Below are 54,943 nucleotides of genomic sequence, written 5' to 3' on the forward strand. Positions count from 1 at the left end.
GCGTCGGCCTCCTCAGTCGCAAGCCCGGTTGCATGATAGAGCTCGGCGACGTGCTTGAGTCGTGCGGCATCGACGCTCGCGACCGCCGCCGCCGCATTCTCGTCCGCGCGGGCCCATTGCCTGATCGCGAGCTCGATCGCCATGCCTTCGGGGTTCAGCCGCTCGGAATAGAGCTGGATCAGCGATTTCAGCCGTTCGCGGGGCGCTTGTCCGTGGAGGCTCGTCTGCTGCGCGATCGCCGCGGCGCGTCCTTCGCGCCAGCGCTCCAGCATGGCATCGAGCAGCGCGGCGCGGTCGGCGAAGCGGCGATAGAACCCGCCCTTGGTCACGCCGAGGTTCTTGGCGAGGACCTCGACCCGGACCCCCTCAACGCCCGAGCGGGCGAGCTCGGTAAATCCTGCCTCGACCCAGACGTCGCCTCTGTCGTCGCTCATGAAGGAAGCCTCACCGGTTCTTGATACGGTGCCGTATTGCTAGCGCGTCCCCAGGCTGATACGCTACCGTATCAAAATCAAAAGGCAGACACAAAAGGGCGGGAATTGCGATGGAGCAGGAGGCGACCTATCGCGGCACGGTCTATCCGTGGCAATGCGATCATGTCGGCCACATGAACATCATGTGGTATGTCGGCAAATTCGACGAGGCCAACTGGAATCTGTTCGCGCGGCTCGGGCTGACGCCGAGTTACCTGCGCAGCTCCGGCCGCGGCATGGCGGCGGTACAGCAGAACATCACCTACAAGCGCGAGCTGCTCGCAGGTGACATCATCGAGATCCGCAGCGTCCTCCTCGAGATCCGAGACAAATCGATCCGCTTCCGGCATGAGATGACGAATGCCGAAACCGGTGAGATCGCCGCGATCTGCGAGATCACGGGCGTGCATATGGACAGAACGGCGCGTAGGTCCGCGCCGTTCGCGGATGCAATCCGCGAAATCGCCATGACGCATCTCGCCCAGCCGGCCGAGGCCTAGGCGATGATCGCGTTCGAGCCGAAAAACCCGGACTACCACGCGGCCGCCACTGCGCTGTTCGCCGGACAGCCGGCGATGCGTGCGCTCGGTATCTCGCTCGTCCATCTCGCGCCGGGCAGGGTCGAGCTGGCGATGCCGCATTCGTCCGCCTTCACGCAGCAGAACGGTTTCGTTCACGCCGGCATCATCACGGCAGGGCTGGACAACGCCTGCGGGGTTGCCGCCTTCACCTTGATGCAGTGGGAGGCCGACATTCTCACCGTCGAGTTCAAGACAACGTTGCTCGCGCCCGCCCGGGGCGAGCGCTTCACCTTCAAGGCCGAGGTCGTCAAGCCGGGCCGCACGCTGACATTCTGCGAAGCCAAGGCCTTTGCCGAGCATGACGGCAAGACCACCTTGATCGCCGCCATGACCGGCACGCTGATGGCGATGTTGCCCCGCGCGTAGCCCTCGCTGCCGGTGCGATGACAATGCCGGCGCGACACTCTATATGTCGCGTAACAATTCCCGGTCGCGCGCCGTATCTGCGGCGATGGGGCCGAAACGGGACGAGATATGACCAAATCCAGGACTAACAGCGGCCTTGTGCCGACGCGGCGCACGGCATTGACGTTGATTGGGGCCGGCGCCCTCGTGGCGGGGGGCATCGCCACGGCGCGCGCGGCGGCGGTCGACGATGGCGAAGTGCTGACCGAAGCCAAGGTGCTGCGCGACCCGGACGTTCCCGTTGCCGGCAATCCCCAGGGCGACATCACCATCGTCGAATGGTCGGACTACAATTGTCCCTATTGCCGCAAGCTCGAGCCCGAGCTGCGCCAGGTCGTTCAGGACGACGGCAAGGTGAGGCTGGTGCTGAAGGACTGGCCGGTCCTCGGTCCGGTCTCGGTCACGGCGGCGCGAATCGCGCTCGCCGCGAAATTCCAGGACAAGTATCATCAGGCCCATGACGCCATGATGGGCGTCAGCTCGCGCCTGACCGAGCCGCGCATCAATGAGCTGCTGGCTGGCGCCGGCGTCGACATGGACCGCCTGAAGCGCGACCTCACCGCGCGCGCCAAGGACATCGACGCCGTCCTCAAGCGCAACAACGATCAGGCCGAGGCCTTCGGTTTCCGCGGCACGCCGTCCTTCATCGTCGGCAAATACCGCGTGCCCGGCGTGCTGACGATGGCGGAGTTCGAGCAGGTCATCGCCGACGCCCGCAAGGCCAAGATGAACTGACAAGATGAACTGATCCGCGTGCCGCACCAACAGCGGCCAACACAAAGGCGCCGCCGCGGATCGCGACGGCGCCTCGTTCGTGTTCGAGCGATGTTACTTCGACGAGATGCGGACCCAGTCCTTGTGCGCGCGATCACGCAGCGCGTCCCAGTCGGCCTTGGCGACGTCCCAGTTCACGAGCGTGCGGTTGGCGGCCGCGACCTCGCCGCTGGCGACCGACGACGTCTGCATGGAGTCATAGATGTAGACGCCGCAAACCAAAAGCAGCGCGCCCAGGATCATTCCGAAAAAAGTCTGCATTGGTGAACCTCCGGTGACCGTCGATAACGTCGGCCCGGAATGATGGTTCCGCGGCACTGCGGCGCAGGCAAGGACGGATTGTTCATCCCCCATTCAGCCATTGCAGCAGCTCCGCATTGATCTCGCGCGGATAGCAGTGGCTGAGATCGTCGATCTCGCGATAGGTCACGTCGGCCCCGGCCGCCGACAGCGCCGCTTGCGTCTGCCGTGCCGTCTGCACCGGAAACATCCAGTCGAGCTTGCCGTGGGTGATGAAGAGCGGCAGGCCCTGCATGCGCGCGGCATCGGCCATCTCCGCCATCAGCGGATGGAAGGTCGCCGAGACCGGCGCAAGATGCGTGAAGGGCGAAGCGCCGTCGAGCCCGGTGACGTAGCAGAAGGTGCCGCCGTCGCTCATGCCGGTCAGCAACAGGCGTGTGGCATCGATGGTCCAGCGGCTGCGTACGGTTTCGAGGATGCGCATGAGATTCGGCGTGTCGGTGTCGTCGCCCATCAGCGCCCAGGTCGGGCCGGTCGCGGTCGGCGCAACCAGTATCGCGCCAAAGCTGCGTGCATCGCGCAGCCAGCTCCACAGGAAGCCGCGACCGTTGCCGCTGCCGCCATGCAGCGCCATCACCAGAGGCATGGCGCGATCGTGCCTGTAATATTCGGGTACGTAAACGGAGAAGCCGCCACGGCTGCCCGGCTCGTTGTGATCGTGGAAGATGCCGGTGTGCTCGCTCGCGTCGGCGGCAAGCCGCGTCAGCAGGCTTTCAGCCTCGCGTGTCGCGGCGCCAAGGAAGAAACTGCTCACCGGCGGAAACTTTGCCGCGAGCGGATAAAGCGCCTCCTGCGCGCGGGGCACGTGGCGCAGCGCGCGGAACACGGCGACCAGATCGCCATTGCCGCGCTCGACCTCGCGCAAGCCGGCGAAGGCGGCGAGCGTCTCGTCGCAGGCGCGCTCCACCAGGCTGTGAAGTGCAGCGAACTGCTCCGGCCACTCACCGATGCCGGCGCGCGCTGCCCGCAACGCCTCGTCCGGCGCACCGATCGCGTTCATCACCGAACCGAAGGCTGGCGGATGCAGGTGCCGGCCGACGAAACCCAGCCCTTCCAGCGCATTGAGCAGCGGTGGCAGCACGGCGACGATGTCGTCCACCACGGCCTCGGTCATTGCCTCGTCCTTGCCTGATGTCAGTCCTGCTCAGTGCAGCTTCGGCGCCTTCAACAGCTTGAAGCGGTCGGTCGACGTCACCGTGACGTCGAAGGTGACGCCTTCGTGGTGCACCGTCAGGGGGACGTCGACGCCGGCGTCGCCGAGCGCCCACATCTTGCGATAGAAGTCGGTCTGGCTCGTCACCTTGTCGCCGTCGACCGCGAGAATGACGTCGCCGGTCTTGAGCTCGGCGCGCGCGGCCGGGCCGTCGGAGGAGATCCCGATCACGACCACGCGGTTGTCGATCTCGGTCGAGTAGAGCCCGAGCCAGGGCCGTGCCGGCTTGTTGACGCGGCCGAATTTGCGCAGGTCGTCGAGGATCGGCTTCAACAGATCGATCGGCACGATCATGTTGACGTGCTCGGCCTTGCCGTCGCGCTCGCGCTCGAGCTGGAGCGAGCCGATCCCGATCAATTCACCGCGCTCATTGAGCAAGCCCGTGCCGCCCCAATTCGGGTGGGCAGGGTAGGTGAAGACGGCTTCGTCGAGCAGATATTCCCAGTAACCGGCGAATTCCTGCTTGGCCACGATCTGGCTCGCGACCGATCGCGTGCGCCCGCCGGCGCCGCCGACAACGACGCGATCGCCGGTCCGGGTCGCGGCCGATGCGCCGAGCGGCAGCGGCTCGATGTCGAGCCGGCCGAGCGCCTGCACCAGGCCGAAGCCGGTGACGGAATCGAAGCCCAGCGCATGTCCTTCCACCACGCGGCCGTCGGCGAGATGCAGCCAGACCGATTCCGCCTCGGTGATGAGATAACCGATGGTGAGCACCAGCCCGTCGTCGATCACGACGCCGTTGCCGGCGCGCTCGGTGCCCAGCGTCTCTGCGCTGAAGGCGTCCGGTGGGATGATGGCGTGCAGCCCGACGATGGAGGCGAGCGCGCGGTCGAGGTCGAAACCGTAGTCGCTCGCGCGCGGCTGGTTGGCCGGCGGCACGCGCCATTCGGTCAGAGCGGGCATGGAGTTCTCCTGATCAGCGAACGCGGCCCCTTCGTCGCGACAAGCGGACGCGCGAAGCATTGGTAATTTAGGCCGGGGGCGGCCGTCTTGAAAGACTTGACCGCCAACAATTCGGGACGCTGCGTGAATTCTTCGAAAGGGCACAGGAACTGTCTGCACAAGATTTGACAGACATGCCGTCATACCGGCACCGGCCGCATGGCTGGTGTCCGGCCAGCGGCTGGTCGTTCGCAGACGAAGCTGCTAACCATTGCCGCTTCGTTTTGACCTAGATCACGGACCGAAGCATGGATAACCGCAGTGACATCTGGCGTGGCGTCGACACCATCAAGGCGCGTTTCATCGACCTGAGCGACAAGGTCTGGGGCACGCCCGAGGTGTGCTACACCGAAGCGCGGTCCGCCGCCGAACATCTCGCCGAGCTCCGTCATCAGGGTTTCCGTATCACCGAGAACGTCGCCGGCATCCCGACCGCGCTGATGGGCGAATGGGGTGAGGGCGGTCCGGTCATCGCCTTCATGGGGGAGTATGACGCGCTGCCGGGCCTCAGCCAGGAGGCGGGTGTCGCCGAGCACCGCCCGATCGAGACTGGCGGACATGGCCATGGCTGCGGTCACAACCTGCTTGGCTCTGCGGCGCTGCTTGCCGCGACCGCGGTGAAGGACTGGCTCGCCGAGAACAGAGTGCCGGGCCGCGTGCGCTATTACGGCTGCCCGGCGGAAGAGGGCGGCGCGGCCAAGGCCTTCATGGTGCGCTCGGGCGCCTTCGCGGACGCCGACATCGCCATCACCTGGCACCCGCACAGCTTCTGGGAAGTGGCGGTGACGCCGTCGCTTGCCAACACGCGCGCCGACTTCATCTTCACCGGCCGCACTTCGCATGCGGCGGCCTCGCCGCATCTCGGCCGCTCCGCGCTCGATGCGGTGGAGCTGATGAATGTCGGCGTGAACTACATGCGCGAGCACATGCCGAGCGATGCGCGCGTGCATTACGCGCTGCTCGATACCGGTGGCATCGCGCCCAACGTCGTGCAGGCCCATGCGCGGGTGCGCTATTCGATTCGCGCCCGCGATCTGCCCGGCATGACCGAGCTGGTCGAGCGCGTCAGCAAGATCGCGCAGGGCGCGGCGCTGATGACCGAAACCAAGGTCGAGATGAAGATCATCTCCGCGGTCTCGAACATCCTTCCGAACGCGCCGCTGGAGCAAGCACTGCACCGGGTCATGGAAGAGCTCGGACCGCCGCATTTCGACGATGCGGACAAGGGCTTTGCCAGCCAGATCCGCGCGACGCTGAGTGAGAAAGATATTGCGTCGGTCTATTACGCGATCGGCATGGAGCCGACCGATCGTCCGCTCGCCGATTTCCTGGTGCCGCTCGATGCCAAGCGCAACCCGCTGGTCGGCTCGACCGACGTCGGCGACGTGAGCTGGGTCGTGCCGACGGTGCAGGTGCACGCACCGACGGTTGCTATCGGCACGCCGTTCCACACCTGGCAGGTCGTGGCGCAGGGCAAGAGCGCGCATGCCCACAAAGCCATGGTGCAGGCGGCCAAGGCCATGGCCGGGCTCGGCGTCAGGGCGCTCACGGAACCGGAGCTGATCAAGGCCGCCAAGGCGGATCTGATGAAGCGGACGGCCAAGACACCTTACGTCTGCCCACTGCCGGATCACGTCGCGCCGCCGCTCGATATGTCCGTGGCGTAGAATTTCGTCTCGATACTTCGTCTGATCCGGCGAACAAATTTTCCGCAGTGCAGCGCGGCTTTTGGCGCGTTTTGACGCCGGATTGCCGAGCGCTTGGGCTGCGGAACGCAGTTTTGCCCAACGGAAAGTCAGAAGACCGTTTGCACACACACGGTCCCAGTTGACGCGCGCCCTATTCGGTGTGCCATCTACCGCCAGCCAAACCCGGCGGCCGCATCTCGGCCGCCTGCATCCGTAAGGGAACCAGACGGGGGACAACCATGCTGGATAAAGAACTGCGTTCGATGATCGACAAGGTGGCGGGCGGCAAGATGGATCGCCGCGCCTTCATCCAGCGCATGGCCGCCATCGGCCTCACCGCACCCGTCGCCAACCAGATCCTCGCGCTTGGCGGCGTCGCCATGGCGGAAGGCGCCTCGACCTACAAGCCGACCAAGCGCGGCGGCGGCGGTGCGCTGAAGCTGCTGTGGTGGCAGGGCCCGACTTTGCTCAACCCGCATTTCGCCACCGGCACCAAGGATCAGGACGGCTCGCGCCTGTTCTATGAGCCGCTCGCCTGTTGGGATCCGGACGGCAACATGAAGCTGGTGCTGGCCGCGGAGATCCCTTCGATCCAGAACGGCGGGCTGGCCGCCGACGGCAAGTCGGTGACCTGGAAACTCAAGCCCGGCGTGAAATGGCACGACGGCAAGCCGTTCACGGCCGACGACGTCGTGTTCAACTGGGAATACGCCAGTGATCCCGCGACCTCCGCGCTCACCATCGGGACCTTCCGCGACATCGTGGTCGAAAAGATTGACGACCTCACGGTCCGCATCGTCTTCAACAAGCCGACGCCGTTCTGGGCCGACGCCTTCGTCGGGGCTCCGAACGCCATCATCCCCAAGCATCTGTTCGCCGATTACAAGGGCGCCAAGTCCCGCGAGGCGCCGAACAATCTCTCGCCGGTCGGCACCGGCCCCTACAAGTTCGTCGAGTTCAAGCCGGGCGATCTCGTGCGCGGCGTGCTCAACCCCGACTACCACATGCCGAACCGTCCTTATTTCGATACGCTTGAAATGAAAGGCGGCGGTGATGCCGTCTCGGCGGCGCGCGCGGTGATCCAGACCGGCGAATACGATTTCGGCTACAACATTCAGGTGGAAGACGATGTCCTGCTGCGGCTCGAGAAAGGCGGCAAGGGCAAGGCCGTCTACGCCGTGGGCGGTGACACCGAATTCGTCGCGCTGAACTTCACCGATCCGAACACCGAGGTCGACGGCGAACGCTCCTCGATGAAGACGAAGCATCCGCTGTTTTCCGATCCCGCCGTGCGCAAGGCGTTGTCGCTGCTGGTCGATCGTGAGTCCGTCAAGAAGGCCATCTACGGACGCGCAGGCCGCACCACCGCGAACTTCCTCAATGGCCCGGAAAAGTTCGTCTCCAAGAACACCACGTGGGAGTTCAGCATCGAGAAGGCGTCGAAGATCCTGGATGATGCCGGCTGGAAGCCCGGCGCGGACGGCATCCGCGAGAAGGACGGTAAGAAGCTTAAGCTGCTGTATCAGACCTCCATCAACGGCCCGCGCCAGAAGACCCAGGCCATCGTCAAGCAGGCCTGCCAGAAGGCGGGAATCGATGTCGAGCTGAAATCGGTCGTAGCCACGGTATTCTTCTCCTCCGACGTCGGCAATCCCGACACCTACCCGAAGTTCTATGCGGATATGGAGATGTTCCAGATTCCGATGAGCCAGCCCGATCCTGCCCAGCACATGCGTCGCTATATTTCGAGCGAAGTGGCGACCAAGGAGAACAAGTGGCAGGGGCGGAATTTCCCGCGCTGGGTCAACAAGGAATACGACGCGACGATCGAGGCCGCCGAAGGCGAGATGGATCCCGTCAAGCGTGCGGCGCTCTACATCAAGGCCAACGATCTCCTGATCCAGGACGTGGTGTTCATCCCGGTCCAGCATCGCCTCAAGGTCGAAGCTGCCGCCAACAACCTGCAGTGCATCATCAGCGGCTGGGCCAACGAAACCGACAATCTGTTCGACTGGTACCGGGAGGCATGATCGCGCGGGCTGAGAAGGGGCTTTCTACCCTATGAGTCAGTATGTCCTGCGTCGTCTGCTGATTGCCATTCCGAGCCTGCTCGGCATCTCGCTGGTGCTGTTCATCGTGCTGGCGATGGCGCCGGGCGACCCGTTCTCGGAACTGACGACCAATCCGAACGTGCCGCCCGAGGTCGCTGCCGCTCTTCGGGCGAAGTTCGGCATGGATGATCCGATCTACCTTCGCTACCTGCACTGGCTCTCGGCTATGGCGCATGGCGACTGGGGATTTTCCTTCGTCAGTCGGATGGACGTCGACACGCTCATCCTGCAGCGCCTGCCGGCCACGCTCTACGTGATCGGCTCGGCGCAGATCCTGGCGCTGCTGATCGCGATTCCGGTCGGCGTCTATGCCGCGACGAAGCCCTATTCGCTGTTCGACCAGATCGCGAACACACTCGCCTTCGTCGGCTTCTCGCTGCCGACCTTCTTCACCGGCATCCTGTTCATCCTGATCTTCTCGGTCACGCTGGACTGGCTGCCCTTCGTCTATTCCACCGACATCAAGGCGACCGGCATCCGCTGGGTGCTCGAGATGATCCGGCAGGCGATCATGCCGGTGGCGGTGCTCGGTCTGTTCCAGGCAGCGTCGATGACGCGTTTCGTACGCTCGGCCATGCTGGACGTGATCAGGCTCGACTACGTCACCACGGCGCGGGCCAAGGGCCTCGGCCAGGCCAAGGTCATCGTCAAGCACGTGATGCGCAACGCCATGATCCCGGTGGTCACGCTGATCGCGCTGCAGATGCCCGCGGTGTTCGGCGGTGCCATCGTCACCGAGCAGATCTTCCGCATCCCCGGCATCGGCTCGCTGCTGATCTCCTCCATTCTGGCCAACGACACGCCGGTGGTGATGGCCGTCACCTTCGTTTTCGCGTGCCTCGTCGTGCTGTTCAATCTCATCGCGGACGTCCTGTATGGCTGGCTTGACCCTCGCATCTCCCTCCGCTGAACGGACCACCGCGCGGGCCGCTTATTCGCCCTGGCGCGAGACGTGGCGGCGCTATCGCCGCCACCGGCTTGCCGTGGTCAGCGCCTTCCTGCTCCTGCTCCTGGTTCTGGCGGTCGTCGTTGGACCGTTCGTCTGGCGCGTCAAGATCAACGACATCGACATCGTGGCCGGCCTGCAGGGGCCCTCTCTCGCCCATCCCTTCGGCACCGACGATCTCGGCCAGGACATTCTGGCGCGCATGATCTATGGCGGCCGCATCTCGCTGGCAGTCGGGCTCGCCGCGATGCTGGTGTCGGTGTTCGTCGGCACGCTGATCGGGGCGCTCGCCGGCATGTCGCGCGGCGCGCTCGGGCACGCCTTGATGTGGCTCACCGACCTCTTCCTGTCGCTGCCGCAACTGCCGCTGCTGCTGCTGCTCATCTATCTCTTCCGTGACGGGCTGAAGACGATGTTCGGCCCCGAGGGCGGCATCTTCATCCTGATCGTGCTGGTGATCGGAGGCTTGCGCTGGATGCCGGTCGCCCGCCTCGTGCGCGCGCAGTTCCTGTCGATCCGCGAGAAGGAGTTCGTCGAGGCCGCGCGTGCGCTCGGCGCGAGCCCGGTGCGGCAGGTGGTGCGCCACATCCTGCCCAATGCGGTTGGCCCGGTGATCATCGCCGGCACCATCGACGTCGCCGCCGCTATCATTGCCGAATCGACGCTGTCCTTCCTCGGCCTCGGCTTCCCGCCGGATACGCCGACCTGGGGACGGCTGCTCTATGACGCCAAGGACTTCCTCGACATCGGCCCGCATTGGGCGCTGTTTCCGGGCGGCGCGATCTTCATCGCGGTGGTTGCGATCAACTTCATCGGCGACGGTTTGCGTGACGCGCTCGATGCGCGACGGGTGATCTGATGGCGCCGCTGCTCGAGATCAAAGGGCTCAAGACCCACTTCTCCACCGACGACGGCATCTTGCAGGCCGTCGACGGCGTCGACATCTCCATCAACAAGGGCGAGACGCTCTGTGTCGTCGGCGAATCCGGCTGCGGCAAAACCGTGACCGCGATGTCGATCCTGAAGCTGATCGCGATGCCGCCGGGCCGCATCGCGGCCGGCGAGATCATCTTCGAGGGCCGCGATCTCGTGCCGCTGACGAGCAACCAGCTCGACGAGATCCGCGCCAAGGAGATCGGCTTCATCTTCCAGGAACCGATGACCTCGCTCAATCCGGTGCTCACCATCGGTGAGCAGATCGCCGAGAGCCTGCGCCGGCACGAGGCCGTGACCAAGAAGCAGGCGCTCGAGCGCACCATCGAGATGCTGAAGCTGGTGCAGATCCCGAACTCGGAGGGGCGCGTGCACCACTATCCGCACCAGTTCTCCGGCGGCATGCGCCAGCGCGTGATGATCGCGATGGCGCTCGCCTGCAAGCCGAAGCTCGTCATCGCCGACGAGCCGACCACGGCGCTCGACGTCACCATTCAGGCGCAGATCCTCGACCTCCTGCAGGACATGAAGGAGCGCTTCGGCATGGCGGTGATGTTGATCACCCATGCCATGGGCGTCGTCGCCGAGACCGCGCAGCGCGTAGTCGTGATGTATGCCGGCAAGGTTGTGGAGGAGGCTCCGGTCGACGAGCTCTTCGGCGATCCGCGTCATCCCTATACCCAAGGCCTGATCCGCTCGATCCCGCGTATCGATCTCGCCAGCGAGCACAAGACGCGGCTGGAGGCGATCGGCGGCTCGGTGCCGATCCTGATCAATCCGCCGGTCGGCTGCCGTTTTGCCCCGCGTTGCCGCTTTGCCATGGATATTTGCACCAAGAAGGAGCCGCTGTTGCGCGAGATCGCGCCCGGCCACCGCATGGCCTGTCATCTGGGAGATGCGTCATGAGCGAGCCCTTGCTGCGCGTCTCCGGGCTGAAGAAGTACTTCCCCGTGCTCGGCGGCCTGTTGTCGCGCCAGGTCGGCAGCGTCTATGCGGTCGACGGCGTGTCGTTCTCGGTCAATCGCGGCGAGACGCTTGGGCTGGTCGGCGAATCCGGCTGCGGCAAGTCCACCACGGGGCGCTGCGTGCTGCGGCTGATCGAGCCGACCGACGGCGAAGTCGTGTTCGACGGTCAGGACGTGCGCAAGCTCGGTGGCAACGACCTGCGCGCGATGCGGCGGAACATGCAGCTCGTATTCCAGGATCCGTTCGCCTCGCTCAATCCACGCATGACGGTCGGTGCCATCCTCGGCGAAGCCTTCACCATCCACAATCTCGCGTCCTCCGCCAAGGAGCGGGAGGAGCGCGTCGCGGGCCTGCTGGTGAAGGTCGGCCTCAAGGCCGAGCACATGCGCCGCTACCCGCACGAATTCTCCGGCGGCCAGCGTCAGCGCATCGTGATCGCGCGTGCGCTTGCAGTCGAGCCGAAGCTGATCGTCTGTGACGAGCCGGTCTCCGCGCTCGATGTCTCGATCCAGGCGCAGGTCATCAACCTCCTGGAGGACCTCCAGGCCGAGTTGAACCTCACCTATCTCTTCGTCGCGCACGATCTCTCGGTGGTCGAGCACATCTCCGACCGCGTCGCGGTGATGTATCTCGGCCGCATCGTCGAGATCGCGAAAGCGAGCGACCTCTACCGCAATCCGCAACACCCCTATACCAAGGCGCTGCTATCCGCCGTGCCGGTGCCGGACCCGAAACTCAAGCGCAACCGCATTCGCCTGAAGGGCGACGTGCCGAGCCCGATGAAGCCGCCCAAGGGCTGTCACTTCCACACCCGCTGTCCGATCGCCCAGCCGCGCTGCTCGGAGAGCGCGCCGGAGCTGAAGGAGGGGCCGGGTGGACACGCCGTGGCGTGTCATCTGGCCTAAAGGCGCGCTGCGCATGTGAGATACGGCTTGATTCAAACGGATCGGCCCGGGGAGCGGGGGAGCAATGAGCCAGATAGAAGGCGTCGGTCTTGCCGGTATCGACGCGCAGCCGTCGAGGGATGCGGACACGGAGGCACGCCGTGCGCTGTGGGGATCGGCGCTGGGCTATGCCATGGATGGGTTCGACCTCCTCATCCTCGGCTTCATGCTGACGGCGATTTCCAGGGATCTTCATCTCACGCAACCGCAGGCGGCCTCGCTGGTGACGGGGACTCTGGTCGGAGCTGTCGTCGGCGGCTTCATCTTCGGCATGCTGTCGGACCGGCTTGGCCGGGTCCGCGTCCTGACCTGGAGCATCGTCCTGTTCGCGGTCTTTACCGGGCTGTGCGCGCTGGCGCAGGGCTATTGGGATCTGCTGACCTACCGGGCCATCGCCGGGCTCGGTCTCGGCGGCGAATTCGGCATCGGCATGGCGCTGGTGGCGGAGGCCTGGCCGCCCGCGAAGCGCGCGCGGGCGACGTCCTATGTCGGCCTCGGATGGCAATTCGGCGTGCTCACCGCGGCGCTGGTGACGCCGATCCTGCTACCCCTCATCGGCTGGCGCGGGATGTTCGCGATCGGCGTGTTTCCGGCGCTCGTCGCCTATGTGATTCGGCGCAAGCTGCATGAGCCTGATGTGTTCGTGGCGCACAAGGCGAAGACGGCGGACGCCGGCTCCGCGCTCCGCGCGCTCGTGGCCGACCGCGAGACGACCAGGATCAGCCTCGGGATGATCATCCTCTGCTCGGTGCAGAATTTCGGTTACTACGGCATCATGATCTGGCTGCCGAACTATCTCTCGACGCGGTTCGGCTATGGCCTCACGCAATCGGCGCTGTGGACCGCCGTCACCATCGCCGGCATGGCGCTCGGCATCTTCCTGTTCGGCCACGCCGCCGATCGCTTCGGTCGCCGCCCGGCGTTCCTGACCTATATGCTGGGCGCGGCCGTCATGGTGGTGGTCTATTCGCAATTGACGGGGGCGACGGCATTGTTGATCGGCGGAGCGGTGATGGGCTTCTTCGTCAACGGCATGCTCGGTGGTTACGGCGCGCTGATGAGCGAACTCTATCCGACCGCGGCGCGCGCCACCGCGCAAAACGTATTCTTCAATATCGGTCGCGCGGTCGCCGGCTTCGGTCCGCTGGTGGTCGGCATCGTCAGCGCAGCTTATGGCTTCCCGACGGCGATCGCCGGTCTCGCGCTGCTTTACATCCTCGATATCGTGGCGCTGCTCGCACTGATCCCGGAGCGAGGCGGCGTCGATCTCGCCTGAAGCGATGCTCGTTCATCGTCCCCGAAGCAGGCCGTTACTCGACAGAGCTTGCTTGAAGGCCTCTACCGACGTGTGGTGATGCGCGACGAGACCGGCTTGCCGTGCGCCTGTGACATTTGCCGGGAGGTCGTCGACAAAGAAGACGGTCTCGGGTTTCGCCTGGAGCTCCGCGAGGCAGAGGCGGTAACATCGCGGGTCGGGCTTGGCCGCCTTGAACTGGGCCGAGGTGTAGATCCTGGAGCCGAACAGCGGCCGCAATTCCGGCAGCAGCGTATCGATGTGTTCGGCAACCAGCGTCGTATTGTTGGTGAGGACGGCAATGTCGACCGATCCGCGCAAGCCGCCGGCGATCTCCAGCATCGCGAGGTCGGCCCTCATCGAACGGCGCCGCGCCTCCACCCACTGCTCCAGCGACAAGGGGTAGCCGATGCGTTCGCCAAAACCACGTAAATAATCCGCTGCATCGAGGGCGCCGCTGTCGCCGAGAAACTCGAATCCTGCCTCCCAGATCGCCTTGTAGACGAACTCGCTGGTGGATCCCGCAATCTCCGCGAGATGTGCGATGCGCTTTCCCCTGTCATATTCGCAGAGGACATTGTCCATGTCGAAGAGGATAAGCTCGATCTTGTTAGCCACAGCAACGCTCTCAGCCTGGCCGAAGCATCCGGCGGCACAGGAATCATATCCCGTCGGAACGCGGGCGACAAATCCGGCGGCGCCAACATATGAAGGCTATTCCTCGGTCGTCACGCGCTCTTGGCCGGCGAGGGCATGACCTCGCCCGACATCACCAGCCGGGCGCGGCCGCCGTCCTTGGCCGCGTAGAGTTCGCGGTCGGCGGCGGCCACCAGTGCGCTGCACAGCTCGAGCGCGGTGCTGCCGTCCTCATCCCTCCAGCGTGAAGCCGACGCGCAACGTCACCTGGTAGTGACGCACGGCGCCGTTCTCGATGTGGCCGCGCGTCTGCACGACCTCGAACCACTTCATCTCGCGAACGGTCTTGGCGGCGCGGCTGATCGCGTTCTTGATCGCATCATCGATCGACGTCTCCGACGATCCGACGAGTTCCAGGATCTTGTAGACGTGGTCCTTCTCGGCTGTGGGCATGGCGAACCTCCGATTGGTCGGCTACGGCAGGCTAGGGGCAGCATCTACAAATGCCCTCATTCGTAAGCCGCGCCACCTCTCATCTGAACGGGCGGAACGGTCGCGGGTTCCGTCGTCCGCGATGGCCCGCATGCACCAGCCGAGGTGGAGCGGGCCGCGTTCGCCTGCTAAGCGCGTTCTCCATGGATTCGGGGCGCGACAGGACGATCGGCTTTCTCTGCCTCTGCGTGACAGCGTTCGGCTGGGCGCTGAACTGGCCGCTGATGAAGCTTTTGCTGCAGCAATGGCCGCCGCTGTTCGCCCGCGGGCTCGCAGGTATCTGCGCCGCGACGATCCTCGCCATGCTGGCCCTCAGCCGGAAGGAGACGCTTGCCGTCCCACGCGAGGTGATCCCGCGGCTGTTGTTTGCGACCTTCACCAATGTGTTTGCCTGGATGGGGCTCGGTACGGTCGCCATGAAATATGTGACCGTGGGCGAAGGCGCTCTGCTCGCCTACACCATGCCGATCTGGGCGATGCTGTTCGCTTGGCCGGTCCTGCATACGCGGCCGACCATCCGCGACGTCGCAGGCCTCGTTCTCGGCGTTGCGGGTGTTGCGTTGCTGCTCAGCGGCAACGGCCTGGCATTCAGCGCTGACAAGCTGCTCGGCATCGCCCTGGCGCTATCCTGCGCCATCCTGTTTGCGCTTGGCAACGTGCTCAACCGTAAGCCGCTGCCGATGCCGCCGCTGGTCGTCGTGGCCTGGCAGGTCGGGCTCGGCTGCGCCACGATGCTGATCCTCGGTGTTCTCTTCGAGCATCCCGATACCACCGCGATCACGCCTCTAGGACTCGGCTGCTTCATCTACATGACGCTGGTGCCAATGGGCGTCTGCTATGTCACCTGGTTCGAGACCCTGCGGCGCCTGCCGCCGACCTCTGCCTCGACCGGCATGCTGATGGTTCCCGCAATCGGCGTGGTCTCCGCCGCAATCATTCTCGGCGAATCGCTCGGCCTGCGCGAAGGGGCGGCGATGGCGCTGACACTCGGGGGCGTGACACTGGCGCTGCAGCGGGCCTGATTCACTCCAGGACGCGCGCGGGGCGCGGCAGAAGATCGGCGGGCTCCTCGCGCTGCGTTGCGTTCGCGGTCCTGGCATCGCGAAGCAGGAGACGCAGCAACATCGCGAGCACGGCCAGGAGCACGACGCCGGCGACGGCCGGCGTGAAGTAGTGCTCGAGCTCTTCCGCGGTGGCGTGCTCCGCAGCCAGCCGCGCCGATTGCAGCAGCCCGTAGGAGTTGACGAACAGGATGAGCCCGTACAAGACGCTGCGTTCACGCGCACTGGCCAGTCTGGAAAGATCCGGAAGCAGCAACGCAAGACCGATCCCCACGATCGGCAGATCGTAGTCGTAGGCGTAAGGGCTGATCATCACCGACACGATCGCGACGACGCCGAGCGCGAAGCGGGCAGACGGCCCGCGAAGGACGGCGAGTGCGACGGCCGCGAGCGCAAGGCACGCGACGGCCGTTTGTCCCCAGAATGCCAGGACCGGAGGAAGGCCGGACTTGTGCAGCGACGCGTAGACCGAGATCATCCGAAACAGCGGATACCGCCCTTGCTCCAGATAGCCGGCGGACTCCTTGATGGCGCCCAGCCATGCGATCCAGATTTGCGGCCCGAACGCGATCGTGCACACGAGCGAGCTCGCGATCACCACGATCGCGGCAGTGGCGATCGTGGTCCAGCGGCGTGTCAGGAGCATATAGACGCCGACCGCAATGGCCAGGTGAGGCTTTATCACCATCGCACCGAGCGCGAGACCGGCGAGGACCGGGCGTCGATCGGCATTGATGCAGACAAGTCCTATCAGCGCGCCGGTGAGAAAACCGTTCTGGCCACAGGCGATGGTGATCGCGATTGCCGGGAACGTGATGACGAGCACATGCGCCAGATGGTTTGCCGCGACTGTGCGAAGCGTGATCAGATAGGCTGCAAGCGTTGCTGCGGTGAAGACAAAGTAGCCGGCCCAGCCGGGCAGGAATCCAAGGGGCGCCAGCAGCAGATCGAATTGCGGCGGATAGGTCCAGGGCATGAAGCTGGTCGCGCCGCCGGATGCTTCCGCTTGCATCCGCGCAAACAACGCGAACTGGTAAGTCAGGTCGAGATCGCCGCGCCATACGTGCTGCGCGACGATGTGGAACGCGGAGAAATCGGCTGTCTGGTTGCCGGCCCACAGACCGCCCTCGAAGAACCGGAAGACCTTGAAAGCCACCATCGCCGCCAGTCCCGCAACAATGACGCGCACATACGTCTCCCGCTTCGACGGCAGGAATTGAATTTGCTCAAGCGTTTCGGTGAGCATGAACGCGCTATCTCTGGCAACGGGACGGAACAGCCGGCAGTATTGCGGGAGAGATTGCCGCCTGAATCTTAAGGTCCGGTAACGGATTGGAGAGGATTTTGGCGTGACCAGCCGTGCTCTCATCGCGCCGGCTTGAGATCGGGGGGCCACTCGAAACGCGGGCCAGTTGCCCCGTGTGCGCTGATCCTACGGATCCAGCTCCGTATCCCAGTAGAGATAGTCCAGCCAGCTATCGTGCAGATAATTCGGCGGGAAGAGACGGCCGTTGCGGTGGAGCTGGTGCACGGTCGGGGCGAAGGCGGTCTGGCGCGGAAACATTTTTGCCTGCGCCGGGGTGAGATTGCCCTTGCGCAAGTTACAGGGCGAACAGGCCGCGACCACGTTCTCCCAGGTGGTCTGGCCGCCCTTGCTGCGCGGGATGATGTGATCGAAGGTGAGGTCTTCGGGCGAGCCGCAATATTGGCAGGCGAAACGATCGCGCAGGAAGACGTTGAAACGGGTGAAGGCGGGATGGGTGGTCGGCTTGACGAAGGATTTGAGCGAGACGACGCTCGGCAGTTGCATTTCCAGCGTGGGACTTCGAACCGCCTGATCGTAATGCGCGACGATGTTGACACGGTCGAGGAACACCGCCTTGATCGCGTCCTGCCAGGACCAGAGCGACAGCGGGTAATAACTCAGCGGCCGGAAGTCCGCATTCAGCACCAACACCGGCCAACTGCCTTGCGAGACATGTGCGTTCAAGTAACGCTCCCGGCCTCCATATACGCTGCGAAGCAGCATGTATTGACATACTACATGCAGCGTGACGGGATTGTGAAGCCCGCCGAGCGACTTATTCAGCCGCACGCAATGCGGCGGCCGGGTGGCAAGCGCGCAAAAAACGCCGCGATTTGGGGAAGATCCATGCGAGGCTGGCTCGCCGTGCTGCTCGCGGCCGTGCTCGGTGCTGCGTCGATCGGGCCTGCTATGGCCGAGGATTATCCTGCGCGCCCCGTCACCATGATCGTGCCGTTCCCGGCGGGCGGTGCGACCGACACGCTGGCGCGGTTCCTGGGTGAACGCCTGCACGCCGTGCTGAAGCAGCCCATTGTCATTGAAAATGTCGGCGGTGCGGCCGGCTCGCTCGGCGTCGGCCGCGCGGTGCGCGCCACAGCCGATGGCTATACGCTGTCGATCGGAACCTCGACCACGCACATGCTGACCGGCGGGCTCTACGCGCTGCCGTTCGACCTCTTGCGCGATCTCGAACCGGTCATCCTGATCGGCAGCGAGCCGCTCTTGATCGTCGGCCGCAAGGACCTGCCCGCCGACGATCTCAAACAATTGATCGTGTGGCTGAAGGCAAATCCGGACAAGGCGTCGGTCGGCATCGCCGGTGTCGGCGCCACCGGCCATCTCGCCGGCATCTCGTTCCAGAAGGAAACCGGCACGCAATTCCAGTTCGTGCCGTATCGCGGCAATGGTCCGGCGATGCAGGACCTCGTCGCCGGCCAGATCGATGCGATGATCGAGCCGGCCTCGAACTTCAAATCCCTCGTCGGCGCCGGCACCATCAAGCCGTTCGCCGTCACGAGCAAGTCGCGCTCGCCGTCCTGGCCGAACATTCCGACCGCGGATGAGGCCGGCGTGCCCGGCTTCTCCGCGTCGCTGTGGTACGGCTTGTGGGCGCCGAAGGGCACCTCGAAAGACGTCATCGCAAAGCTCAACGCCGCCATGGTGCAGATCCTGGCGAGCCCGCAGGTGAAGCAGCGCTTCGCCGAGCTCGGCATCCAGGTCTCGCCCTTGATGCAGCAATCCCCGGAAGCGCTGCGCGCCTACCAGAAGGAAGAGGCCGAACGCTGGTGGCCGATCATCAAGGCGTCGGGGATCAAGGTCGAGTGAGCCTTCGACAGCTTGACGTGTCGAACGATGCCGCCACATCGGATAGTCTCAGTACCACACGATGACCAGTCTTCGTCGGGACGACGTTGGGTGGGCACTGTCGCCTCGACGGCGTGCGGCGGTCCTGTTTGCGCGTCTACTCCGGTACCCGCTCCAGCTTCTGCAGGCATCGCGCGGTGCGCACTGCGGCAGGCATCTCCTCGTCGGGAAAACTGGTCTTCCAGTCGGTGACGCCGACCTCGCCGACATAGATGTCGCCTTTCGAATCCAGCGCGATGCCGTGCGGCGCCAGGAATTTGCCGCTCGCAATGCCCGGGCCTTCCTCGCCGCCGAGCCGCGCGATGCGGTTTCCCTTGGCGTCGACGATCGACAGCCGCGGGCCGAGATTGGGTACCTTGCGGTTGACGGCCATGCCGGGGCCGAGCTCGCCGACGACGAAAGTCGGTTGCTTTCCGCCGCAGCAGCACAGTGCGCAGGGCCGGTGCAGATTGTTCCACTGCGCCTCGTACTTGCCCTCGTCGTTGAACACCTGCACGCGATGGTTCTCACGGTCTGCGACGTAGACCCAGCCGTCAGCGTCGGTCGCGATGTTGTGGACGATGTTGAACTGGCCGGGATCGGTGCCGGGCTCGCCCCAGCTCTTCATCAACTTGCCGTCAGGGGTGAACTTGTGCACGCGCGCGTTGCCATAGCCGTCCGAGACGTAGATCTCGCCCTTTGGCGACAGCGCCGTGTGGGTGCAGCGATGGAAGGGATCGCCGCTCATGAACGGCGCCGGCTTCTCGGGAATGCCGATCGTCAGCAGCACCTTGCCGTCGGTCGTGCATTTGCGCACGGTGTGGTCGCCGTCATCGGTGCAGTAGAGATTGTCGTCGGCGTCGATGTGCAGGCCGTGCGCACGCGAGAACAGGCCCTCGCCCCAGCTCCGCAGGAAATTGCCCTCGCGGTCCAGCACCACCATCGGGTGGGCGCCGCGGTTGAAGACGTAGATGCGGTCCTTGCTGTCGACGGCGACGGAGGCGACGTCGGTGAGCTGCCAACCATCCGGCAGCTTTGCGAAGTTGTCGACGACGCGGTAGCGGTGCTCGCCGGTGCCGAGAATGGCTGGCATTGGCTTCTCCTCTTGTTCGTTTCAGCGACGCGCGGTCGTTGCCACACCATCATTGCGAGTGCAGCGAAGCAATCCAGACTGGCTTTCGGAAAGATTCTGGATTGCTTCGCTCCGCTCGCAATGACGAGAGGCTCAAGCCGCGCCTACATCGCGCCCGAGCATCCCTTCCTCGATCGCCTTGATTTGAAGGGCGAGATATTTCGAGTTGATGCGGCACTGCGCGAGGCTGCCGGCGATGAACCACAGGCCGGGCTGCCTGGTGCGCGCATACATGTTGCGCAGCTCGAAGCCGTCGCCGAAGCCCCAGATCGGGCCGACGCGATCGGCGACGCCGTCGCCGAACAGCTTTCGCACCAGATAGGCTTGCGGCTTGTAGCCGGTGGAGAGAACGATGAGGTCGGCGGTGAGGAGCGCGCCGTCCTTCATTCGCGCGCCTTCGGCGACAAAACCCTCGATGTCGGCGAACTGCTTCAGCTTGATCGCGCCCTGGGCGACGAGATCGGAGCAGCCGACGTTGAAATAATAGCCGCCGCCGCGGGTGAGATATTTGAACTGCCAGCCGGTGCCGGCCTCGCCGAAGTCGAGCTTGAAGCCGACGCGCCCTAAGGCCTCCAGCAGCTCCTTGTCGAGCTCCTTCGACTGCTCCGTCAGCATCACATGCGTCTTCTTCGCGAGCGGCGTCGGCATCGAGGTCGCGATCAGGTCGTTGTCCTCGAGCGTGCCCTCATTGTAGGTCGCATACGCAAGCTGCGCCGACGGCTCGATATTGGTGACCAGTGTCGGCGAGCGCTGCACCAGCGTCACCTCGGCGCCGCTGGAATAAAGATCCTGCGCGATATCGTGGCCGCTGTTACCGGTGCCGATGACGATGGCGCGCTTGCCTGTCCAGTTCTCGCCGTCCTCGTATCGGCTCGAATGCACCAACGTGCCCTTGAAATTGTCGAGGCTCGGGAGGTCCGGGATGTTCGCGATGCCGCTGACGCCGGTTGCCATCACCACATGGCGCGGATGCATGATGCGCTTGGTTCCGTCTGCGCGGCGCAGCGTGACCGTCCAGCGGCCCTTCGCATCGTCGTGGGAGCCGCCCTCGAATTCTGTGCCGGTCCAGAAGTTCAGCTCCATGGCATCGACATACGCCTCGAACCAGTTGGCGAGCTTGTCCTTGGGGATATAGACCGGCCAGTTCGGCGGGAACGGCATGTAGGGCAGGTGATTGACCTGCACCTGGTTGTGCAGCGTCAGCGCGTGATAGCGCTTGCGCCAGTTGTCGCCGATCCGTGGCCATCGGTCGACGATCAGCGTATCGACCTTCATCTGCTTCAGCCGCGCTGCAATCGCGAGCCCGGCCTGTCCGCCGCCGACCACCAGCACGGCGGGATCGCGATCGGCGTAGTCGGTCGATGCCTTGCGCAAATCGAGCCAGTTCGGCCCGCGGAAATCGCGCGAGTAGGCCTGTCCGCGCGGCCGCGTCGTGCCGAGCTGTTCCTCAAAACCCTTCAGCTCGTCGAGCGCCGTGAGCAGCGTCCATGCCCTCAACCGGTCGCCGTCAGCGGGATCGGGAGCGAGCCGGACGATGCCGCTGCCGCGGCCGATCGCGGTCTCGAAATTGAAGATCGCTTCGATGTTGTTGGTGCCGGCGCGCGCCACCCAGCGCGGCGCCGCGCGGTTCTGTGCGATCTGGAAGCTGCGTGGTGCCGCCTTGGGCGCGAGCGTCGCCAGCTCTTGCGCAATGCCATCTCGGCCGGCGATCGTCTGCAGGTTCCAGCTCAGCGCCAGCACATCGCGCCAAAAACTGTCGGCGAGGAAGAGGCGGTCCAGCGCAGTGCGATCAGGCTTGCCCAGCGTGCGCTCGAACTCATCGAGCCAGGCTTGCGCGGATACGGAAATATCCTTCGTCCTGTCCAGCATGCGCGAACCTCATGGCCGTCTTCGCGGCGTTTCCTCTGAGATCGACGCTATACCGTTTCGCCAGCGCCCAAAAGCCGATTACCCGAGCAAGGAGAGCATGTGGCCCTGCTCAGGCGGAATACGGCCCTTCAGCGTGCCGAGATAGACGCGCCGCACGGCCTCCGGTCCGCGGCTCTCGACGACGGTCAGGCATGTCTCCAGGAGCGGAGCGAAGCCGGACCATGCCGTGGCAAAACGCTGCTCGATGCCGCCGGGGCCCCATTCCTTGGCGCGCTTGCGGATCTGGTCGGGAGCGAAGAACCAGCGCGGCTTCGCGCCGGGCAACTCACCCTCGTCGGCATCGGTGGCGCGATGCGTCAATCCGACGCGCACGGAGCATTTCATCTGATCGCGAAAGTGCCGGTGCAGCTCAGCGCGCAGTGCGCTGTTGCCGGCCATGTCGATGAAGGCGACCGGCGTATCCGACGGCAGCGTCGTCACACCGTCGTAGGTGACGACCTCGTCATAGCAGCCGAGCGAGGCAACGAAGCCCGCATTGCCGGCCGACGTCAATCCGATCACCTTGCGCCCGCGCGTGTGCAGAAGATACGCAAGCCCGAACGCTGTCTTGCTCGAGGCGCTCGAGAGCAGCACGGTCCGCGCGCCAAAATCGTCGTTCTCGGCGAGGAAATCGTCGACCAGGAACGAGAGCATGAACAGCGGCCGCAGCAGCGCCTGATAGTCGCCCTGGCGGCCTGCGTAAGCGGGATCGCCGCCGATGCGCGAATAGGCGTTATAGACCGGCGCCACGCCCTGCCGGTGCGCGGCGCCGTCGCGCAAGCCGCGTTTGCTGACATCGGTGGCCTCGATCACGAGATGCGTTGCCATCGGGAAATAGCCGAAGAGGCGTTCGCCCACGGCGACGTTTTGATGCTTCGAGGCGATTACCTCGCCGAAGCCCCACACCGGAATGTTGCCGAAGCCGTTCGGTGCGGGAAAGAGCTGCCAGTACTTCAGTTCGTCGCCGAGCACAGCGTAGGTGATGTTGTTTGCGGTGAAGGCAAAGCGCTCGACCTTCACGAGCAGCGCATCTTGCGGCAGCGCCTCGCCGGCAGGAAGCTCGGTTGCGATCGTCTTGCACGTTTCGAGATCGTCTCGCGCAACGATGAACTCGGCGGCTGTCATGGTCTTGATCCCGGCTCCTGTCCGCGCCGGCATCTCATCGGTCACGCGCGTGCCGTTTGCAACAGCAACATAGTTTTAAACGGTGTTCGGCCATTTCAGGCCGTCAGCACGCCTTCGCGCTTCTTCACGGCGCGATAGTAGCTCCACCACAGATGCGCCGCGGCGCCGCGCAGCGGCCGCCATGGTTCGGCGAGCGGCGCCATCTGCTTTTCCGTCGGCCGTGCCTTCAAACCCAGTCCGATGCGGATGCCTTCCTGCACGGCGAGGTCGCCGGCCGGCCAGGCATCGCCATGGCCGAGACAGAACAGGAGGTAGACGTCGGCCGTCCACGGCCCGATGCCCGGCAGCGAGATCAGGGTGTGATGTGCCGCGTCAGCGTCCTCTTCGGCGAGCACCTCGAGGTTGAGCCGCTGCGCGGTGATCTCGCGCGCAAGATGCTTCAAGGTCTTGATCTTGGCGGCGGAGAGGCCGAGCCGTCCCAGCCGGTCGGTGCGGGCGCGGCGCACCGCGTCATGGTCGAATGGATCGAAAGCGGCCGACAACCGACCCCAGATCGCCGCGGCGCTTGCGGTTGAGAGCTGCTGCCCGCAGACGATGTGCGCAAGCCCGACAAAGCCCGGCTCGCGCCGCCGCAAGGCGGGCATGCCGGCGACCTCGAATACGGGTTTGAGGCGCGGGTCGCGTTTCACCAGCGTTTGGACGGCATCTTCGAGATCGGACTGGCTTTCGAGGTGGATGGTCATTGGGGTTGGGCAAGCTCTTTCCAGCGTCATGGCCGGGCTTGCCCCGGCCATGACGTCTTTCTAACCGCGCATCATTGTTAGCATGAGTGACGGTCTTCGTATTCGTCCCTGAGCTTGACACGATCGGCATGTGGCACCGAAGAAGGTGGATGGCCGGGTCGTAGGTGAGCGGAAGCACGCCGTCCTTCAGACGGCTATGCCCGGCCATGACGAGATCTGTCGTATGTCGCCACCCGTTTTCCGATTCGCGCCGAGCCCGAACGGCTTCCTACATCTCGGCCACGCCTATTCGGCGCTGCTGAACTTCGACCGTGCGCGTGAGAGCGGCGGGCGGCTGTTGCTGCGAATCGAGGACATCGACGCGACGCGTTGCCGGCCGGAATACGAGACGGCGATCTACGACGATCTCGCCTGGCTCGGCATCACTTGGGAGACGCCGGTGCGGCGGCAGTCGCAGCATCTTGCCGACTACCACTCCGCGCTGGAGAAGCTTGCCGTGCTCGGCCTCGTCTACCCCAGCTTCGAAAGCCGCGCCGAGATCGCGAGGCTGATAGCCGGGCGCGAGGCGGCCGGGCCCTGGCCGCGCGATCCCGACGGGGCGCCGCTTTACCCCGGTGACGCGAAGTCGCTGCCGACCGACGAGCGCGCGCGCCTCATCGAGTCCGGCGCGCCTTATGCCTTGCGGCTCGATATGGCGGCCGCCTGCCGCTGGGTTGCCGACCTGACTTGGCACGAATTGGGCGAAGGGCCGGACGGCGAGCGCAACCTTGTCACGGCGCGGCCCGAGGCGTGGGGCGACGTCATCCTCGCGCGCAAGGAGACGCCGACCAGCTATCATTTGTCGGTGGTGGTCGACGATGCGCTCCAGGGCGCAAGCGAGGTGGTGCGGGGCCAGGACCTGTTTCACGCCACCTCGGTGCACCGGTTGCTGCAAAGTCTGCTCGATCTGCCCGAGCCCGCTTACCGTCATCACCGGCTGATTCGCGACGAGGCGGGGCGGAAGCTGTCGAAATCGACCGGCTCGACCGGTCTGCGGGAGTTGCGCGCGGCCGGCGCCACGCCCGCCGACATCCGCCGGCTGGTGGGATTAGGTTAAGTTTCTCTGGGGTTTAGCAAAAGGTCGCCGTGACTCGGAGTGTTCCTCCGTGCGATGCTCGCCGTGAGCCCGGGGGTTCGAAGCGATACTTCGAAGGGATTCATGGCGGCGAAAACGCGCGCATTGCGCACCACGCGGACGTCCAGGCGGCCGCCTCGGAAGCGGTCCGGGGTGGTTGCCCCGGCGCGCAAACGCGCCACGGCCATCACGCCCGACGTGGTCCAGGCGGCGCTGGCTGCTTTCGCCCATGAGGTCCGCACGCCTCTGACCGGAATTCTGGCGATCAGCGACCTGTTGGCGACCTCCGATCTCGGCGAGCGGGAGCGGCGCTGGGCCGATACCATCAAGGCCGGCGCCGAGCACCTGGCGAGCCTTGCCACCCTGTTCGTCGACGCGGCCAGGACCGGGAAGGGCGCAAACGCGCTGCGCCAGGACCTGTTCGACCTGCGGGCGCTGGCCCGCAGCATGGGCGACTCGCTGGCCGGGCGCGCCGCGGCCAAGGGACTTCAGGCCCAGGTCGAGATCTCCGACAAGCTTCCCGCCCTGGTGGTGGGCGATCCCGTCCGCCTGCGCGCTGCGCTCGAGAACCTGATCGACAATGCCGTGAAGTTCACCGACCGGGGCGGCGTAGCTCTTGCGGTCGCGCCCTGGCGTCCCCCAGCGGGCAGCGGTAAGGCGAAAGACAAGGGCAAGGTCGGCGTTGCGTTTGCGGTTTCCGACAGCGGCATCGGCCTGAGCATGGCCGAGATCAAGCGGCTGTTCCGTCCGTTCACCCAGGCCAACGTCACCATCGCGGCGCGCTTCGGCGGCGCCGGGCTCGGGCTGTCTTCGGTGAAGCAATTGGCGCGTGCGATGGGCGGCGACATCACGGTCGCTCCGCGGCGCAACGGCGGCGCCACCTTCACGCTGACGGTATCGCTGCATGCGTCGGGATCAGGCGAGCCCCACGGATTGGGCAGCGACGATCCCGAGGCTGATGCGGTGGCGGCCTTGCGCGTGCTCAGCGTGGAAGACAATCCGTTCGGCCGGGTCGTGCTCAACACCATCCTGACCGAGCTCGGCCATCATGCGGAGTTCGTCGGGCGCGGCGAGGATGCGGTCGACCGGCTCGCGCAGGGCACCTTCGACGCGGTGCTGATGGATATGGTGCTGCCGGGCATCGGCGGCATCGAGGCGATCAAGCGGATCCGCACTATGCCGCCGCCGCTCGCTCATATCCCCATCATCGGAGTGTCGGGCCGCGGCGAGGACGAGGTGCCCTCGCGTCAGGCTGGCGCCGACGCCTTCCTGGTCAAGCCTGTGTCCCCGCGGGCTTTAGCGACTGCGCTGCTTGAAGCGAGACGCCGTGAGGAAGCCGCGACTTGATGATCGCGGCATTGAGCTCACCGCCGTAGACGAAGATCGCGGCGATGAAATACAAAAACACCAGCGCGATGATCACCGAGGCGAGGCCCGCATACATCGTCACGTAGTTGTTGGCGAAGCGCGCCAGATATTGCCCGAACACGATGCCGGAGATCAGCGATGCCCCCACGGTGAAGACGATGCCGGGCAGGATCTGCAGGAAGCCGCGCCGTCCCGCCGGGAGCCAGGCGTGCAGGATGAATAGTGCCACGACCAGTGCGCCGATGGTGATGCCGTAACGCAGCCAAGTGAGGATGCTCTCGTTGGACTCGACGAATAGCGGGATGTGGCGCCGCGCCGCCTCGATGATGAGCGGCCCGAGCACGATCAGGAACGCCATGGCAAGCGCGGTGAAGGCGGCGACCAGCGTGTAGCCGATCGACTCCAGCCGCAGCCAGTACCAGCGCCGCATCTCAACCACCGCATAAGCGCGGTTGAGCGCGACCCGGAGCGCTTCGACGCCGTTCGAGGCGAAATAGACCGACAGCACCGCGCCGATCGTCAGCACGCCGGAGCGGGTGGTGGTCAGCACGTCGTGGACTTCGCCCGAGATCGAATCGGCGACCTGCTTCGGCCAGACCTGCAGCATCAGGCCTGCGGCCTGGTCGGCGAGCTCCTTGGAGCCGAAGAAGCCGGCGAGCGAGGTCAGCACGATCAGGAACGGGAACAGCGCCATCAGCGTCGACAGCGCGATATGGCTCGCAATCGCCCAGCCGTCGTCGGCGAGGAACGTGTAGAACGCATCCATCGCGACGATATAGAGGTAGCGAACCGCCTTCACGCGCCACCTACATAGCTGATGCTGCTCCCTCTCCCCGCATATGGGGAGAGGCGAACAAGGCAGACAATTGGCGCAGATCGGAGATCATCCCGCTAGCATCTGATATTATTGACCTAAAAGCCAGATCGTGGATGCGGCCGTTCCCCGTCGATCGTCATTCCGGGACGCGCGCAGCGCGAACCCGGAATCCATTCAGCGGCGGTGCTAATGGCGAAATGGATTCCGGGCTCGATGCTCCGGGGCGGCGCTTTTGCGCGGTCCCGTCGCATCGCCGCGGAATGACGCCGGTCGCCACGGCGACGCCATGGCGCATCGGCAAGCACGGTGTTATCTAGCCCCAATGGCATCCCTTTTGAGTTCTTTCATCCTGCCGGTGGCAGCCGGCGCCGTGGCGTTGGTGCTGCTGCTCGGACTCGTCAACATGATGCGCGGCGGCTCGCCCAACACCTCGCAGAAGCTGATGCGGTGGCGCGTGCTGCTTCAGTTCGTGGCGATCATCATCGCCATGCTGGCGGTGTGGGCGATGGGCCGCTAGCGCAGAGATCCGCGAGGCAAACATGGTCGTGCTCAACCGCATCTATACCCGCACCGGTGACGACGGCACGACGGCGCTCGGCACCGGTGAACGCCGGGCCAAGTACGATCTGCGCATCGAGGCCTATGGCACGGTCGACGAGACCAATGCCGCGATCGGCGTGGTGCGGCTCCATACCAAGGACGCCTCCGATCTCGATGCGATGCTCGGCCGCATCCAGAACGATCTGTTCGATCTCGGCGCCGACCTTGCGGTGCCCGAGCGTGAGGGCAAAGCGGACCGGCTGCGGGTCGTGGCAAGCCAGGTGGAGCGGCTTGAGCGCGACATCGACGCGCTCAACGAAAACCTGGCGCCGCTGACCTCCTTCGTGCTGCCGGGTGGCACCCCGACGGCGGCGCATCTCCATGTCGCGCGCACGATATGCCGCAGGGCGGAACGGGTGATGGTGGAGCTTGCCGCCAAGCCGGGCGAGCCGGTCGGCGCGGCTGGCATTCAGTATATGAACCGGCTGTCCGATTTCCTGTTTGTGGCGAGCCGCTCCGCAAATCATAATGGCGCGGGCGACGTGCTGTGGGTTCCGGGCCAGAACCGCTGACCCATTGGGGGGTAGCGTTCGGCCCACCCAAAATTTGGCCCGTTCGCGCGTTGACCGGGCCGGATCAGGCCTTTAGGTTCCGCGCCAGTTGATAACCCCCCTCCCAAAATAAGTGAAAGAGGATCGATGAAGGTCTTAGTGCCGGTAAAGCGGGTGGTCGATTACAACGTCAAGGTCCGCGTCAAGGGCGATGGATCGGGCGTTGAACTCGCCAACGTCAAGATGTCGATGAACCCGTTCGACGAAATCGCGGTCGAGGAAGCGCTGCGCCTGAAGGAAGGCGGCAAGGCCACCGAGGTCGTGGTGGTCTCCATCGGACCGGCGCAGGCGTCGGAGACGATCCGCACCGGTCTTGCCATGGGCGCCGACCGCGGCATCCTGGTGAAGGCCGAGGGCACCGTCGAGCCGCTCGCCGTCGCGAAGATCCTGAAGAAGGTCGCGGAGGAAGAACAGCCGGGCCTGATTATCCTGGGCAAGCAGGCGATCGATGACGACAGCAACCAGACCGGCCAGATGCTGGCCGCGCTGCTCGGCTGGTCGCAGGCGACCTTCGCCTCCAAGCTCGAGGTCGACGGCTCCGACTTCAAGGTCACGCGCGAAGTCGACGGCGGCCTGCAGACTGTCAAGCTGAAGGGGCCGGCGATCGTCACCACCGACCTGCGCCTCAACGAGCCGCGTTATGCTTCGCTGCCGAACATCATGAAGGCGAAGAAGAAGCCGATCGCGGAGAAGACAGTCGCCGATTACGGCGTCGACGTCACCGCGCGTCTCGAAGTTCTCAAGACGACGGAGCCACCGGGCCGCAAGGCAGGCGTCAAGGTCAAGGACGTCGCCGAACTGGTGGCGAAACTCAAGAACGAAGCCGGGGTGCTCTGATGACGACGCTTCTGATTGCCGAACACGACAATGCGTCGCTGAAGGATGCGACCAACAAGGCCTTGACCGCGGCTGCCGCGCTCGGCGCGGACGTCGAGGTGCTGGTCGCCGGCCAGAACGCGAAGGCCGCGGCGGATGCCGCCGCCAAGCTCGCCGGCGTGAAGAAGGTGCTGCTCGCCGACGGCGCGCTCTACGCGCACGATCTCGCCGAGCCGCTGGCTGCGCTGATCGTGTCGCTGGCGTCCGGCTATGACGCGATCGTCGCGCCGGCGACCTCGCGCTTCAAGAACGTGATGCCGCGCGTCGCCGCGCTGCTCGATGTCATGCAGGTCTCGGAGATCACCAAGGTGGTCGCACCCGACACCTTCGAGCGCCCGATCTATGCCGGCAACGCCATCCAGACGGTGAAGTCGAAGGATGCCAAGAAGGTCATCACGGTCCGCACCTCCACCTTCTCCGCGACGGGCGAAGGCGGCGGCGCGGCTGTTGAGAACGTGGCGGCGGCGGCCGATCCGGGCCTGTCGTCCTTTGTCGGCGAGGAAGTCGCCAAGAGCGACCGCCCCGAGCTGACCTCGGCGAAGATCATCGTCTCCGGTGGTCGCGCGATGCAGAGCCGGGAAAACTTTACCAAATACATCGAGCCGCTCGCCGACAAGTTAGGGGCCGGCGTCGGTGCCTCGCGCGCGGCGGTCGATGCCGGCTATGCGCCGAACGACTGGCAGGTCGGCCAGACCGGCAAGGTCGTGGCCCCTGAGCTCTATGTCGCGGTCGGCATTTCCGGCGCGATCCAGCATCTGGCCGGCATGAAGGACTCCAAGGTGATCGTCGCGATCAACAAGGACGAGGACGCGCCGATCTTCCAGGTTGCCGACTATGGACTGGTCGCCGACCTCTACCAGGCGGTTCCGGAGCTCACGGCCGAACTCGGCAAGCTCGGCAAGTAAATTGGCGTCAAAAACACCGGCCGGAGGGGGTACACTCCGGCCGGTGTTTCATTTTTGAGGCGTTTTCTTCCGTGCAGGTGCGCGGAAGAGGCGTATCCGATCTAGGTTTCGAGCCAAGGTTCTGATTAAATCAAGGTTCTGATTAAATCGGACCTCCCGGCTGAGGGGATAGACAGGCGCGGTTCGTGCGCGCCGTTCCGGTGGATGACATTATGGCGGCAGTGATCAACAAGGTCGGCGTGATCGGCGCGGGGCAGATGGGCAATGGCATCGCGCATGTTGCGGCGCTGGCCGGCTTCGAGGTCGTGCTCAACGATGTCTCGGCCGATCGACTCAAATCGGGCATGGCCACCATCAACGGCAATCTGGCGCGCCAGGTCTCCAAGCGGGCGGTCAGCGAGGACGACAAGACCAAGGCGCTCGCGCGCATCAAGCTGGCCGAGAAGCTCGACGACCTTGCCGACTGCGACCTCGTGATCGAGACCGCGGTCGAGAAGGAGGAGGTGAAGCGCAAGATCTTCCACGAGCTCTGCGCGGTGTTGAAGCCGGAGGCGATCGTGGCGTCCGATACCTCCTCGATCTCGATTACGCGTCTTGCCGCCGCGACCGACCGGCCCGAGCGCTTCATCGGCATCCACTTCATGAATCCAGTGCCGCTGATGGAGCTGGTGGAGCTGATTCGCGGCATCGCCACCGACGACCAGACCTTCGAGGCGGCCAAGGAATTCGTCGCCAAGCTCGGCAAGCAGGTCGCGGTCTCCGAGGATTTCCCGGCCTTCATCGTCAACCGCATCCTGCTGCCGATGATCAACGAGGCGATCTACACGCTCTATGAGGGCGTCGGAAACGTCGAGGCGATCGACGCCGCGATGAAGCTCGGTGCCCACCATCCGATGGGCCCGCTGGAGCTCGCTGACTTCATAGGCCTCGATACCTGCCTCTCCATCATGCAGGTGCTGCACGAGGGGTTGGCCGATTCGAAGTACCGGCCGTGTCCGCTGCTGGTGAAATACGTCGAGGCCGGCTGGCTCGGCCGCAAGACCCAGCGCGGTTTCTACGACTATCGCGGCGCCAAGCCGGTTCCGACCCGCTGATCGGTCTCGTGGCGCCCTAGGCTGGGCAAAGGCGCGAAGCGCCGTGCCCACCATTCTCCAATCATGTGATGGAATTGGTGAGCACGCTTCCGCCTTCGCTCGTCGGGCTACGGCGGACAAGCCGCTTTGCTCACCTACGGCATTTCGTGTCGGACTGTGTCTGCGACACGAAGCCGTCCGAACTCTCCACCTCTCGTTAACCCCTCGCGCCTAGGCTGCAGCCGGTACGAGGGTTCGCGTAATGGACATGATGGCGATGGTCAGCACCATGCTGGCCGCTCAGCAGGGCGCATTCCAGTCGCAGGTGTCGGCGACTGTGATGAAGCAGAACATGGATGTGGAGAAATCCGCCGTCCTGACCTTGCTCGGCGCCGGTCAGCCCTCGCTTGCCAATGTCGGCCCTGGCGTGGGCGGCAACCTCAACATCACGGCCTAAAACGCCGCCGCAGGGTTAACCGCGGCTCGGAGCAGCTTCAGCGCGTCCTCGCTCGCCCATTCGGCGGGCCCGGCGATCGTCGCGATCTCGCAGCCCTGGGGATCGACCAGCACGGAGGTCGGCATTCCCAGCGCCCGGCCTATAGCCTTAAGATCCTGAAAAACCTTGGCTTTCTGGTCATTGAAATAGCCGAGCCTGGTCAAATTGGCCTCTTTCAGGAAGTTTTTCGGCTTCTCCGGGTCGCGGGTGTCGATATTGATCGCCACCACCTCGAAATTCGGTCCGCTCATCTTGGCCTGGAGCTCCTCCAGCGCCGGCATTTCCTTGCGACAGGGCACGCACCAGGTGGCCCAAAGGTTCACCAGCAAGGTCTTGCCGCGGAAATCGGACAGCTTCTTCGGCTTGCCGTCGGCGTCCTCGAAGGCGAGGTCGGGCAGCTTCAGGGGGGCGCTCGCCATGGTCAGCGCCGCCACCTCGCCACGGGCGAGCGGGGCGATCTTCTGCGCGGTGGTCACCGCGGCCCGGCAGGCCGGATCGCCGCTGGGCGCGCGGCTCAGGCCCAGCCCGTACAGCGCGGCAAAGCCGGCCAGCCCTCCGATCGCCACGGTGGCGATGACGAGGGGAATCCGGCGCGTGGCGGAGGGCTTCTGGTCGAGCATATCGTTTGTCATCCGGTCGCAGATATGGCTATCAGGGGCCTCTTAGTACGGCTGGCTGCGGCCAGCAAACGTGCGGCACAGGCCGCGCAGCGACAAGCCAAGGCGTGAGCAAGGGATCATGAGCAACAAGATGTGGGGCGGCCGGTTCTCGGAACGTCCCGATGAGATCATGGAGGAAATCAACGTCTCCATCGACGTCGATCGTCACCTCTTTGCCCAGGACATTGCCGCGTCCAAGGCGCACGCCGCGATGCTTGCCGCGCAGGGCATCATCACGGCCTCTGATGCGAAAAATATCGGCAAGGGTCTAGACACGATTTTGTCAGAGATCGGCAAGGGCGGCTTTGAATTCAAGCGCGCGCTCGAGGACATCCATATGAATGTCGAGAGCCGGCTGTCCGAGCTGATCGGCCCTGCCGCCGGCCGCCTGCACACTGCGCGTTCGCGCAACGACCAGGTCGCCACCGACTTCCGCCTGTTCGTCCGCGACGTGATCGACGAGCTGGACGCCGCGCTTGCCGCGTTCCAACAGGCGCTGGTGGAGCGCGCGCTCGAGCATGCCGCGACCGTGATGCCCGGCTTCACACATCTACAGACCGCGCAGCCCGTGACCTTCGGCCACCATCTGCTCGCCTATGTCGAGATGGCCGCGCGCGATCGCGGCCGCTTCCAGGACGCGCGCAAGCGGCTGAACGAGTCGCCGCTCGGCGCGGCCGCGCTCGCCGGCACTTCGTTCCCGATCGATCGTCATGCCACCGCGAAGGCGCTTCTGTTCGACCGTCCGATGGCGAATTCGCTGGACGCGGTTTCGGACCGCGACTTCGTGCTGGAGACCTTGTCGGCCGCTTCGATCTGCGCCGTGCATATGTCGCGCTTTGCCGAGGAGATCGTGATCTGGACCTCGCCGCTGGTCGGCCTTGTCAGGCTCAGCGACAAGTTCACCACGGGCTCTTCCATCATGCCGCAGAAGCGCAACCCGGATGCGGCCGAGCTCGTGCGCGCCAAGACCGGGCGCGTCATCGGCGCGCTCAACGGGCTTCTGATCGTGATGAAGGGCCTCCCACTCGCCTATCAAAAGGACATGCAGGAGGACAAGCAGGGCGCCATGGAGGGCTTTGCCGCGCTGTCGCTCGCGGTCCGCGCCATGACCGGCATGGTCCGCGACCTCGTGCCCGATGAAGCCAAGATGATGGCCGCCGCAGGCGAGGGCTACGCCACCGCGACCGATCTCGCCGACTGGCTGGTGCGGACGCTGAAAATGCCGTTCCGCGAAGCCCATCACGTCACCGGCCGGATCGTGGCGCAGGCCGCCAGGGATGGTGTGGCGCTCCACGAGCTGCCGCTCAAGGACATGCAGGCGATCGAGCCGAAGATCAGCAAGGACGTGTTCGGTGTGCTCTCGGTCGAATCGTCGGTGAAGAGCCGCACCAGCTTCGGCGGCACCGCGCCGAAGAACGTGGCGTCCCAGGCCAAGGCCTGGGCGAAGCGGCTTGAAAAAGAGCGAAAATTGGGCTGAGGGTAAAATTTCGCTTATGTTTCATAACCATCCGGCTCTCGCCAGAGCGCGCCAATCTCTGTATGGTGCGGCCCGCGTAGTGGGGATCTCGTCGTGACGTCAAAGTTTCGCCCGGCCAGCTCGGGGTGGGCCATCATTGTCCTTAGCCTGACGGCGCTCGCGCTTGCCGGCTGCGGCCGAAAGGGCCCGCTCGACTTGCCGCCGACCGCCTCCAACGCGTCCACGGCCAACATTGCCGCGCCGACGGACACCGAGACCGAAGCCCAGAGGACGCCGAGCGTGTTCAATCCCACCTACGGTGCGGAAGCCGCGCCGGCGGCGCCCAGGGGCAAGAAACGATCGTTTATCCTCGACCCGCTCCTGGACGAAAAGCCCGGAAACTGACCCGGGGCAACCGAGCCAACGCCATGAACCATTTCGACTACCGCAACGGCGTGCTGCACGCCGAGGCGGTGAACCTGTCCGACCTCGCCGCAACTGTCGGCACGCCGTTCTATTGCTATTCGACCGCGACGCTCGAGCGGCACTACCGCGTCTTCACCGAGGCCTTTGCCGGCGAGAAGGTGCTGGTCTGCTATGCCATGAAGGCCAATTCCAACCAGTCGGTGCTGCGCACGTTGGCAAAGCTCGGGGCCGGCGCTGACGTCGTCTCGGGCGGCGAGCTGAAGCGCGCGCTGGCCGCAGGCATTCCCGGCAGCAAGATCCTGTTCTCCGGTGTCGGCAAGACGGAAGCGGAGCTGCGCGCCGCGCTCGCCGCCGACATCCTCTGCATCAATGTCGAATCCGAGCCCGAGCTCGAATTGCTCTCGCGCCTTGCCACCGAGATGGGCAAGACCGCGCGCATCTCGGTCCGCGTCAATCCCGACGTCGATGCCGGCACGCACGCAAAGATCTCCACCGGCAAGTCCGAGAACAAGTTCGGCATCCCGATCGCGCACGCGCGCGAGGTCTATGCCCGCGCGGCGAAGCTGCCTGGCATCGAGGTGACCGGCACCGACGTGCATATCGGCAGCCAGATCACCGATCTCTCGAACATGGAGACCGCGTTCCGGATCCTCGCCGAGTTCGTGCAGACGCTGCGCGCCGACGGCCACGACATCTCCCATGTCGATTTCGGCGGCGGCCTCGGCATTCCCTACTACATGGACCGCGAGGCGCCGCCGGCACCCGACGCCTATGCGGCGATGGTCAAGCGCGTCACCCACAATCTCGGCTGCACGCTGATGTTCGAGCCGGGCCGCATGATCGTCGGCAATGCCGGCATCCTGGTCACCAAGGTGATCTACGTGAAGCACGGCGACGGCAAGAACTTCGTCATCATCGACGCTGCGATGAACGACCTGATCCGCCCGACGCTGTACGAGGCGCACCACGACATCCTGCCGGTGAAGCAGCCGGCGAAGGGCGCGGCCACCATCATGGCCGACGTCGTCGGCCCGGTCTGCGAGACCGGCGACTATCTCGCCCTCGACCGCACGCTGCCGACGCCAAAGCCCGGCGATCTCCTGGCCATCATGACCGCCGGCGCCTATGGCGCCGTGCAGGCCGGCACCTACAACACGCGGCCGTTGGTAGCGGAGGTGCTGGTGAAGGACGACCAGTACGCGGTGGTGCGCCCGCGCATCGAGGTCGAGCAGTTGATCGCGATGGACAAGCCGGCGCCGTGGCTGTGATCACGAGGCGAGGGGCGGCACAACCGCGTCTCCTGTTCGGTCGTCGTCCTGGCGAAAGCCAGGACCCATTACCCCAGGATGCGGTTGTGGCACGAAGCTGGTAACTGCGAGTCTTCGCCAAACTTCTCCCTGTGGCAATGGGTGCTGGATCAGCGCTCGCTTTGCTCGCTTGTCCAGGACGACGCGGGGAGGGAGTTGCGCCCGAAAACTATCTTCCCGCCAATCCGCCCGTCGTCCCGCCGACCACGACACCCGCCTTCTTCTCGATCGGCTTGATCGCCGCGGTGAAATCGGAATCGGCGCCCTCCGTGCTGATCACGGTCTCCCACAACCGGCCCACTGCATCCGCGACCTCCATCGACAGGCCGAGCTGCTTCATCTCCTCGAGCGCCAGCCGCACGTCCTTCACCATCAAGCCCGTGGCGAAGCCGAAGTCGAAGGTGCGCGGCAGCACCGAGCGCGGAAACTTGTCGCGGCTCGCGGTGTTCATGCCCGAGCCGGCATTGATGACGTCGATCATCACGGCGGGATCGAGCCCGGCCTTCACGCCCATCACCACGGCTTCCGAGGTTGCCACGATCGCGGTGGCCGAAAGGAAGTTGTTGGCGAGCTTCATGGTCTGCGCTGCGCCCGGTTTCTCGCCGATGAAGAACACCTTGCCGATCACGCCGAGTGCGGCCTTGATCGTCTCGAATTCCGCTCTCGGCCCGGACACCATCACCGCCAGCGTGCCCTTCTCCGCGCCGCCGACACCGCCCGAGACCGGGCTGTCGATCTGCACGATGCTGCGCCTCGCGAGCAGGCCGTGGATCTTCGCCGCCATCTGCGAGCCGACGGTCGACAGGTCGACGAAGCGCTTGACGCGCTGGCCCTCGATCACGCCGTTCGGCCCCGTAGCGACCGCGAGCGACGCTTGCAGGGAGGGCAGGCTCGCCATCACGGTCTCGACCTGGTCGGCGACGTCCTTCGGCGACGTCGCAGCTTTTGCGCCGCGGGCCACAAGCTTGTCGATGACCTCCTTGCGCGTGTCGAATACGACGAGCCGATGTCCGGCCTCGACCAGCCGCCGCGCCATCGGCAATCCCATGTTCCCGAGGCCGATGAAACCGATGTCCATGGTGTTTCCCTTGTGCTTGTTGTTCGTTGTTGAGAGCGGAGCCGCGCACCACACCCTCGGCTGTCGTCCCGGCGAAGGCCGGGACCCATTACCCCAGGGAGTAGTTGTGGCGCGAAGGCGGTAACCCCGAGTCCCCGCAACCACATCTGCCTGTGGTTATGGGTCCCGGCCTTCGCCGGGACGACGGCGGTGAGGGACGGTGCGTCCCTCACACAGTCGTCCCCTCACGCCTTCCCGTCGATCTCCGCGAACACCTCGCGCGCGATCCGGAAGCTATCGACTGCCGCCGGCATGCCGCCATAGATGGCGACCTGCATCAGGATCTCGCGGATCTCGTCGCGCGTAACGCCGTTGGTCAGCGCGCCCTTCAGATGCGCGCGGAATTCGTGCTGGCGGTTGAGGATCGCGATCATCGCGATGTTGAGCATGCTGCGGGTCTTGCGCGGCAGCTCCTCGCGGCCCCACACCGTGCCCCAGCAATATTCGTTGAGCATCTCCTGGAACGGACGGTTGAAATCGTCGACATTCTTCAGGGCGTTGTTGACATAGGCCTCGCCCAGCACCGCTTTGCGGACTTCCAGGCCCTTGTCGTGCATCTTCTTGTCCATGGCGTTTCCTTCGTCTCCCTTGGATGGCGTCGCGGAAACTACGGGGTTGCGCCGGGCCAGTCACGTCCTCGTGTTATGCGGCAAAAGGGGTGGGTCCCGTACAGGAACGGATGCCTCAGTGCTGCCGTTGTGATACGCTTCTCTCACCGGGCAACCTGGAGAGTTGATTGAACGGTGTCACCCCCGACCCGTCAGATCCGGTCCGCGACGGCGACGCGCTGTCGCGGCTGAAGCTGGCGCAGGCCCTGCAGCGGGCCACATATGCAATCGCCTGGGAGCGCGCCTGGCCGCATCTGGCGCGCCTGCTGACCGTTGCCGGGCTGTTCCTGGTGGTTTCCTGGGCCGGTCTCTGGCTGGCGCTGCCCTCTGTTGCCCGCGCGATTGGTCTTGCCGTCTTCGCAGGCCTCGCGGCTGCCGCGCTGTTCCCGCTGATTCGCTTCCGCTGGCCGAGCCGCGAGCAGGCCCTGGGCCGGCTCGACCGCGGTTCGGGTATCCGTCACCGTCCGGCGACGACGCTCACGGACACCCTGACCTCGCAGGATCCGGTCGCGCAGGCGCTGTGGCAGGCCCAGCGTGAGCGCACGCTGGCCTCGCTCAAGCGCATCCGCGCCGGTTTGCCGCGTCCGCGCCTTCCCATCCACGATCCCTGGGCGCTCCGCGCGCTGGTCATGGTGATGTTGGTTGCGACCTTCTTCGCCGCCGGCGACGAGCGCGCGCTGCGGTTAGGCGCCGCCTTCGACTGGAACGGCGTGCTGGCGCCGACCAATGTCCGCGTCGATGCCTGGGTCACCCCGCCGGTCTATACCGCGAAGCCGCCGGTAATCCTGTCGGCCGCCAATAAGGAAGCCGCCGCGTTGCCGGCAAACGGGCCGCTTGCCGTTCCCGCCGGCTCGACGCTGATCGTGCGCTCCTCCGGCGGCAACCTCGATGTCGCCGTTTCCGGCGGCCTCAAGGAAGCCGCTCCGACGGAAGCCGCGCCCAAGGGCACAAACGAAAAGCACTTTACGATCACTGGTGACGGCACCGCACACGTCCGCGCGCCCTCGGGCCAACCGCAATGGACCTTCGCCGCGACGCCGGATCGCCCGCCGACGATTGCGCTCGCCAAGGATCCGGAGCGCCAGGCGCGCGGCGCGCTGCAGCTCGCCTACAAGATTGAGGACGATTACGGCGTGACCGGCGCCGAGGCGCAGTTCGCCCTGCGTCCCGCCGATTCCAAGGACACTGCCAAGGACGGCAACAAGGGCAACAAGGATGCGGATGCCAACGCGGCTCGGCCGCTGTTCCAGCCGCCGCAATTCGCCCTCGTGCTGCCGAATGCGCGCACCCGCAACGGCGTCGGCCAGACGGTGAAGGATCTCAGCGAAGATCCCTACGCCGGCGCCGACGTCACGCTGACCCTCACCGCCAAGGACGAGGCCGGCAACGAGGCGAAAAGCGAGCCCTTCAACATGCGCCTGCCGGAGCGGCTCTTCACCAAGCCGCTCGCGCGCGCGCTGATCGAGCAGCGCCGCATCCTTGCGCTCGACGCCAACAAGAACGCTGACGTCTACGCCGCGCTCGATGCGCTGATGATCGCGCCTGAATTGTTCACGCCGGAGGCCGGGCAATATCTCGGACTCCATAGCGTCGCACGGCAGCTTGAGGCGGCGCGTACCGACGATGCGCTGCGCGAGGTCGTGGCGAGCCTGTGGGCGCTCGCGGTGACGATCGAGGACGGCAACATCAGCGACGTCGACAAGGCGCTGCGCGCGGCGCAGGACGCGCTGAAGCAGGCCCTGGAGCGCGGTGCGAGCGACGAAGAGGTCAAGAAGCTCACGCAGGATCTGCGCCAGGCGCTCGACAATTTCATGCGCCAGCTCGCCGAGCAGTTCCGCAACAATCCGCAGCAGCTCGCCCGGCCGCTCGATCCCAATACCAAGGTCCTGCGTCAGCAGGACCTCAACAACATGATCGACCGCATGGAGCGCCTGTCGCGCTCCGGCGACAAGGACGCGGCCAAGCAGTTGCTCGATCAGCTTCAGCAGATGCTGGAGGGCCTGCAGATGGCGCAGCCGGGACAGTCCGGCGACAGCGACATGGAGCAGGCGCTCAACGAACTCGGCGACATGATCCGCAAGCAGCAGCAGCTTCGCGACAAGACCTTCAAGCAGGGCCAGGACTCCCGGCGCGACCGCATGCGTGGCAAGCAGCAGGGCGACCAGTCGATGTCCGACCTCCAGCAGGACCAGCAGGCGCTACGCGACCGGCTGAAGAAGCTGCAGGAGGACCTCGCCAAGCGTGGTCTCTCACAGAACGGCCAGAAGGGACAGAAGGGTCAGCGCGGCCAGCAGGGCGAACAGGGACAAAAGGGCCAGGGTCAACAGGGACAAGACGGCGATCAGGACGGCGACCAGGGTGATGACGACAACGGCCTGGACACCGCCGACAACGCCATGGGCGATGCCGGCTCCAAGCTCGGCGACGGCAATGCCGACGGTGCCGTGGATTCCCAGGGCAAGGCGCTGGATGCGCTGCGCAAGGGCGCGCAGAAGATGGCCGAGGCGATGCAGCAGGGCGATGGCGACGGCCAGGGCGATGGTCCCGGCAACCGCGCCGGCCGGCAGCAGAGTGGCGGCAATCAGACCGACCCGCTCGGGCGGCCCTTGCACGGCCGCGAATTCGGCGACGACTACACGGTGAAGATCCCCGGCGAGATCGACGTCCAGCGCGTCCGCCGCATCCTCGAAGAGCTCCGCCGCCGCCTCGGCGACCCCTCGCGCCCGCAGATCGAGCTCGACTATCTCGAGCGGCTGCTGAAGGATTTTTGAGGCGCGATTTTGCGGCTCAGCATGGTTCGCGATGGGCGCACGCGATTTGTGTCTTCCGTCCCGCATTCTCGGTGTCATCGCCCGATTTGATCGGGCGATCCGGTACTCCGAGACATCGCTATGTCATTGAGAAGCCGCGGCGTACTGGATTCCCCGCTTTCGCGGGGAATGACAGCGTTGGTTTCCGAGACGAAGCGACATCCGGGACGGCTGGTCCCGCATGTCGCTGCGCTCGCAATGACGAGGTTGGAGCAGTGGGGGTAGTTCAACTCGCTGCGCCGCTACCTCTTCTTCGCCGCCAGCGCATCGGCGACCGCGGTGCGGATGTCGGCGACTGAGAACGGCTTCGTCACGACATCATGCACCAGCGCATTCAGGTTCGAGGCGCGTTCGCGCTGGTCGGCAAATCCGGTGATCAGCAGAATGGTCAGATCGGGGAAATCGCGCGCGGCGGAGAGCGCGAGCGCAATGCCGTCCATTACCGGCATCTGGATGTCTGTGAGCAGCAGGTCGAACGCACCGTCCTCGCGGATCAGGATCTCCAGCGCCTCGGCGCCGTCCTGCGCGGTGACGGTCTGGTGACCGTCCATCGCGATGGCGCGCGCCACCAGCGTGCGCATGGACTCCTCGTCGTCGGCGATCAAGACTTTTGGCATGGGACCAATCTCCCGTGCGGACCTGGGCGGTGCCGATTATACGCTGCCGCCGACAACGTCGCGCCGGTTGAAGAAACGAACATCGATATTGCGGCCCTCAGCCGGTGGCGAGGCTAGGCGCGACCTGAAAAAGGCGCGCTCGCCGGGCCGAAGAACTGTCTGCTCCAGTACTGCGTTCCAGGCATAGATCTCGGCGCCTTGCGCGTCGCGCACCGCGAAGCGCAGCCGCGGGATCTCGAGCGGCTTCTTGTTGCCCTCGCCGACGATCACGCCCTCGATCACCAGCACCTGCTTGCGGTCCACCGTCTCGCTGGAGAGCTTGACGTCCTTAAAGGCCAGCCCACGCAGGTTCACGTCGAAGCCGACCATTCTGTAGAATGCCGCCGTCTGCGGCAGCAGCCGCACCATGTCGGTGCGCCAAATCACGAGGGCCGCGACCAGGGCGCCCATCGCGGCGCAGGCGGTCGGTAGCCCGGGATAGGATTTCCGCCGAGCCGGCGCGGCTTCGGTGCGGCTCGCTAGCGCCATGCGGCGGCGGAACAGGCCGCGGAACCAGGACTGGTGCTGCACGCCGGCGCCGTCGTCCTCGGCGGAGCCGGCCGCCGACCAGTCGTCCTCGGTCTGTCCAGCGTTCTCGTCCGGCCAGTCGCTGGCGATCGAAGGGCTGTCGACCACGGGCGTATCGGCCGCGCCGTCGTCCCTGGCGTAAGAGTTCCATTGCTCGGCCAGATCAGACTGATCGTCGGCCCGGCTTGCTGCGACCATGGTTGGGACGGAGGCCTCCTCGATGGCGTCCTCGGGATGCGCCACCCAGGTCTCCTTGCAGCGGGAGCAACGCACGGTCCGCCCATTGGCCCCAAGGCTCGCGAGCTTGATGGCATAGGATGTCGTACAATGGGGACAGACGATGTGCATGGACCAGCCTCGGCGATGACCCGATCGTGCGAAACCGGGCACCTTGAATGCTACAAGGCGACCGTTAACGAACCGGAAACCATAACGGCCGCACAACCCTTCTCGAGCGTGCGGCGGAACTTCGCGCTGCGTGCTGCGTCCCCTCTCGAACGGAGCTGAGCTTGGTTCGGTTCGAAAATGTCGGACTGCGTTACGGTCTGGGGCCAGAGATCCTGCGCGACCTGAGCTTCCAGATTCCGGCGCATTCCTTCCAGTTTCTCACCGGCCCGTCCGGCGCCGGCAAGACCTCGTTGCTGCGCCTGTTGTTCCTGTCGCATCGGCCGACGCGTGGCCTGATCAACCTGTTCGGCCATGACATCTCGCAGCTCGGCAAGGACGAGATAGCCGACTTGCGCAAGCGCATCGGCATCGTGCTCCAGGATTTCCGCCTGCTCGACCACATGACGACCTACGAGAACGTGGCGCTGCCGTTCCGCGTCATGGGTCGCAGCGAATCGAGCTATCGCAAGGAGGTCATCGATCTCTTGCGCTGGGTGGGGCTCGGCGACCGTATGGACGCGCTGCCGCCGATCCTGTCCGGTGGCGAGAAGCAACGCGCGGCGATTGCGCGCGCGGTGATCTCGCGGCCGCAGCTCCTGCTCGCGGACGAGCCGACCGGCAGCGTCGATCCGACGCTCGGGCGCCGTCTGCTGCGCCTGTTCATCGAGCTCAACAAGTCCGGCACCGCCGTCATCATCGCGACCCACGATATTACGCTGATGGATCAGTACGAGGCGCGGCGGCTGGTGCTGCACCAGGGACGGCTGCACGTCTATGAGTAGGACCGAAGAGCGCGGCGTGCTGGTTGACCTCGGACAGGAGCGTCCGCCGCTGCCGGCCAAGGCGCGCAACATGTCGCCGATCGTGCCGCGCGCCTCGATTCACGGTCGCGCGCTGGTCGCCGTTGTTGCCATCATGACCTTCCTCGCCTCGATGACGACCGGCACGGTGTTACTGGTCAGCGCCTCGGCGGCGGAATGGCAATCGGATGTCGCGAGCGAAATCACCATCCAGGTCCGCCCGCAGGCCGGGCGCGACATCGAGCGCGACACTGCGGCGGTCGCCGAGGCGATGCGCGCGCAAGCGGGCATCGTCGAAGTCAAGCCGTTCAGCAAGGAGGAATCCGGCAAGCTGCTCGAGCCGTGGCTCGGCACCGGCCTGTCGATGGACGATCTGCCGGTGCCGCGCATGATCATCGCCCGAGTGCAGCCGGGCACGGCGCTTGACCTCGCCGCCTTGCGCGCCCGCGTGACGCAGGTGGCCCCAAGCGCGAGCGTCGACGATCACCGCGCCTGGATCGAGCGCATGCGCTCGATGACCAATGCGACCGTGCTCGCCGGCCTGGGGATCCTCGCGCTCGTGATCGTCGCGACCATCATCTCAGTCTCGTTCGCAACCCGCGGCGCGATGGCGGCGAACCGCCCGATCGTCGAGGTCTTGCATTTCGTCGGCGCCGGTGACCGCTACATCGCCAACCGTTTCCTGCGGCATTTCCTCCGCCTGGGGCTCGAGGGCGGCGTGATCGGCGGCGGCGTCGCCATGTTGGTGTTCGGTTTCTCCGAGTCGATCGCCGGCTGGTTCTCGGGCACCCCGGTCGGCGACCAGTTTGCGGCCCTGCTCGGCACCTTCTCGCTGCGGCCGTCCGGCTACATCGTGCTCGCGGTGCAGGCGCTGCTGATCGGCGCGATCACCGCGGTCGCCTCGCGCCAGACACTGTTCGCGACGCTGAATGATGTTGAGTGAGTGCGCGAGTGTCGAAAAGAATGAGCTTGCCCGTGATTTCTTCGCCTCTCCCCGCAAGCGGGGCGAGGGAGCGCACTGCCGACGTCGATGCTTGAGCAGTTCATTGCGTTGGCGCAAGCCCGCCAAACCGGACTCCACTTCGCCTCAAAACGTCTTAAAATCACCCGGGGAAGGGATCACCGACATCGCATGACCTCGCCGACCGACGATCGATCGCCGAACCTGCCGCGCGGCTGGCTGCGCGCGATGGTCGTGTCGACCCTCGCGATCGCCTTCGTCGGGGCCGCGGCGGGCTTCCTCGCGTTCCTGTCGCAATTGCGCGGCGCCGAGCTCGCGCCGGACCGCAAGGCCGACGGCATCGTGGTGCTGACCGGCGGCTCCTCGCGGGTGTCGGACGCGATGGAGCTGCTGGCCGCCGGCTACGGCAAACGGCTCCTGATCTCGGGGGTGCACCCGACCTCTACGGCAAGCGACATCTCCCGGACACTGCCGGAGAGCCAGTCCTTCATGCATTGCTGCGTCGATCTCGACCGCACCGCGGTCTCGACCCGTGGCAACGCGGCGGAGACGCGGCGCTGGGCGCAGGAGCGCGGCTTCAAGTCACTGATCGTGGTCACATCGAATTACCACATGCCGCGGGCGCTGGTGGAGTTCTCGCACGCAATGCCGGAGATGGCGCTGATCCCGTTCGCTGTGGTCGGCGACAAATGGCGCGAGGAGCCGTGGTGGACTTCGGCCTCGACGCTGCGGCTACTCTTGTCGGAATATGTCAAATACATCGCGGCTGAGCTTAGGGTGCGGCTCGAGGATTTCGGGGTTGACCTTGCGCCCGAAGTGTCGGAGCAGCCTGCGGGCCAGCCGCCGAAGCGGCCCGCCACCGCACAGGCCAATTGATCGGATTGTTGATGTTCCTGATTTTCCTGCGCTCGCTCGTGTTCAACGTGCTGTTTTACATCGTGTTCGTTGTGCTCGCGATCGTGGCGCTGCCGACCTTCCTGATGCCGGTGCGCGCGCTGCTGACGGTCGCCGGATGGTGGGCAAATGCAACCCTGTTCCTTATGCGCGTTGTCTGCAACATCAAGGTCGAATTCCGCGGACAGGAGAAGATCCCGAAGGGGCCGCTGGTGATCGTGGCGAAGCATCAGTCGTTCTGGGAGACCTTTGCATTGCTCCAGTTCTTCGATCGGCCGATCTTCATCCTCAAGCGGCAGCTCATGAACATTCCGGTGTTCGGCCAATTTCTGATCAAGACCGGCATGATCGCGATCGACCGCACCGCCGGCGTCAAGGCGCTCCTGGACATGACACGGCGGGCGCGTGAAGCCGTGCGCAGTGGCTGCCAGCTCGTGATTTTCCCCGAAGGCACGCGCCGTGCGCCCGGCGCGCCGCCCGACTACAAGACCGGCTTCGCCCAGATCTATTCCGCCTGCGGCGTGCAGTGCCTGCCGATCGCGCTCAACTCCGGCCTGTTCTGGCCGCGCCGCACCTTCATGCGCTATCCCGGCACGCTGGTGGTCGAATTCCTCGACCCGCTGCCCCCAGGCCTGCCGAAGGACGAGTACATCGCACATATCCGCGATGCCATCGAGGGCGCGACCAGCCGCATCGTCGAAACCGGCCGCAAGGAGCAGGAACGGCTGATCGGATCCGCGCCGAGCTACGCGGCGACGAGCACCTAGCGATTTTCGTGGTCTTCAGCCGGAGCCGGCGCGTGCAGGGCATGCGCATCACCATGCAACATTGTCGCGAGTTGATGTAGCTGTGTGTCGCGAAAGCCTTCGGCCTCGATCGCCTTCACCGTTGCGGTCACGTAATCGCGGTTGGCGCCGGACTGGCCATGGCCCTGGAGCACGTGGCGGTGCTGCTCGGCGAGCGACAGCCGTCCGGCATATTGGGCGTGGCCGCGGTCGACGACATAGGCGAGCGCCGATACGCGCTGGCGCGCATCGTTCTCGAGCCACACCGAGCGCATCACCTCGCGATAGACCGACGTCACCTGCTCGCGTTCCCGCAAATAGGCGACTACGTCGGTGCGGTTCTTTTCGGCGATGCGGAAGGCGATGCCGCGGCACGCCCCGCCGCGGTCGAGCCCGAGCACGAGGCCCGGCTTCTCCGGGGTACCGCGATGCACGAAGGAATAGACGCAGAGCGCGCGGTGCTCGCCGACCAGCCGCGCCGGGACGCGTTCCTCGAATTCGAAGCCCGGCCGCCACATCAGCGAGCCGTAGCCGAACACCCAGAGGTCGCCCGTGGCGGTGGTGACGGGGGGAAGGGCAATTTCCGACATTTCGGGCACGGCTAGCAGAACCGCGCCCCCAAGCGAAGCGAATTCTCCGTCTTTCGTCGCAGTCGAACCTCGCTTACATTTGCCAAAATCTGTGGTCAAAGGGTCGCCGCATGTCCGATATGACCGTTGCCGCAGGCCGGCGCTCCCGTTGGGGCCTTTTCATCGCGCCCGTCCTCCTCCTGATCCTCGCCGCCGCCTGGAGCGGGTTCTGGTTCTATGCCGCCTCGCAGGCCGAGGTGGCGGCCGACGCCTGGCGCGCGCAGGAGGCCAAGTCCGGCCGCATCTATGATTGCGCTAAGCGCTCGATCGCGGGCTTCCCGTTCCGCTTCGAGGTCCAGTGCAATGGCGCCAGCGTCGCCCTGGTGTCGCAGAGCGCAAGCAACACGCCGTTCACGGCGAAGCTCGACAATATCCTGGTCGTAGCCCAGGTCTACGATCCCAAGCTCGTCATCGCCGAATTCAAGGCGCCCGCGACGCTGACTGACGGCGTCACGCAGACCTCGTTCGTGGTGAACTGGAGCAAGGGCCGCAGCAGCGTGTTCGGCCTGCCGGCCGTGCCGGAGCGTGCCTCCATCGTATTCGACGATCCCACCATCAACCGCCTCGACGGTACGGTCCAGGTGCCGATGGCGCGCGCAAAACAGGTCGAGCTGCATGGGCGTCTCGCCGACGGATCGTCGCGCGAGCATCCGGTCATCGAGACCGTGCTGCAGATCGCCCAGGGCAGCATCCAGGGCCTGCACCCGCTGCTCTCGGAGCCGTTCGAGGCCGACGTGCGGGCGAAGATCACGGGGCTCTCCGACCTCACGCCGAAGCCCTGGCCGCAGCGCTTCCGCGAGCTCCAGGCCGCCGGCGGCCATGTCGAAATCGTGCAGTCGCGGATCCAGCAGGGCGAGATGATCGCGGTCGCGGCCGGCACGCTCGGCCTCTCCGCCAATGGCCGTCTCGACGGCGAATTGCAGATGACGGTGGCCGGCCTCGAGCGGGTTATCCCGGCGCTGGGCATCGAGAAGATGCTGGAGGAGGGCGTGCCGCAATCGACGCTCGATCGTGTTGCGCCTGGCGTGAAGACGCAGGACCTCAACAATCTGTTCGGCGCGCTCGATCGCGCCATTCCCGGCCTCGGCAAGGTCGTCAAGCAGAACGCCAATGTCGGGGTTGCCGCCGGCATCAATTCGCTCGGCACCGAGAGCACGCTGGAGGGCAAGAAGGCCCGCAGCTTCCCGTTGCGCTTCGTCGACGGCGCGGTGCTGCTCGGCCCGATCAAGGTCGGACAGATCCCGCCGCTCTATTGACGGGCCGTCACGGCACCTTCGCGCCATCGTGATGGCGAAGCGGCCCCGCACCGGGAATGCGAGGCTGCGACGTCCGGTCTCTCTCCATGTCGGCCGCGCAATTTAGCGGCCGGTTCAGGAGAGACCACCATGACGAAGTCCAAGCTGTTCATTGCCGCCATTGCCGTCACGACCGCATTTGCGACGCCCGCGCTCGCGCAGTGGCAATCGCAGGAGCCGGCCGCTTTCGCGGCCCAGTACCCCAATGGCGATCGTGCCGCCGCACTCAGCGGCGCGCGGGATGTGATGGCGTTCGTGCCGCCGATGGCGAAGTCGCCGCGGCACCTGATGCCGCACCCAGCCAAGGCCAAATAGGATTGCTTCCGTCCGTGAGCGCTGCGCGTTCTGAGGTGGGCCCGGCCGGATCCGATCGGCTGGGCCCATGCTCGTCATTTCTTGTCGAGCGCAGCGTGCGGCCGGCCGAAATCGGGCGCGGCCGAATCCTGGCCGATCTCGACGATGCCGCGGCGGATGGCGCGGGTGCGGGTGAAATGGTCGAACAGGGCTTCGCCGTCACCGCGCCGGATCGCGCGGGTGAGCTTTGCGAGATCCTCGTTGAAGGTGCCGAGCATCTCCAGCACGGCTTCCTTGTTGGCGAGGAAGACGTCGCGCCACATCGTCGGATCGGACGCCGCGATGCGGGTGAAATCGCGAAAGCCGCCGGCCGAAAACTTGATCACCTCGGATTCCGTTACCTGCGCCAGCTCGTCGGCAGTGCCGACGATGGTGTAGGCGATCAGATGCGGCAGATGGCTGGTGATGGCGAGCACGAGGTCATGGTGATCCGGCGTCATCACCTCGACCTTGGCACCGAGCGCGGTCCAGAAGCCGCGCAGCCGTTCGACGGCGGCGGTGTCGGTCCCTTCGGGCGGGGTGAGGATGCACCAGCGGTTGGTGAAGAGCTCGGCGAAGCCGGAGTCCGGCCCCGAATGCTCGGTGCCCGCCACCGGGTGCGCCGGGACGAAATGAATGCCTTGTGGCAGATGCGGCGCCATGTCCTTTACGATGGCGCCCTTGACCGAGCCGACATCGGAGATGATCGCGCCGGGCTTCAGATGCGCAGCGATCTCCTGCGCCACCGGCCCGCAGGCACCGACGGGGATGCAGAGGATGACGAGATCGGCGTCCTTCACCGCTTCCGCGTTGGTCGCCACGACCTGGTCGACGATGCCGAGCTCGACGACCCGTGCACGCGTCTTCTCCGAGCGTGCGGTGGTGACGATCTCGCCCGCAAGCCCTTGAAGCTTCGCAGCGCGCGCGATCGAGCCGCCGATCAGCCCGAAGCCGATCAGCGCGACGCGCTGGAAGTGCGGAAGCGCGCTCATTTGCCGGCCATGAACTCGCGCAAGGCTTCGACCACGAGGCGGTTGGCCTCCTCGGTGCCGATGGTCATGCGCAGCGCATGCGGCAGGCCGTAGTTCTTCAGCGCCCGCAGCACCAGGCCCCGCTTGGTCAGGAAGACGTCGGCGTCATCCGAGGTCCTGCCCTTGTCGGTCGGGAAGTGGATCAGCACGAAATTGGCAACGCTCGGCGTCACCTTGAGCCCGAGCTTGCCGATCTCCTCGGTCAGCCAGTTGCGCCAGGTCTCGGTGAACTGCTTCGACATCGCCTGATGCGCGGTGTCCTCGATCGCGGCGACCGCGGCGTACATCGCCGGCGTCGACACGTTGAAGGGGCCGCGGATGCGGTTGACCGCGTCGATGATGTGCTCGGGCCCGAACATCCAGCCGATGCGCAGCGCCGCGAGGCCGTGGATCTTGGAGAAGGTGTGCGTCACCACGGTGTTCTCGGTCGTGGCGACGAGCTCGATGCCCATTTCGTAATCGTTACGAGAAACGTAGTCGCAATAGGCGGCGTCGAGCACCAGCAGGATGTGCGAGGGCAGGCCGGCGCGCAGGCGCTTGACCTCGTCGAACGGCAGATAGGTGCCGGTGGGGTTGTTGGGATTGGCGAGCCAGACCAGCTTGGTGCGCGGCGTCACCGCGTTGAGGATGGCGTCGACGTCGGCAGTGAGGTTCTTCTCGGGCGCCACGATGTTCCTGGCCCCGTTCGCCATGGTCGCGATCGGGTAGACAAGGAAGCCATGGGTTGTCGAGATCGCTTCATCGCCATGGCTCAGATAGGTGTGGGCGAGCAGATTGAGGATCTCGTCCGAGCCGGCCCCGCAGATGATGCGGTTTGGGTCGAGACCGAAGGAACGGCCGATCGCCTCGCGCAGCACGCGCGAGGTGCCTTCCGGATAGTCCTCGAGATGCGTCGCCACGTGCGTGAAGGCCTCGATCGCCTTGGGCGAGGGCCCGAACGGCGTCTCGTTGGCCGACAGCTTGAACACCTTGCGGCCCGGCTCCGGCACCGGGCTCTTGCCGGGCGTGTAGGGCGCAATATCGAGAATGCCGGGATTCGGCACGGGGCGGGACATCTTGGACTCCGGATTGGCGGGGCGGCTCGCGATTTACGATTTCGTCCCGGTCGGGGCCACCGTATAGCGCGTTGCGTGGCTGCCGACGAGGGCCGTGGAGCGGACCGAGGCCCCCGCGTCGATCAGGGCTGCCTTGATCCTGTCGAGGCTCGTCGCCGCAGTGATCGAGATCAGGAGCGCCGCGCCGTCGAACGCGGTATCGGGCACCGCCACGATCTCGGCGAGCGGCGACAGGGCGCGTGCGATCTCGGCATTCCACCCGGACACGCGCACGCTGAACGTCTCGACCTCCGTCACCATGGCGCTGTCGGCGACGCGCGAGACCACGAACACCGGCAGCGCCGCCGGATGGTCAGCGCGCTCGACGAAGGGCAGCCGCGCGATGATTTTTGGCGCGCCAACTTCCTCCAGCGAGAGCCACCAAGGCGTGCGGCTGGAGGTCGCCGAGACCAGCGCCAGATCGCCCTTGGATTTCGCCACGGCCTCGACCGCCGCCTGCGCGCTGAAATGCGCGACGTAAGGAACAGTAAAGCCGAAGTGAAATCGCGCGGAATCGCGCATCGCGGGCTCGCTCACCGACACGTCGGCATGCACCGCGAACGGCGCCTGGACGTAGGTGAACGTCGAGATGATGACGCGCCAGATGCTCTCGACCGTGTCGAGCGGCAGGATGCCGCGATGGCGCTGGACGAGGTGGCGCATCATGTCGGCCTCGCGTGCGGGCCGGAAGGCGGAGCCCACCTCCTGGGTCTGCTTCACCTGGATCAGGCGGTCGATGATGTCGCCACGCTGCATCAGGAGGCGATGCATGCCCTCGTCGATCGCATCGATCTCCTTGCGCAATTCCTGCAACGATGGTGGCGCGGGCGGACGTTGGGACATATCTGTCAGGTGCTGTTGAGAGGCGGTCCAAGGCGGATCGGCAGGCCGGATCCGCTGCGGGTCAAGGTCCTGATTAGGCAGGATGGGCGGCGAAAGCAAAGAGAAATGACGGCCTTTTTGGCAGACCTAACGGGGACGAATTTGGTTAATCCGGACCGCGGCTTGACGAAAACCGCCCAAGCCAGTAGTTTTTGCCTGTTCCGTGGTCATTTGAGCCGGCCGGCTTGCAGCCACGTTAAAAAACTCGCTAAACAGGCCGGGGACGCATCCGATCCCGGCCGAACCTATCGTTCAGGCCGGGTTTTTCATGGCCTGATTTCAGCGGCGGCTCGCGAGGGCTGATCGCAAACGAGGTCGATGGTCAGAGATGGTTGGCGTCAAGTCGATTCCCAGTCCGGCGATCAGTGCCGACGACCGGTCGCATGAGGTGGATCATCCGAGCTCGGAGGTCGCGCATTTTGGCGCGGATCAGCCGCTGCCGCTCGATTGCGGCATCGATCTCTCGCCGTTCCAGATCGCCTACCAGACCTATGGCGAGCTCAACGCCGAACGCACCAATGCCGTTCTGATCTGCCATGCGCTGACCGGCGACCAGCATGTCGCCAACGTGCATCCGGTCACCGGCAAGCCGGGCTGGTGGGACACCTTGGTAGGCCCCGGCCGCCCGCTTGATCCGAGCCGATATTTCATCATCTGCTCCAATGTGATTGGCGGCTGCATGGGCTCGACCGGGCCTGCCTCAATCAATCCCGCGACCGGCAAGGTGTGGGGGCTGGATTTCCCGGTCATCACCATCCCCGACATGGTGCGCGCACAGGCCATGCTGATCGACCGGCTCGGCATCGCCACGCTGTTTGCGGTGGTTGGTGGCTCGATGGGCGGCATGCAGGTGCTGCAATGGACCGCGGCCTATCCGGGCCGCGTGTTCTCGGCGCTCGCGATTGCCTGCTCGACACGGCATTCGGCGCAGAACATCGCCTTCCACGAACTCGGCCGGCAGGCCGTGATGGCCGATCCCGACTGGCACAATGGCCGCTACACCGATCGCGGCCTCCATCCGCACCGCGGTCTCGCGGTGGCGCGGATGGCAGCCCATATCACCTATCTCTCGGACGCCGCGCTGCACCGCAAGTTCGGCCGGCGCATGCAGGATCGCGAACTGCCGACCTTCTCGTTCGATGCCGACTTCCAGGTCGAGAGTTACCTGCGTTATCAGGGCTCCTCCTTCGTCGAGCGCTTCGACGCCAACAGCTATCTCTACTTGACGCGTGCGATGGATTATTTCGACATCGCCGCCGACCACGACGGCGTGCTGGCGAAAGCGTTCACCGGCATCAAGACACGGTTCTGCGTGGTGTCATTCACCTCGGACTGGCTGTTCCCGACCTCGGAATCGCGCGCGCTGGTGCATGCGCTGAACGCGTCGAGCGCGCGGGTATCGTTCGCCGAGATCGAGACCGATCGCGGCCATGACGCCTTCCTGCTCGACGTCCCCGAATTCTTCGATATCTCTCGCGCCTTCCTGCAATCGGCAGGCAAGGCGCGCGGACTCACCAGCAAGGGCAGCTAGCGATGTCTGTACAGGAACTACTGCCGCTCAACGGCCTTGCCGCCGAGTACCCCGGCCATTACCGCGCCGACCATCTCTTGGTCGCCGAGATGGTCAAGCCGGGCTCGAAGGTGCTCGATGTCGGCTGCGGCGACGGCGACCTGCTTCAGCTTCTGGAGACCCGCGGCATCGACGGGCGCGGCATCGAGCTGTCGCGCGAGGGCGTCAACCGCTGCGTCGCCAAGGGGCTTGCGGTGGTGCAGGGCGACGCCGACGCCGATCTCGTCAACTATCCCGACGACGCCTTCGACTACGTGATCCTGTCGCAGACGCTGCAGGCGACGCGGCAGCCGCGGGTGGTGCTGGAGAATCTGCTGCGCATTGGCCACCGCGCGATCGTGTCGTTCCCGAACTTCGGTTACTGGAAGATGCGCTTGCAGCTCCTGATCGGCGGCCACATGCCGCGCACGGAGAACCTCCCGGCGACCTGGTATGACACCGCCAACATCCACTTCTGCACCATCAAGGATTTCGTCCAGCTCTGCGACGAGATCCACGTCAAGATGGAGCGCGCCGAGGCGCTCGACCTCTATGGCCATCCCTTGCGGGTGCGGCTGCCCTGGTGGGTGTGGAATCTGTTCGGCGAGCAGGGCGTGTTCCTGCTGAGCCGCGGCGGGAGGAAATAGTGTCTTCGTCCGCGCGAGCGAAGCTATCTGGTAGACCCTCACCCTGAGGAGCCGCGTAGCGGCGTCTCGAAGGGCGAGGCTACCAGCCGGGCCTTCCATCCTTCGAGACGCGCGTTCCGCTCCTCAGGATGAGGAGCTGATGCTACACTTCGTCATTGCTTCGCTGCGCTCGCAATGACGGAGTGCCTGGTGATGCGGTCGGACTAATTCGCCGGCATCGACCTCGGATCGCGCACCGGCCATCGCCCGGCTTCCACCAGCGTGACGAACCGCTCCACCGTCGCGTTGAACAGCGCGGGCTCCTCCAGATTGAGCACGTGGCCCGACTTCGGAAACATCGCGAGCCCGGCCGCCGGCAAATGCTGCTTCAGGAACAGGCTCGGCCCGACACACGGATCGTCCTCATCGCCACAGATGATCAGCGTGGGCGTCGCCACAGCCTTGATCGCATCCGTCATCGTGTAGATCGAGGGACGGCCGCCCTGGAATCCGCGCATCGTGTTGGCCGATCCCTTGGCGTCATGCCGTGCCAGCGCCGCGTAGAAATCGGCATGGCCGCGCGGGTCCTTCACCAGGAAGGGAATCCGGCTCGGCGCCTCGCGCGTGACCTTGGCGACCTCAATGGAGCCGAGCGTCTCGAACTGTTCGGCGTTGTCGCGGCACTGCTTCCGCCATGCCTCAAGGTTCTCGAGCTCCGAGCCGGAGCCGACGCCGGCGAGCGTCATCGACAATGCGCGCTCTGGCGCGTTGAGGCCGATCTGCAATGACGAATACGCCCCCATCGACAGACCGACGAGATGTGCGCGATCGATCTTGAGATGATCGAGCACGGCCAACGCATCGGTGTAGAAGTGCTTGTAGGTGTAGACATCGCCCGTCGGTACGTCCGACGGCGTATAGCCGCGCGCGGAATAGGTGATGCAGCGGTGGCCGCGCGAAAAGTAGCGCATCTGCGGCTCCCAATTGGTGTAGTCGGCCGCGAACTCGTGCAGAAAAATGATGGGCGATCCCTGGCCCGCTTCCTCGAAATAGATGCGGACGTCGTCCCTGGTCGTGGCGTGGGGCATTAACCTTTCCCTCTCATAAAGCCGTGCGAACAGGATCGCAGTTAATGCTGTCGGCAGCAATACGGCAGCCTCAGACCAGCAGCGACACAAAATCATCGCAACAATTCCGGAAGTGGCGTTTTGCAGCGCGGTGCGATGTCTTGTTCTTGCCACATCTAACGTTTTTACGGCCCGACGGATGTCGGCCACTGCATGGGCCGATGGGAATTGGGGGTGTCAACGTAGGATGAAGAATGCTTGAGTTGTTTGCGTACCGCCTGTCGCGTCTCGTCGTCGCGCTGGCTCTCCTCTTCGCGGCTGCGGCCGTGTTCATTTCTCCGGCGTCAGCACGGTCTCATCGTCATCACGTAAGCCGGCACGACTACGTGCATCACAGCGCACATTACGCCACCAGACATCACCGCTATCGGCACCTTGCGCGCGGCTCGCGCTTCGAGCGCGGCGCGGCGCAATTGCAGGCGCGCGGCCTCAGTGACACCCAAGCCAGCTATAATCCGAACGCCAACAGTGGCGGCATGGCTGTGAGCGGCAGCCTCAGTGGTGGATCGGGTCTCGTCTCCGAGGCGCGCCGCTATCTCGGCGGCAATCCGACCAGCCGCGGCAGCCTGTGGTGCGCGCGCTTCATGAACATGGTGCTGGAGCACACCGGCCATAAGGGCACCGGCTCCGACATGGCGAGCTCGTTCGCGCATTATGGAACGCGTGTTTCCGGTCCGCAGGTCGGCGCGATTGCGGTGATGTCACGTGGCGGCCGCGGCGGCCATGTCGGCATCATCACCGGCATCGACGCGAAGGGCAATCCGATCATGATCTCGGGCAACAACGGCAACCGCGTCCGCGAGGCACCGGTCTCGCGCGGCCGGATCTATGCGTATGTGATGCCGAACTAACGTTCGTCATTGCGAGCGAAGCGAAGCAATCCAGAATCCTTCCGCGGAGATAGTCCGGATTGCTTCGTCGCTTCGCCCCTCGCAATGACGGGGGTCGTTGAACCAGCGACCTGTCACACCAGCTTCGGCTCTTCCACCGCTATTCTGTCGCCGACGCCGATTTCGCCGTCGGCGATCACCTCGGCATAGATGCCGCAGTCCATGTGGCCGAGGCTGCGCGAGAGCGTGGGCGGGATTTCGAGGTCGCGCACGGCGGTCTTCGGATCGACGTTCACGGCCGCACAGCGGACGATGCGCTTGACCACCTTCAGCCGGGCCGCGCCGATGGCGAGCGTCTGGCCGACGAGGTCGAGCTCGGACCAGGCCGGCCAGCCCTGGACGTAGAGATTGGCGCGGAAGCGCAAGGGATTGACGGCGGTGCCGCCGAGTATGGCCTCGATCGCGCGGACGCTGCCGAGATTGATGATCGACACGACCTTGCGGGCGACATCGGAAAAGCTGTGGTCCCGTCCGGACA

The 54,943-nt window shown here is 65.3% G+C and carries 57 protein-coding genes and 1 riboswitch (2 of these 58 cut by a window edge); of the genes, 33 read left to right on the plus strand and 24 right to left on the minus strand.

Annotated features, from left to right (window positions below):
- Positions 1-434, minus strand: the 5' portion of a protein-coding gene (locus MTX21_RS29580; protein ID WP_280968154.1) for a TetR/AcrR family transcriptional regulator. Its footprint begins 115 nt before the window's first position; the window shows 434 of its 549 coding nt (coding positions 1-434); it begins with the start codon at positions 432-434; its stop codon lies beyond the left edge, outside the window.
- A 110-nt stretch (positions 435-544) separates the two neighbouring features.
- On the opposite strand from MTX21_RS29580, the gene MTX21_RS29585 reads away from it, so the two are divergent.
- The 3 genes from MTX21_RS29585 (at position 545) to MTX21_RS29595 (ending at position 2,194) form a co-directional block, all read left to right on the plus strand.
- Positions 545-973, plus strand: a complete 429-nt coding sequence (locus tag MTX21_RS29585; RefSeq protein WP_280968155.1) for an acyl-CoA thioesterase — start codon at positions 545-547, stop codon at positions 971-973.
- Positions 974-976: 3 nt separating this feature from the next.
- On the plus strand, positions 977-1,420 hold the full coding sequence (locus tag MTX21_RS29590; RefSeq protein ID WP_280968156.1) for a PaaI family thioesterase: 444 nt from the start codon (positions 977-979) through the stop codon (positions 1,418-1,420).
- Positions 1,421-1,528: 108 nt separating this feature from the next.
- On the plus strand, positions 1,529-2,194 hold the full coding sequence (locus MTX21_RS29595) for a DsbA family protein (protein WP_280968157.1): 666 nt from the start codon (positions 1,529-1,531) through the stop codon (positions 2,192-2,194).
- A 93-nt stretch (positions 2,195-2,287) separates the two neighbouring features.
- Here MTX21_RS29595 and MTX21_RS29600 read toward each other — a convergent pair whose 3' ends face one another.
- From MTX21_RS29600 to MTX21_RS29610, 3 genes are all read right to left on the minus strand, one after another.
- Complete coding sequence (locus MTX21_RS29600) at positions 2,288-2,494, minus strand: hypothetical protein (RefSeq protein ID WP_280968158.1); 207 nt, start codon at positions 2,492-2,494, stop codon at positions 2,288-2,290.
- Between the two features lie 82 nt (positions 2,495-2,576).
- A complete protein-coding gene (locus MTX21_RS29605) occupies positions 2,577-3,647 on the minus strand; it encodes a phospholipase (protein ID WP_280968159.1) in 1,071 nt (356 codons plus the stop codon).
- Positions 3,648-3,677: 30 nt separating this feature from the next.
- Positions 3,678-4,649 (minus strand): S1C family serine protease, encoded by a 972-nt coding sequence (locus MTX21_RS29610; protein WP_280968160.1) that lies wholly within the window; start codon positions 4,647-4,649, stop codon positions 3,678-3,680.
- Positions 4,650-4,936: 287 nt separating this feature from the next.
- Here MTX21_RS29610 and MTX21_RS29615 point away from each other — a divergent pair, with 287 nt between their 5' ends.
- The 7 genes from MTX21_RS29615 (at position 4,937) to MTX21_RS29645 (ending at position 13,552) form a co-directional block, all read left to right on the plus strand.
- Entirely contained in the window at positions 4,937-6,355 is a 1,419-nt protein-coding gene (locus tag MTX21_RS29615; protein ID WP_280968161.1) for a M20 family metallopeptidase, read from the plus strand.
- A gap of 260 nt (positions 6,356-6,615) precedes the next feature.
- Positions 6,616-8,406, plus strand: coding sequence for a peptide ABC transporter substrate-binding protein (locus MTX21_RS29620; RefSeq protein ID WP_280968162.1), 1,791 nt, complete (start codon positions 6,616-6,618; stop codon positions 8,404-8,406).
- Between the two features lie 31 nt (positions 8,407-8,437).
- Positions 8,438-9,397, plus strand: coding sequence for an ABC transporter permease (locus MTX21_RS29625; protein ID WP_280968163.1), 960 nt, complete (start codon positions 8,438-8,440; stop codon positions 9,395-9,397).
- The gene (locus MTX21_RS29630) at positions 9,363-10,292 is read left to right on the plus strand and encodes an ABC transporter permease (protein WP_280968164.1); all 930 of its coding nucleotides are present in this window, start codon (positions 9,363-9,365) and stop codon (positions 10,290-10,292) included. The genes MTX21_RS29625 and MTX21_RS29630 overlap by 35 nt, the downstream gene beginning before the upstream one ends.
- The gene (locus tag MTX21_RS29635) at positions 10,292-11,272 is read left to right on the plus strand and encodes an ABC transporter ATP-binding protein (protein WP_280968165.1); all 981 of its coding nucleotides are present in this window, start codon (positions 10,292-10,294) and stop codon (positions 11,270-11,272) included. The genes MTX21_RS29630 and MTX21_RS29635 overlap by 1 nt, the downstream gene beginning before the upstream one ends.
- Complete coding sequence (locus MTX21_RS29640; RefSeq protein ID WP_280968166.1) at positions 11,269-12,237, plus strand: dipeptide ABC transporter ATP-binding protein; 969 nt, start codon at positions 11,269-11,271, stop codon at positions 12,235-12,237. Before MTX21_RS29635 ends, MTX21_RS29640 begins: the two co-directional genes overlap by 4 nt.
- Positions 12,238-12,301: 64 nt before the next feature.
- Positions 12,302-13,552: an MFS transporter gene (locus MTX21_RS29645; protein ID WP_280968167.1), complete on the plus strand. Its 1,251-nt coding sequence runs from the start codon at positions 12,302-12,304 to the stop codon at positions 13,550-13,552.
- Between the two features lie 12 nt (positions 13,553-13,564).
- Here the strand turns inward: MTX21_RS29645 and MTX21_RS29650 are convergent, their stop codons facing one another.
- Both MTX21_RS29650 and MTX21_RS29655 read right to left on the minus strand, forming a co-directional pair.
- Positions 13,565-14,188 carry an HAD family phosphatase gene (locus tag MTX21_RS29650; protein WP_341510258.1) on the minus strand — a complete coding sequence of 208 codons (624 nt, stop codon included), beginning with the start codon at positions 14,186-14,188 and terminating at the stop codon, positions 13,565-13,567.
- Positions 14,189-14,437: 249 nt separating this feature from the next.
- Positions 14,438-14,659, minus strand: coding sequence for a dodecin (locus tag MTX21_RS29655; protein ID WP_279374866.1), 222 nt, complete (start codon positions 14,657-14,659; stop codon positions 14,438-14,440).
- 182 nt (positions 14,660-14,841) lie between these two features.
- Between MTX21_RS29655 and MTX21_RS29660 the strand changes: the two genes are divergently transcribed.
- Positions 14,842-15,720, plus strand: a complete 879-nt coding sequence (locus MTX21_RS29660) for a DMT family transporter (RefSeq protein WP_280968168.1) — start codon at positions 14,842-14,844, stop codon at positions 15,718-15,720.
- 1 nt (position 15,721) lies between these two features.
- Here MTX21_RS29660 and MTX21_RS29665 read toward each other — a convergent pair whose 3' ends face one another.
- Both MTX21_RS29665 and MTX21_RS29670 read right to left on the minus strand, forming a co-directional pair.
- Complete coding sequence (locus MTX21_RS29665; protein WP_280968169.1) at positions 15,722-17,005, minus strand: glycosyltransferase family 87 protein; 1,284 nt, start codon at positions 17,003-17,005, stop codon at positions 15,722-15,724.
- A gap of 186 nt (positions 17,006-17,191) precedes the next feature.
- On the minus strand, positions 17,192-17,749 hold the full coding sequence (locus MTX21_RS29670; protein WP_025033554.1) for an HNH endonuclease: 558 nt from the start codon (positions 17,747-17,749) through the stop codon (positions 17,192-17,194).
- A 162-nt stretch (positions 17,750-17,911) separates the two neighbouring features.
- On the opposite strand from MTX21_RS29670, the gene MTX21_RS29675 reads away from it, so the two are divergent.
- Positions 17,912-18,889 carry a tripartite tricarboxylate transporter substrate-binding protein gene (locus tag MTX21_RS29675; protein WP_280968170.1) on the plus strand — a complete coding sequence of 326 codons (978 nt, stop codon included), beginning with the start codon at positions 17,912-17,914 and terminating at the stop codon, positions 18,887-18,889.
- 136 nt (positions 18,890-19,025) lie between these two features.
- Here the strand turns inward: MTX21_RS29675 and MTX21_RS29680 are convergent, their stop codons facing one another.
- The 4 genes from MTX21_RS29680 to MTX21_RS29695 all read right to left on the minus strand — a co-directional run bounded on the left by MTX21_RS29680 (position 19,026) and on the right by MTX21_RS29695 (position 23,815).
- Positions 19,026-20,000, minus strand: coding sequence for a peptidyl-alpha-hydroxyglycine alpha-amidating lyase family protein (locus MTX21_RS29680; RefSeq protein WP_280968171.1), 975 nt, complete (start codon positions 19,998-20,000; stop codon positions 19,026-19,028).
- Between the two features lie 132 nt (positions 20,001-20,132).
- Complete coding sequence (locus MTX21_RS29685; RefSeq protein WP_280968172.1) at positions 20,133-21,908, minus strand: NAD(P)/FAD-dependent oxidoreductase; 1,776 nt, start codon at positions 21,906-21,908, stop codon at positions 20,133-20,135.
- Positions 21,909-21,986: 78 nt separating this feature from the next.
- The gene (locus tag MTX21_RS29690; RefSeq protein ID WP_280968173.1) at positions 21,987-23,072 is read right to left on the minus strand and encodes a DUF2855 family protein; all 1,086 of its coding nucleotides are present in this window, start codon (positions 23,070-23,072) and stop codon (positions 21,987-21,989) included.
- Between the two features lie 95 nt (positions 23,073-23,167).
- Entirely contained in the window at positions 23,168-23,815 is a 648-nt protein-coding gene (locus MTX21_RS29695) for a DNA-3-methyladenine glycosylase 2 family protein (protein WP_280968174.1), read from the minus strand.
- A 223-nt stretch (positions 23,816-24,038) separates the two neighbouring features.
- On the opposite strand from MTX21_RS29695, the gene gluQRS reads away from it, so the two are divergent.
- Both gluQRS and MTX21_RS29705 read left to right on the plus strand, forming a co-directional pair.
- Positions 24,039-24,911, plus strand: coding sequence for a tRNA glutamyl-Q(34) synthetase GluQRS (gene gluQRS, locus MTX21_RS29700; protein ID WP_280968175.1), 873 nt, complete (start codon positions 24,039-24,041; stop codon positions 24,909-24,911).
- A 102-nt stretch (positions 24,912-25,013) separates the two neighbouring features.
- Positions 25,014-26,276, plus strand: a complete 1,263-nt coding sequence (locus MTX21_RS29705) for an ATP-binding protein (protein ID WP_280968176.1) — start codon at positions 25,014-25,016, stop codon at positions 26,274-26,276.
- Here the strand turns inward: MTX21_RS29705 and MTX21_RS29710 are convergent.
- Positions 26,203-27,096, minus strand: coding sequence for a YihY/virulence factor BrkB family protein (locus tag MTX21_RS29710; protein WP_280968177.1), 894 nt, complete (start codon positions 27,094-27,096; stop codon positions 26,203-26,205). The two genes, MTX21_RS29705 and MTX21_RS29710, sit on opposite strands and share 74 nt — an antisense overlap.
- Before the next feature lie 340 nt (positions 27,097-27,436).
- Here MTX21_RS29710 and MTX21_RS29715 point away from each other — a divergent pair, with 340 nt between their 5' ends.
- From MTX21_RS29715 to MTX21_RS29740, 6 genes are all read left to right on the plus strand, one after another.
- Complete coding sequence (locus MTX21_RS29715) at positions 27,437-27,631, plus strand: twin transmembrane helix small protein (protein ID WP_279374876.1); 195 nt, start codon at positions 27,437-27,439, stop codon at positions 27,629-27,631.
- Between the two features lie 22 nt (positions 27,632-27,653).
- Positions 27,654-28,226, plus strand: coding sequence for a cob(I)yrinic acid a,c-diamide adenosyltransferase (locus tag MTX21_RS29720; protein WP_280968178.1), 573 nt, complete (start codon positions 27,654-27,656; stop codon positions 28,224-28,226).
- A gap of 126 nt (positions 28,227-28,352) precedes the next feature.
- Positions 28,353-29,102 carry an electron transfer flavoprotein subunit beta/FixA family protein gene (locus MTX21_RS29725; protein WP_280968179.1) on the plus strand — a complete coding sequence of 250 codons (750 nt, stop codon included), beginning with the start codon at positions 28,353-28,355 and terminating at the stop codon, positions 29,100-29,102.
- Complete coding sequence (locus MTX21_RS29730) at positions 29,102-30,046, plus strand: FAD-binding protein (protein ID WP_280968180.1); 945 nt, start codon at positions 29,102-29,104, stop codon at positions 30,044-30,046. Before MTX21_RS29725 ends, MTX21_RS29730 begins: the two co-directional genes overlap by 1 nt.
- A gap of 212 nt (positions 30,047-30,258) precedes the next feature.
- Positions 30,259-31,140: a 3-hydroxybutyryl-CoA dehydrogenase gene (locus MTX21_RS29735; RefSeq protein ID WP_280968181.1), complete on the plus strand. Its 882-nt coding sequence runs from the start codon at positions 30,259-30,261 to the stop codon at positions 31,138-31,140.
- A 241-nt stretch (positions 31,141-31,381) separates the two neighbouring features.
- Positions 31,382-31,576 (plus strand): putative motility protein, encoded by a 195-nt coding sequence (locus MTX21_RS29740; RefSeq protein WP_280968182.1) that lies wholly within the window; start codon positions 31,382-31,384, stop codon positions 31,574-31,576.
- Here MTX21_RS29740 and MTX21_RS29745 read toward each other — a convergent pair.
- Positions 31,573-32,235, minus strand: a complete 663-nt coding sequence (locus MTX21_RS29745; protein ID WP_280968183.1) for a TlpA disulfide reductase family protein — start codon at positions 32,233-32,235, stop codon at positions 31,573-31,575. The genes MTX21_RS29740 and MTX21_RS29745 overlap by 4 nt on opposite strands.
- Before the next feature lie 118 nt (positions 32,236-32,353).
- Here MTX21_RS29745 and argH point away from each other — a divergent pair, with 118 nt between their 5' ends.
- From argH to lysA, 3 genes are all read left to right on the plus strand, one after another.
- Positions 32,354-33,751: an argininosuccinate lyase gene (argH, locus tag MTX21_RS29750; protein ID WP_280968184.1), complete on the plus strand. Its 1,398-nt coding sequence runs from the start codon at positions 32,354-32,356 to the stop codon at positions 33,749-33,751.
- A gap of 93 nt (positions 33,752-33,844) precedes the next feature.
- Positions 33,845-34,135, plus strand: coding sequence for a lipoprotein (locus MTX21_RS29755; protein ID WP_280968185.1), 291 nt, complete (start codon positions 33,845-33,847; stop codon positions 34,133-34,135).
- A 23-nt stretch (positions 34,136-34,158) separates the two neighbouring features.
- Positions 34,159-35,424 carry a diaminopimelate decarboxylase gene (gene lysA, locus MTX21_RS29760; RefSeq protein ID WP_280968186.1) on the plus strand — a complete coding sequence of 422 codons (1,266 nt, stop codon included), beginning with the start codon at positions 34,159-34,161 and terminating at the stop codon, positions 35,422-35,424.
- A gap of 208 nt (positions 35,425-35,632) precedes the next feature.
- Here the strand turns inward: lysA and MTX21_RS29765 are convergent, their stop codons facing one another.
- Complete coding sequence (locus MTX21_RS29765) at positions 35,633-36,541, minus strand: NAD(P)-dependent oxidoreductase (RefSeq protein WP_280968187.1); 909 nt, start codon at positions 36,539-36,541, stop codon at positions 35,633-35,635.
- A 224-nt stretch (positions 36,542-36,765) separates the two neighbouring features.
- Positions 36,766-37,149 (minus strand): carboxymuconolactone decarboxylase family protein, encoded by a 384-nt coding sequence (locus MTX21_RS29770; protein ID WP_008567285.1) that lies wholly within the window; start codon positions 37,147-37,149, stop codon positions 36,766-36,768.
- Positions 37,150-37,316: 167 nt separating this feature from the next.
- On the opposite strand from MTX21_RS29770, the gene MTX21_RS29775 reads away from it, so the two are divergent.
- A complete protein-coding gene (locus MTX21_RS29775; protein ID WP_280968188.1) occupies positions 37,317-39,959 on the plus strand; it encodes a TIGR02302 family protein in 2,643 nt (880 codons plus the stop codon).
- A gap of 281 nt (positions 39,960-40,240) precedes the next feature.
- Here the strand turns inward: MTX21_RS29775 and MTX21_RS29780 are convergent, their stop codons facing one another.
- Together MTX21_RS29780 and MTX21_RS29785 are read right to left on the minus strand one after the other, a co-directional pair.
- Positions 40,241-40,615: a response regulator gene (locus MTX21_RS29780; protein ID WP_280968189.1), complete on the minus strand. Its 375-nt coding sequence runs from the start codon at positions 40,613-40,615 to the stop codon at positions 40,241-40,243.
- Positions 40,616-40,651: 36 nt separating this feature from the next.
- The gene (locus MTX21_RS29785; protein ID WP_280968190.1) at positions 40,652-41,530 is read right to left on the minus strand and encodes an MJ0042-type zinc finger domain-containing protein; all 879 of its coding nucleotides are present in this window, start codon (positions 41,528-41,530) and stop codon (positions 40,652-40,654) included.
- Positions 41,531-41,691: 161 nt separating this feature from the next.
- Between MTX21_RS29785 and ftsE the strand changes: the two genes are divergently transcribed.
- The 4 genes from ftsE (at position 41,692) to MTX21_RS29805 (ending at position 44,991) form a co-directional block, all read left to right on the plus strand.
- Positions 41,692-42,351 carry a cell division ATP-binding protein FtsE gene (gene ftsE, locus MTX21_RS29790; RefSeq protein ID WP_279374890.1) on the plus strand — a complete coding sequence of 220 codons (660 nt, stop codon included), beginning with the start codon at positions 41,692-41,694 and terminating at the stop codon, positions 42,349-42,351.
- The gene (locus MTX21_RS29795; protein WP_280968191.1) at positions 42,344-43,312 is read left to right on the plus strand and encodes an ABC transporter permease; all 969 of its coding nucleotides are present in this window, start codon (positions 42,344-42,346) and stop codon (positions 43,310-43,312) included. Before ftsE ends, MTX21_RS29795 begins: the two co-directional genes overlap by 8 nt.
- Positions 43,313-43,501: 189 nt before the next feature.
- Positions 43,502-44,206, plus strand: a complete 705-nt coding sequence (locus MTX21_RS29800) for a YdcF family protein (RefSeq protein WP_280968192.1) — start codon at positions 43,502-43,504, stop codon at positions 44,204-44,206.
- Positions 44,207-44,217: 11 nt separating this feature from the next.
- Positions 44,218-44,991 carry a lysophospholipid acyltransferase family protein gene (locus tag MTX21_RS29805; protein WP_280968193.1) on the plus strand — a complete coding sequence of 258 codons (774 nt, stop codon included), beginning with the start codon at positions 44,218-44,220 and terminating at the stop codon, positions 44,989-44,991.
- Here the strand turns inward: MTX21_RS29805 and MTX21_RS29810 are convergent.
- Positions 44,988-45,599, minus strand: coding sequence for a gamma-glutamylcyclotransferase (locus MTX21_RS29810; RefSeq protein ID WP_280968194.1), 612 nt, complete (start codon positions 45,597-45,599; stop codon positions 44,988-44,990). The genes MTX21_RS29805 and MTX21_RS29810 overlap by 4 nt on opposite strands.
- A 110-nt stretch (positions 45,600-45,709) precedes the next feature.
- On the opposite strand from MTX21_RS29810, the gene MTX21_RS29815 reads away from it, so the two are divergent.
- Positions 45,710-46,894, plus strand: coding sequence for a DUF2125 domain-containing protein (locus tag MTX21_RS29815; RefSeq protein WP_280968195.1), 1,185 nt, complete (start codon positions 45,710-45,712; stop codon positions 46,892-46,894).
- Positions 46,895-47,023: 129 nt separating this feature from the next.
- Positions 47,024-47,248, plus strand: coding sequence for a hypothetical protein (locus tag MTX21_RS29820; protein ID WP_280968196.1), 225 nt, complete (start codon positions 47,024-47,026; stop codon positions 47,246-47,248).
- A gap of 74 nt (positions 47,249-47,322) precedes the next feature.
- Here the strand turns inward: MTX21_RS29820 and MTX21_RS29825 are convergent, their stop codons facing one another.
- Genes MTX21_RS29825 through MTX21_RS29835 form a run of 3 tightly spaced genes read right to left on the minus strand, consistent with a single transcriptional unit; the run spans position 47,323 to position 50,234 of the window.
- Positions 47,323-48,258 carry a prephenate/arogenate dehydrogenase family protein gene (locus MTX21_RS29825; protein ID WP_280968197.1) on the minus strand — a complete coding sequence of 312 codons (936 nt, stop codon included), beginning with the start codon at positions 48,256-48,258 and terminating at the stop codon, positions 47,323-47,325.
- Positions 48,255-49,352 carry a histidinol-phosphate transaminase gene (gene hisC, locus MTX21_RS29830; RefSeq protein WP_280968198.1) on the minus strand — a complete coding sequence of 366 codons (1,098 nt, stop codon included), beginning with the start codon at positions 49,350-49,352 and terminating at the stop codon, positions 48,255-48,257. The genes MTX21_RS29825 and hisC overlap by 4 nt, the downstream gene beginning before the upstream one ends.
- Positions 49,353-49,385: 33 nt before the next feature.
- Positions 49,386-50,234, minus strand: a complete 849-nt coding sequence (locus MTX21_RS29835; RefSeq protein WP_280968199.1) for a chorismate mutase — start codon at positions 50,232-50,234, stop codon at positions 49,386-49,388.
- Positions 50,235-50,426: 192 nt separating this feature from the next.
- A riboswitch (SAM riboswitch) is annotated at positions 50,427-50,506 on the plus strand.
- A 95-nt stretch (positions 50,507-50,601) separates the two neighbouring features.
- Between MTX21_RS29835 and MTX21_RS29840 the strand changes: the two genes are divergently transcribed.
- Positions 50,602-51,804 (plus strand): homoserine O-acetyltransferase, encoded by a 1,203-nt coding sequence (locus MTX21_RS29840; RefSeq protein ID WP_280968200.1) that lies wholly within the window; start codon positions 50,602-50,604, stop codon positions 51,802-51,804.
- Positions 51,805-51,806: 2 nt separating this feature from the next.
- Positions 51,807-52,469, plus strand: a complete 663-nt coding sequence (gene metW / locus MTX21_RS29845; protein WP_280968201.1) for a methionine biosynthesis protein MetW — start codon at positions 51,807-51,809, stop codon at positions 52,467-52,469.
- 203 nt (positions 52,470-52,672) lie between these two features.
- On the opposite strand, the gene MTX21_RS29850 is transcribed toward metW, so the two are convergent.
- Entirely contained in the window at positions 52,673-53,536 is an 864-nt protein-coding gene (locus MTX21_RS29850) for an alpha/beta hydrolase (protein WP_280968202.1), read from the minus strand.
- A gap of 233 nt (positions 53,537-53,769) precedes the next feature.
- On the opposite strand from MTX21_RS29850, the gene MTX21_RS29855 reads away from it, so the two are divergent.
- Entirely contained in the window at positions 53,770-54,426 is a 657-nt protein-coding gene (locus MTX21_RS29855; protein ID WP_280968203.1) for a TIGR02594 family protein, read from the plus strand.
- A gap of 113 nt (positions 54,427-54,539) precedes the next feature.
- On the opposite strand, the gene MTX21_RS29860 is transcribed toward MTX21_RS29855, so the two are convergent.
- On the minus strand, positions 54,540-54,943 hold the 3' portion of the coding sequence (locus tag MTX21_RS29860; RefSeq protein ID WP_280968204.1) for an MOSC domain-containing protein. 400 nt of this gene lie beyond the right edge of the window; only the last 404 of its 804 coding nucleotides appear in the window; its start codon lies beyond the right edge, outside the window; it ends in the stop codon at positions 54,540-54,542.

The organism is Bradyrhizobium sp. ISRA430 (assembly GCF_029909975.1).
Lineage (GTDB): Bacteria > Pseudomonadota > Alphaproteobacteria > Rhizobiales > Xanthobacteraceae > Bradyrhizobium.

What these genes read in the sequence shown, in the direction of transcription:
- MTX21_RS29585 (WP_280968155.1), top strand. Translation starts at nt 545, where the DNA reads ATGGAGCAGGAGGCGACCTATCGCGGCACGGTCTATCCGTGGCAATGC.
- MTX21_RS29590 (WP_280968156.1), top strand. Translation starts at nt 977, where the DNA reads ATGATCGCGTTCGAGCCGAAAAACCCGGACTACCACGCGGCCGCCACT.
- MTX21_RS29595 (WP_280968157.1), top strand. Translation starts at nt 1,529, where the DNA reads ATGACCAAATCCAGGACTAACAGCGGCCTTGTGCCGACGCGGCGCACG.
- MTX21_RS29600 (WP_280968158.1), bottom strand. Translation starts at nt 2,494, where the DNA reads ATGCAGACTTTTTTCGGAATGATCCTGGGCGCGCTGCTTTTGGTTTGC.
- MTX21_RS29605 (WP_280968159.1), bottom strand. Translation starts at nt 3,647, where the DNA reads ATGACCGAGGCCGTGGTGGACGACATCGTCGCCGTGCTGCCACCGCTG.
- MTX21_RS29610 (WP_280968160.1), bottom strand. Translation starts at nt 4,649, where the DNA reads ATGCCCGCTCTGACCGAATGGCGCGTGCCGCCGGCCAACCAGCCGCGC.
- MTX21_RS29615 (WP_280968161.1), top strand. Translation starts at nt 4,937, where the DNA reads ATGGATAACCGCAGTGACATCTGGCGTGGCGTCGACACCATCAAGGCG.
- MTX21_RS29620 (WP_280968162.1), top strand. Translation starts at nt 6,616, where the DNA reads ATGCTGGATAAAGAACTGCGTTCGATGATCGACAAGGTGGCGGGCGGC.
- MTX21_RS29625 (WP_280968163.1), top strand. Translation starts at nt 8,438, where the DNA reads ATGAGTCAGTATGTCCTGCGTCGTCTGCTGATTGCCATTCCGAGCCTG.
- MTX21_RS29630 (WP_280968164.1), top strand. Translation starts at nt 9,363, where the DNA reads ATGGCTGGCTTGACCCTCGCATCTCCCTCCGCTGAACGGACCACCGCG.
- MTX21_RS29635 (WP_280968165.1), top strand. Translation starts at nt 10,292, where the DNA reads ATGGCGCCGCTGCTCGAGATCAAAGGGCTCAAGACCCACTTCTCCACC.
- MTX21_RS29640 (WP_280968166.1), top strand. Translation starts at nt 11,269, where the DNA reads ATGAGCGAGCCCTTGCTGCGCGTCTCCGGGCTGAAGAAGTACTTCCCC.
- MTX21_RS29645 (WP_280968167.1), top strand. Translation starts at nt 12,302, where the DNA reads ATGAGCCAGATAGAAGGCGTCGGTCTTGCCGGTATCGACGCGCAGCCG.
- MTX21_RS29655 (WP_279374866.1), bottom strand. Translation starts at nt 14,659, where the DNA reads ATGCCCACAGCCGAGAAGGACCACGTCTACAAGATCCTGGAACTCGTC.
- MTX21_RS29660 (WP_280968168.1), top strand. Translation starts at nt 14,842, where the DNA reads ATGGATTCGGGGCGCGACAGGACGATCGGCTTTCTCTGCCTCTGCGTG.
- MTX21_RS29665 (WP_280968169.1), bottom strand. Translation starts at nt 17,005, where the DNA reads ATGCTCACCGAAACGCTTGAGCAAATTCAATTCCTGCCGTCGAAGCGG.
- MTX21_RS29675 (WP_280968170.1), top strand. Translation starts at nt 17,912, where the DNA reads ATGCGAGGCTGGCTCGCCGTGCTGCTCGCGGCCGTGCTCGGTGCTGCG.
- MTX21_RS29680 (WP_280968171.1), bottom strand. Translation starts at nt 20,000, where the DNA reads ATGCCAGCCATTCTCGGCACCGGCGAGCACCGCTACCGCGTCGTCGAC.
- MTX21_RS29685 (WP_280968172.1), bottom strand. Translation starts at nt 21,908, where the DNA reads ATGCTGGACAGGACGAAGGATATTTCCGTATCCGCGCAAGCCTGGCTC.
- MTX21_RS29690 (WP_280968173.1), bottom strand. Translation starts at nt 23,072, where the DNA reads ATGACAGCCGCCGAGTTCATCGTTGCGCGAGACGATCTCGAAACGTGC.
- MTX21_RS29695 (WP_280968174.1), bottom strand. Translation starts at nt 23,815, where the DNA reads ATGACCATCCACCTCGAAAGCCAGTCCGATCTCGAAGATGCCGTCCAA.
- gluQRS (WP_280968175.1), top strand. Translation starts at nt 24,039, where the DNA reads ATGTCGCCACCCGTTTTCCGATTCGCGCCGAGCCCGAACGGCTTCCTA.
- MTX21_RS29705 (WP_280968176.1), top strand. Translation starts at nt 25,014, where the DNA reads ATGGCGGCGAAAACGCGCGCATTGCGCACCACGCGGACGTCCAGGCGG.
- MTX21_RS29715 (WP_279374876.1), top strand. Translation starts at nt 27,437, where the DNA reads ATGGCATCCCTTTTGAGTTCTTTCATCCTGCCGGTGGCAGCCGGCGCC.
- MTX21_RS29720 (WP_280968178.1), top strand. Translation starts at nt 27,654, where the DNA reads ATGGTCGTGCTCAACCGCATCTATACCCGCACCGGTGACGACGGCACG.
- MTX21_RS29725 (WP_280968179.1), top strand. Translation starts at nt 28,353, where the DNA reads ATGAAGGTCTTAGTGCCGGTAAAGCGGGTGGTCGATTACAACGTCAAG.
- MTX21_RS29730 (WP_280968180.1), top strand. Translation starts at nt 29,102, where the DNA reads ATGACGACGCTTCTGATTGCCGAACACGACAATGCGTCGCTGAAGGAT.
- MTX21_RS29735 (WP_280968181.1), top strand. Translation starts at nt 30,259, where the DNA reads ATGGCGGCAGTGATCAACAAGGTCGGCGTGATCGGCGCGGGGCAGATG.
- MTX21_RS29740 (WP_280968182.1), top strand. Translation starts at nt 31,382, where the DNA reads ATGGACATGATGGCGATGGTCAGCACCATGCTGGCCGCTCAGCAGGGC.
- MTX21_RS29745 (WP_280968183.1), bottom strand. Translation starts at nt 32,235, where the DNA reads ATGCTCGACCAGAAGCCCTCCGCCACGCGCCGGATTCCCCTCGTCATC.
- argH (WP_280968184.1), top strand. Translation starts at nt 32,354, where the DNA reads ATGAGCAACAAGATGTGGGGCGGCCGGTTCTCGGAACGTCCCGATGAG.
- lysA (WP_280968186.1), top strand. Translation starts at nt 34,159, where the DNA reads ATGAACCATTTCGACTACCGCAACGGCGTGCTGCACGCCGAGGCGGTG.
- MTX21_RS29765 (WP_280968187.1), bottom strand. Translation starts at nt 36,541, where the DNA reads ATGGACATCGGTTTCATCGGCCTCGGGAACATGGGATTGCCGATGGCG.
- MTX21_RS29770 (WP_008567285.1), bottom strand. Translation starts at nt 37,149, where the DNA reads ATGGACAAGAAGATGCACGACAAGGGCCTGGAAGTCCGCAAAGCGGTG.
- MTX21_RS29780 (WP_280968189.1), bottom strand. Translation starts at nt 40,615, where the DNA reads ATGCCAAAAGTCTTGATCGCCGACGACGAGGAGTCCATGCGCACGCTG.
- MTX21_RS29785 (WP_280968190.1), bottom strand. Translation starts at nt 41,530, where the DNA reads ATGCACATCGTCTGTCCCCATTGTACGACATCCTATGCCATCAAGCTC.
- MTX21_RS29795 (WP_280968191.1), top strand. Translation starts at nt 42,344, where the DNA reads ATGAGTAGGACCGAAGAGCGCGGCGTGCTGGTTGACCTCGGACAGGAG.
- MTX21_RS29800 (WP_280968192.1), top strand. Translation starts at nt 43,502, where the DNA reads ATGACCTCGCCGACCGACGATCGATCGCCGAACCTGCCGCGCGGCTGG.
- MTX21_RS29805 (WP_280968193.1), top strand. Translation starts at nt 44,218, where the DNA reads ATGTTCCTGATTTTCCTGCGCTCGCTCGTGTTCAACGTGCTGTTTTAC.
- MTX21_RS29810 (WP_280968194.1), bottom strand. Translation starts at nt 45,599, where the DNA reads ATGTCGGAAATTGCCCTTCCCCCCGTCACCACCGCCACGGGCGACCTC.
- MTX21_RS29815 (WP_280968195.1), top strand. Translation starts at nt 45,710, where the DNA reads ATGTCCGATATGACCGTTGCCGCAGGCCGGCGCTCCCGTTGGGGCCTT.
- MTX21_RS29820 (WP_280968196.1), top strand. Translation starts at nt 47,024, where the DNA reads ATGACGAAGTCCAAGCTGTTCATTGCCGCCATTGCCGTCACGACCGCA.
- MTX21_RS29825 (WP_280968197.1), bottom strand. Translation starts at nt 48,258, where the DNA reads ATGAGCGCGCTTCCGCACTTCCAGCGCGTCGCGCTGATCGGCTTCGGG.
- hisC (WP_280968198.1), bottom strand. Translation starts at nt 49,352, where the DNA reads ATGTCCCGCCCCGTGCCGAATCCCGGCATTCTCGATATTGCGCCCTAC.
- MTX21_RS29835 (WP_280968199.1), bottom strand. Translation starts at nt 50,234, where the DNA reads ATGTCCCAACGTCCGCCCGCGCCACCATCGTTGCAGGAATTGCGCAAG.
- MTX21_RS29840 (WP_280968200.1), top strand. Translation starts at nt 50,602, where the DNA reads ATGGTTGGCGTCAAGTCGATTCCCAGTCCGGCGATCAGTGCCGACGAC.
- metW (WP_280968201.1), top strand. Translation starts at nt 51,807, where the DNA reads ATGTCTGTACAGGAACTACTGCCGCTCAACGGCCTTGCCGCCGAGTAC.
- MTX21_RS29850 (WP_280968202.1), bottom strand. Translation starts at nt 53,536, where the DNA reads ATGCCCCACGCCACGACCAGGGACGACGTCCGCATCTATTTCGAGGAA.
- MTX21_RS29855 (WP_280968203.1), top strand. Translation starts at nt 53,770, where the DNA reads ATGCTTGAGTTGTTTGCGTACCGCCTGTCGCGTCTCGTCGTCGCGCTG.